The sequence below is a fragment of the Ligilactobacillus sp. LYQ60 genome, assembly GCF_045033015.1.
Taxonomy (GTDB): domain Bacteria; phylum Bacillota; class Bacilli; order Lactobacillales; family Lactobacillaceae; genus Ligilactobacillus.
The window spans coordinates 1-56652 of sequence record NZ_JBJFZV010000004.1; the positions used below are offsets into that span (position 1 = coordinate 1).

At 44.9% G+C, this 56652-nt stretch carries 68 protein-coding genes (1 of these 68 only partly in view); 1 reads left to right on the forward strand and 67 read right to left on the reverse strand.

Features of this window, described 5'->3' with window-relative positions; genetic code table 11:
• Window positions 1-106: 106 nt before the first annotated feature.
• The 63 genes from ACI3EZ_RS04575 to ACI3EZ_RS04885 all read right to left on the reverse strand — a co-directional run bounded on the left by ACI3EZ_RS04575 (window position 107) and on the right by ACI3EZ_RS04885 (window position 50219).
• Window positions 107-355, reverse strand: coding sequence for a hypothetical protein (locus tag ACI3EZ_RS04575; RefSeq protein WP_405025680.1), 249 nt, complete (start codon window positions 353-355; stop codon window positions 107-109).
• A 12-nt stretch (window positions 356-367) separates the two neighbouring features.
• The gene (locus tag ACI3EZ_RS04580) at window positions 368-763 is read right to left on the reverse strand and encodes a DUF1433 domain-containing protein (RefSeq protein ID WP_405025681.1); all 396 of its coding nucleotides are present in this window, start codon (window positions 761-763) and stop codon (window positions 368-370) included.
• 310 nt (window positions 764-1073) lie between these two features.
• Window positions 1074-1469 carry a DUF1433 domain-containing protein gene (locus tag ACI3EZ_RS04585; RefSeq protein WP_405025682.1) on the reverse strand — a complete coding sequence of 132 codons (396 nt, stop codon included), beginning with the start codon at window positions 1467-1469 and terminating at the stop codon, window positions 1074-1076.
• A 52-nt stretch (window positions 1470-1521) separates the two neighbouring features.
• Window positions 1522-1830 carry a hypothetical protein gene (locus tag ACI3EZ_RS04590; RefSeq protein WP_405025683.1) on the reverse strand — a complete coding sequence of 103 codons (309 nt, stop codon included), beginning with the start codon at window positions 1828-1830 and terminating at the stop codon, window positions 1522-1524.
• Window positions 1827-3038: a lipase family protein gene (locus ACI3EZ_RS04595; RefSeq protein ID WP_405025684.1), complete on the reverse strand. Its 1212-nt coding sequence runs from the start codon at window positions 3036-3038 to the stop codon at window positions 1827-1829. Before ACI3EZ_RS04595 ends, ACI3EZ_RS04590 begins: the two co-directional genes overlap by 4 nt.
• Before the next feature lie 20 nt (window positions 3039-3058).
• On the reverse strand, window positions 3059-3439 hold the full coding sequence (locus ACI3EZ_RS04600) for a DUF1433 domain-containing protein (RefSeq protein WP_405025685.1): 381 nt from the start codon (window positions 3437-3439) through the stop codon (window positions 3059-3061).
• A gap of 294 nt (window positions 3440-3733) precedes the next feature.
• Window positions 3734-3994, reverse strand: coding sequence for a DUF4176 domain-containing protein (locus tag ACI3EZ_RS04605; RefSeq protein ID WP_405024392.1), 261 nt, complete (start codon window positions 3992-3994; stop codon window positions 3734-3736).
• 17 nt (window positions 3995-4011) lie between these two features.
• On the reverse strand, window positions 4012-4740 hold the full coding sequence (locus ACI3EZ_RS04610) for a hypothetical protein (protein WP_405025686.1): 729 nt from the start codon (window positions 4738-4740) through the stop codon (window positions 4012-4014).
• Window positions 4741-5050: 310 nt separating this feature from the next.
• The gene (locus ACI3EZ_RS04615; RefSeq protein ID WP_405025687.1) at window positions 5051-5752 is read right to left on the reverse strand and encodes a hypothetical protein; all 702 of its coding nucleotides are present in this window, start codon (window positions 5750-5752) and stop codon (window positions 5051-5053) included.
• 158 nt (window positions 5753-5910) lie between these two features.
• Window positions 5911-6507 (reverse strand): hypothetical protein, encoded by a 597-nt coding sequence (locus ACI3EZ_RS04620; protein ID WP_405025688.1) that lies wholly within the window; start codon window positions 6505-6507, stop codon window positions 5911-5913.
• 39 nt (window positions 6508-6546) lie between these two features.
• Window positions 6547-7152 carry a hypothetical protein gene (locus ACI3EZ_RS04625; protein WP_405025689.1) on the reverse strand — a complete coding sequence of 202 codons (606 nt, stop codon included), beginning with the start codon at window positions 7150-7152 and terminating at the stop codon, window positions 6547-6549.
• A 176-nt stretch (window positions 7153-7328) separates the two neighbouring features.
• On the reverse strand, window positions 7329-7607 hold the full coding sequence (locus ACI3EZ_RS04630; RefSeq protein ID WP_405025690.1) for a hypothetical protein: 279 nt from the start codon (window positions 7605-7607) through the stop codon (window positions 7329-7331).
• 15 nt (window positions 7608-7622) lie between these two features.
• Complete coding sequence (locus tag ACI3EZ_RS04635; protein WP_405025691.1) at window positions 7623-7769, reverse strand: hypothetical protein; 147 nt, start codon at window positions 7767-7769, stop codon at window positions 7623-7625.
• A gap of 46 nt (window positions 7770-7815) precedes the next feature.
• Window positions 7816-8145, reverse strand: coding sequence for a DUF4176 domain-containing protein (locus ACI3EZ_RS04640; protein ID WP_405025692.1), 330 nt, complete (start codon window positions 8143-8145; stop codon window positions 7816-7818).
• Window positions 8146-8148: 3 nt separating this feature from the next.
• On the reverse strand, window positions 8149-8784 hold the full coding sequence (locus ACI3EZ_RS04645; RefSeq protein WP_405025693.1) for a hypothetical protein: 636 nt from the start codon (window positions 8782-8784) through the stop codon (window positions 8149-8151).
• A 12-nt stretch (window positions 8785-8796) separates the two neighbouring features.
• Entirely contained in the window at window positions 8797-10038 is a 1242-nt protein-coding gene (locus tag ACI3EZ_RS04650; protein WP_405025694.1) for a T7SS effector LXG polymorphic toxin, read from the reverse strand.
• Between the two features lie 4 nt (window positions 10039-10042).
• Window positions 10043-10399, reverse strand: coding sequence for a DUF4176 domain-containing protein (locus ACI3EZ_RS04655; protein WP_405025770.1), 357 nt, complete (start codon window positions 10397-10399; stop codon window positions 10043-10045).
• A 56-nt stretch (window positions 10400-10455) separates the two neighbouring features.
• Window positions 10456-11043, reverse strand: a complete 588-nt coding sequence (locus ACI3EZ_RS04660; RefSeq protein ID WP_405025695.1) for a hypothetical protein — start codon at window positions 11041-11043, stop codon at window positions 10456-10458.
• Window positions 11044-11053: 10 nt separating this feature from the next.
• Window positions 11054-11578, reverse strand: coding sequence for a hypothetical protein (locus tag ACI3EZ_RS04665; RefSeq protein WP_405025696.1), 525 nt, complete (start codon window positions 11576-11578; stop codon window positions 11054-11056).
• Between the two features lie 36 nt (window positions 11579-11614).
• Window positions 11615-12211 carry a hypothetical protein gene (locus ACI3EZ_RS04670; protein ID WP_405025697.1) on the reverse strand — a complete coding sequence of 199 codons (597 nt, stop codon included), beginning with the start codon at window positions 12209-12211 and terminating at the stop codon, window positions 11615-11617.
• A gap of 184 nt (window positions 12212-12395) precedes the next feature.
• On the reverse strand, window positions 12396-12992 hold the full coding sequence (locus ACI3EZ_RS04675; protein WP_405025698.1) for a hypothetical protein: 597 nt from the start codon (window positions 12990-12992) through the stop codon (window positions 12396-12398).
• A gap of 247 nt (window positions 12993-13239) precedes the next feature.
• The gene (locus ACI3EZ_RS04680) at window positions 13240-13854 is read right to left on the reverse strand and encodes a hypothetical protein (RefSeq protein WP_405025699.1); all 615 of its coding nucleotides are present in this window, start codon (window positions 13852-13854) and stop codon (window positions 13240-13242) included.
• A gap of 7 nt (window positions 13855-13861) precedes the next feature.
• Entirely contained in the window at window positions 13862-14458 is a 597-nt protein-coding gene (locus tag ACI3EZ_RS04685; protein WP_405025700.1) for a hypothetical protein, read from the reverse strand.
• 58 nt (window positions 14459-14516) lie between these two features.
• The gene (locus ACI3EZ_RS04690; protein ID WP_405025701.1) at window positions 14517-14885 is read right to left on the reverse strand and encodes a hypothetical protein; all 369 of its coding nucleotides are present in this window, start codon (window positions 14883-14885) and stop codon (window positions 14517-14519) included.
• Window positions 14885-15238, reverse strand: a complete 354-nt coding sequence (locus tag ACI3EZ_RS04695) for a DUF4176 domain-containing protein (RefSeq protein ID WP_405025702.1) — start codon at window positions 15236-15238, stop codon at window positions 14885-14887. The genes ACI3EZ_RS04690 and ACI3EZ_RS04695 overlap by 1 nt, the downstream gene beginning before the upstream one ends.
• Entirely contained in the window at window positions 15238-15546 is a 309-nt protein-coding gene (locus ACI3EZ_RS04700; protein ID WP_405025703.1) for a DUF4176 domain-containing protein, read from the reverse strand. Before ACI3EZ_RS04700 ends, ACI3EZ_RS04695 begins: the two co-directional genes overlap by 1 nt.
• A gap of 31 nt (window positions 15547-15577) precedes the next feature.
• Window positions 15578-16126: a hypothetical protein gene (locus ACI3EZ_RS04705; protein ID WP_405025704.1), complete on the reverse strand. Its 549-nt coding sequence runs from the start codon at window positions 16124-16126 to the stop codon at window positions 15578-15580.
• A 9-nt stretch (window positions 16127-16135) separates the two neighbouring features.
• A complete protein-coding gene (locus tag ACI3EZ_RS04710; RefSeq protein WP_405025705.1) occupies window positions 16136-17254 on the reverse strand; it encodes a T7SS effector LXG polymorphic toxin in 1119 nt (372 codons plus the stop codon).
• Window positions 17255-17341: 87 nt separating this feature from the next.
• Window positions 17342-17875: a hypothetical protein gene (locus ACI3EZ_RS04715; RefSeq protein WP_405025706.1), complete on the reverse strand. Its 534-nt coding sequence runs from the start codon at window positions 17873-17875 to the stop codon at window positions 17342-17344.
• A gap of 2 nt (window positions 17876-17877) precedes the next feature.
• Window positions 17878-19011: a T7SS effector LXG polymorphic toxin gene (locus ACI3EZ_RS04720; protein ID WP_405025707.1), complete on the reverse strand. Its 1134-nt coding sequence runs from the start codon at window positions 19009-19011 to the stop codon at window positions 17878-17880.
• Between the two features lie 11 nt (window positions 19012-19022).
• A complete protein-coding gene (locus tag ACI3EZ_RS04725; protein WP_405024371.1) occupies window positions 19023-19274 on the reverse strand; it encodes a TIGR04197 family type VII secretion effector in 252 nt (83 codons plus the stop codon).
• The gene (locus ACI3EZ_RS04730; protein WP_405025708.1) at window positions 19255-19623 is read right to left on the reverse strand and encodes a hypothetical protein; all 369 of its coding nucleotides are present in this window, start codon (window positions 19621-19623) and stop codon (window positions 19255-19257) included. The genes ACI3EZ_RS04725 and ACI3EZ_RS04730 overlap by 20 nt, the downstream gene beginning before the upstream one ends.
• Window positions 19613-20128 carry a hypothetical protein gene (locus ACI3EZ_RS04735; RefSeq protein ID WP_405025709.1) on the reverse strand — a complete coding sequence of 172 codons (516 nt, stop codon included), beginning with the start codon at window positions 20126-20128 and terminating at the stop codon, window positions 19613-19615. Before ACI3EZ_RS04735 ends, ACI3EZ_RS04730 begins: the two co-directional genes overlap by 11 nt.
• Before the next feature lie 2 nt (window positions 20129-20130).
• A complete protein-coding gene (locus ACI3EZ_RS04740; RefSeq protein WP_405025710.1) occupies window positions 20131-20478 on the reverse strand; it encodes a DUF4176 domain-containing protein in 348 nt (115 codons plus the stop codon).
• Window positions 20475-20786, reverse strand: coding sequence for a DUF4176 domain-containing protein (locus ACI3EZ_RS04745; protein WP_405025711.1), 312 nt, complete (start codon window positions 20784-20786; stop codon window positions 20475-20477). The genes ACI3EZ_RS04740 and ACI3EZ_RS04745 overlap by 4 nt, the downstream gene beginning before the upstream one ends.
• A 596-nt stretch (window positions 20787-21382) precedes the next feature.
• The gene (locus tag ACI3EZ_RS04750; RefSeq protein WP_405025712.1) at window positions 21383-21925 is read right to left on the reverse strand and encodes a hypothetical protein; all 543 of its coding nucleotides are present in this window, start codon (window positions 21923-21925) and stop codon (window positions 21383-21385) included.
• Complete coding sequence (locus tag ACI3EZ_RS04755; protein ID WP_405025713.1) at window positions 21922-22551, reverse strand: hypothetical protein; 630 nt, start codon at window positions 22549-22551, stop codon at window positions 21922-21924. Before ACI3EZ_RS04755 ends, ACI3EZ_RS04750 begins: the two co-directional genes overlap by 4 nt.
• A gap of 27 nt (window positions 22552-22578) precedes the next feature.
• Window positions 22579-23262 (reverse strand): hypothetical protein, encoded by a 684-nt coding sequence (locus ACI3EZ_RS04760; protein ID WP_405025714.1) that lies wholly within the window; start codon window positions 23260-23262, stop codon window positions 22579-22581.
• A 4-nt stretch (window positions 23263-23266) separates the two neighbouring features.
• Entirely contained in the window at window positions 23267-23881 is a 615-nt protein-coding gene (locus tag ACI3EZ_RS04765; RefSeq protein WP_405025715.1) for a hypothetical protein, read from the reverse strand.
• A 91-nt stretch (window positions 23882-23972) separates the two neighbouring features.
• Window positions 23973-24467 (reverse strand): hypothetical protein, encoded by a 495-nt coding sequence (locus tag ACI3EZ_RS04770; protein WP_405025716.1) that lies wholly within the window; start codon window positions 24465-24467, stop codon window positions 23973-23975.
• Between the two features lie 18 nt (window positions 24468-24485).
• Window positions 24486-24920: a DUF805 domain-containing protein gene (locus ACI3EZ_RS04775; RefSeq protein WP_405025717.1), complete on the reverse strand. Its 435-nt coding sequence runs from the start codon at window positions 24918-24920 to the stop codon at window positions 24486-24488.
• 647 nt (window positions 24921-25567) lie between these two features.
• Window positions 25568-25891, reverse strand: a complete 324-nt coding sequence (locus ACI3EZ_RS04780; RefSeq protein WP_405025718.1) for a hypothetical protein — start codon at window positions 25889-25891, stop codon at window positions 25568-25570.
• Between the two features lie 94 nt (window positions 25892-25985).
• A complete protein-coding gene (locus tag ACI3EZ_RS04785; protein ID WP_405025719.1) occupies window positions 25986-26681 on the reverse strand; it encodes a Bax inhibitor-1 family protein in 696 nt (231 codons plus the stop codon).
• Window positions 26682-26706: 25 nt separating this feature from the next.
• Entirely contained in the window at window positions 26707-26904 is a 198-nt protein-coding gene (locus ACI3EZ_RS04790; protein ID WP_405025720.1) for a hypothetical protein, read from the reverse strand.
• A 445-nt stretch (window positions 26905-27349) separates the two neighbouring features.
• Window positions 27350-27703: a DUF4176 domain-containing protein gene (locus ACI3EZ_RS04795; RefSeq protein ID WP_405025721.1), complete on the reverse strand. Its 354-nt coding sequence runs from the start codon at window positions 27701-27703 to the stop codon at window positions 27350-27352.
• A 10-nt stretch (window positions 27704-27713) separates the two neighbouring features.
• Window positions 27714-29009: a T7SS effector LXG polymorphic toxin gene (locus ACI3EZ_RS04800; protein WP_405025723.1), complete on the reverse strand. Its 1296-nt coding sequence runs from the start codon at window positions 29007-29009 to the stop codon at window positions 27714-27716.
• On the reverse strand, window positions 28984-29346 hold the full coding sequence (locus ACI3EZ_RS04805; RefSeq protein WP_405025724.1) for a hypothetical protein: 363 nt from the start codon (window positions 29344-29346) through the stop codon (window positions 28984-28986). The genes ACI3EZ_RS04800 and ACI3EZ_RS04805 overlap by 26 nt, the downstream gene beginning before the upstream one ends.
• Window positions 29347-29357: 11 nt before the next feature.
• Window positions 29358-29627, reverse strand: coding sequence for a TIGR04197 family type VII secretion effector (locus tag ACI3EZ_RS04810; protein ID WP_405025725.1), 270 nt, complete (start codon window positions 29625-29627; stop codon window positions 29358-29360).
• 17 nt (window positions 29628-29644) lie between these two features.
• The gene (gene essC / locus ACI3EZ_RS04815) at window positions 29645-33829 is read right to left on the reverse strand and encodes a type VII secretion protein EssC (RefSeq protein WP_405025726.1); all 4185 of its coding nucleotides are present in this window, start codon (window positions 33827-33829) and stop codon (window positions 29645-29647) included.
• Window positions 33830-33843: 14 nt separating this feature from the next.
• Window positions 33844-35007 (reverse strand): type VII secretion protein EssB, encoded by a 1164-nt coding sequence (gene essB, locus ACI3EZ_RS04820; protein WP_405025727.1) that lies wholly within the window; start codon window positions 35005-35007, stop codon window positions 33844-33846.
• Entirely contained in the window at window positions 34994-35245 is a 252-nt protein-coding gene (locus ACI3EZ_RS04825) for an EsaB/YukD family protein (RefSeq protein WP_405024368.1), read from the reverse strand. The genes essB and ACI3EZ_RS04825 overlap by 14 nt, the downstream gene beginning before the upstream one ends.
• Window positions 35223-35699, reverse strand: a complete 477-nt coding sequence (locus tag ACI3EZ_RS04830) for a hypothetical protein (RefSeq protein WP_405025728.1) — start codon at window positions 35697-35699, stop codon at window positions 35223-35225. Before ACI3EZ_RS04830 ends, ACI3EZ_RS04825 begins: the two co-directional genes overlap by 23 nt.
• The gene (gene esaA / locus ACI3EZ_RS04835) at window positions 35683-38916 is read right to left on the reverse strand and encodes a type VII secretion protein EsaA (RefSeq protein WP_405024366.1); all 3234 of its coding nucleotides are present in this window, start codon (window positions 38914-38916) and stop codon (window positions 35683-35685) included. The genes ACI3EZ_RS04830 and esaA overlap by 17 nt, the downstream gene beginning before the upstream one ends.
• Before the next feature lie 56 nt (window positions 38917-38972).
• Window positions 38973-39260: a WXG100 family type VII secretion target gene (locus tag ACI3EZ_RS04840; RefSeq protein WP_405024365.1), complete on the reverse strand. Its 288-nt coding sequence runs from the start codon at window positions 39258-39260 to the stop codon at window positions 38973-38975.
• Between the two features lie 312 nt (window positions 39261-39572).
• Window positions 39573-41297, reverse strand: a complete 1725-nt coding sequence (locus ACI3EZ_RS04845; protein ID WP_405025729.1) for a phospho-sugar mutase — start codon at window positions 41295-41297, stop codon at window positions 39573-39575.
• A 135-nt stretch (window positions 41298-41432) separates the two neighbouring features.
• Complete coding sequence (gene trxB / locus ACI3EZ_RS04850) at window positions 41433-42356, reverse strand: thioredoxin-disulfide reductase (RefSeq protein ID WP_405025730.1); 924 nt, start codon at window positions 42354-42356, stop codon at window positions 41433-41435.
• A gap of 60 nt (window positions 42357-42416) precedes the next feature.
• Window positions 42417-43253: a prolipoprotein diacylglyceryl transferase gene (lgt, locus tag ACI3EZ_RS04855; RefSeq protein ID WP_405024362.1), complete on the reverse strand. Its 837-nt coding sequence runs from the start codon at window positions 43251-43253 to the stop codon at window positions 42417-42419.
• 15 nt (window positions 43254-43268) lie between these two features.
• Window positions 43269-44216 carry an HPr(Ser) kinase/phosphatase gene (gene hprK, locus ACI3EZ_RS04860; RefSeq protein ID WP_405024361.1) on the reverse strand — a complete coding sequence of 316 codons (948 nt, stop codon included), beginning with the start codon at window positions 44214-44216 and terminating at the stop codon, window positions 43269-43271.
• Window positions 44217-44306: 90 nt separating this feature from the next.
• A complete protein-coding gene (gene pepF / locus ACI3EZ_RS04865) occupies window positions 44307-46112 on the reverse strand; it encodes an oligoendopeptidase F (protein WP_405025731.1) in 1806 nt (601 codons plus the stop codon).
• A gap of 12 nt (window positions 46113-46124) precedes the next feature.
• Entirely contained in the window at window positions 46125-47114 is a 990-nt protein-coding gene (locus tag ACI3EZ_RS04870; protein ID WP_405024359.1) for a competence protein CoiA, read from the reverse strand.
• A 57-nt stretch (window positions 47115-47171) separates the two neighbouring features.
• Complete coding sequence (locus ACI3EZ_RS04875) at window positions 47172-47858, reverse strand: adaptor protein MecA (protein ID WP_405024358.1); 687 nt, start codon at window positions 47856-47858, stop codon at window positions 47172-47174.
• A gap of 150 nt (window positions 47859-48008) precedes the next feature.
• Complete coding sequence (gene spxA, locus ACI3EZ_RS04880) at window positions 48009-48407, reverse strand: transcriptional regulator SpxA (RefSeq protein ID WP_405024357.1); 399 nt, start codon at window positions 48405-48407, stop codon at window positions 48009-48011.
• Between the two features lie 174 nt (window positions 48408-48581).
• Entirely contained in the window at window positions 48582-50219 is a 1638-nt protein-coding gene (locus ACI3EZ_RS04885) for a phosphoenolpyruvate carboxykinase (ATP) (RefSeq protein WP_405024356.1), read from the reverse strand.
• A 264-nt stretch (window positions 50220-50483) separates the two neighbouring features.
• Here ACI3EZ_RS04885 and ACI3EZ_RS04890 point away from each other — a divergent pair, with 264 nt between their 5' ends.
• Complete coding sequence (locus ACI3EZ_RS04890) at window positions 50484-51368, forward strand: cation diffusion facilitator family transporter (protein WP_405025732.1); 885 nt, start codon at window positions 50484-50486, stop codon at window positions 51366-51368.
• A gap of 59 nt (window positions 51369-51427) precedes the next feature.
• Here the strand turns inward: ACI3EZ_RS04890 and ACI3EZ_RS04895 are convergent, their stop codons facing one another.
• The 4 genes from ACI3EZ_RS04895 to ACI3EZ_RS04910 form a co-directional block, all read right to left on the reverse strand.
• Window positions 51428-52234: a Cof-type HAD-IIB family hydrolase gene (locus tag ACI3EZ_RS04895; protein ID WP_405025733.1), complete on the reverse strand. Its 807-nt coding sequence runs from the start codon at window positions 52232-52234 to the stop codon at window positions 51428-51430.
• Window positions 52235-52340: 106 nt separating this feature from the next.
• Window positions 52341-54947 (reverse strand): bifunctional lysylphosphatidylglycerol flippase/synthetase MprF, encoded by a 2607-nt coding sequence (gene mprF, locus ACI3EZ_RS04900; RefSeq protein WP_405025771.1) that lies wholly within the window; start codon window positions 54945-54947, stop codon window positions 52341-52343.
• Between the two features lie 72 nt (window positions 54948-55019).
• Complete coding sequence (locus ACI3EZ_RS04905) at window positions 55020-55772, reverse strand: SDR family NAD(P)-dependent oxidoreductase (protein ID WP_405025734.1); 753 nt, start codon at window positions 55770-55772, stop codon at window positions 55020-55022.
• Window positions 55766-56652 carry the 3' portion of a thiolase family protein gene (locus tag ACI3EZ_RS04910; protein ID WP_405025735.1) on the reverse strand. It continues 238 nt past the right edge of the window, so 887 of the gene's 1125 nt are visible here — the last part of the coding sequence; its start codon lies off the right edge, out of view; the stop codon is at window positions 55766-55768. Before ACI3EZ_RS04910 ends, ACI3EZ_RS04905 begins: the two co-directional genes overlap by 7 nt.

Below are 56652 nucleotides of genomic sequence, written 5' to 3' on the forward strand. Positions count from 1 at the left end.
CCCTAAGACTACTAACACTGTCACTGTTATCGTGTTCCAATTAATTTTCTTTTTCATTTTGATTTCCTGTTTCTTATTTTATTTGTTCATCCGTTGCGTTCATCTTTCATGTTAGGTTTAACAGATTATCTGACCCCCGATAAATCCCAGCAACATGGTGAACATGACTAGCCGGAAGATGCGCTTCACCCTTGGAAACAACAATGTAGGCTTCGACACCATCGGATTGTTTTATTACTGATTTAATGTAGAGACTTTTACCTGAAATATTATGTGGACCACAAGCATAATTTTTATAAGGCAGAGCTGCTAACTGCTGGTTATTTCTGTCTGAATATTTTTCCCAATAACCCATTCGTGACCTCCTCTATTCAAAACCAATTAATTTCCCCATCTTTTTTGAACACTCAAAGCCATCTATATACATCTTTACTCCCTCCGTTCTTGCATCCGCATCTACTTCAAATCCTAATTCTTTATTTCCATTTATATATCCCTCAATTGAAATAAAATACATTGGTGTCATATGCGTTTTCTGATACTCAATCGTAATCGTCTTAATCGCATGCCGTTCATCTTGTTTATGAACATAGCGCTTAATCTTTGGCGTTTCTTCCTTCACCAAGTTAATCAACTCTTCATGCTGTTTAATTTTTTCTTCGTGCTGCACAATAATCCCCCTGGTAATTTTTATCCCTAACACCAACCCTAAGACTACTAACACTGTCACTGTTATCGTGTTCCAATTAATTTTCTTTTTCATTTTGATTTCCTGTTTCTTATTTTATTTGTTCATCCGTTGCGTTCATCTTTCATGTTAGGTTTAACAGATTATCTGACCCCCGATAAATCCCAGCAACATGGTGAACATGACTAGCCGGAAGATGCGCTTCACCCTTGGAAACAACAATGTAGGCTTCGACACCATCGGATTGTTTTACGATTGATTTGATGTAAAGATTACGGCCTGCAACACTATGTAACCCGCAATTATAATTTCTATATGGTAAATTTGCTAATTGCTAGTTATCATAGTCTGAATATTTTTTCCAAAAATCCATTAATATCCACCTCTACTCAAACCCAATAAGTTTCCCTGTTTTAGTAGCACAGTCAAATCCTCCTATGTGTAATTTAACCCCTTCTGTTTCCGTATCTGCTTCTACTTCAAATCCCAATTCTTTATTTCCGTTTATATATCCTTCGATTTCAATAAAATTCATTGGTGTAAGATGCGTCTTCTGATACTCAATCGTAATCGTCTTAATCGCATGCCGTTGATCCTGTTTATGAACATAGCGCTTAATCTTTGGCGTTTCTTCCTTCACCAAACTAATCAACTCTTCATGCTGCTTAATTTTTTCTTCGTGCTGCACAATAATCCCCCTAGTAATTTTTATCCCTAACACCAGCCCTACAACTACTAACACTGTCACTGTTATCGCGTTCCAATTAATTTTCTTCTTCATTTTGATTCCCTGTTTCTTATCTCCTATGTTTATTCTTATAATATTAGCCAAATTATTTATTTAAGTTTTTAGTAATTTCAGGCAATTTTATCGCTGCTGCTTTTCCAGCCTGACCAAACAACACCGTTTCCAAGTCGTTCGCGATACCTGTCAGTTTACTATTAAGATTACTTTCAATTGTCTTCATATTCGCCATTGCAGTTTTAATCTCAGCGTTAGTTACCGCCTTAGCTGCTTCGGCTATTCCCTTAACCGCTTCCTTCTCAACTGCTTTTTTAGCATCTTTTAACTTATCGCCAACTTTAGAGAAATCCGATTTGATGTCATCATAATCCTTTTCAATTGTGCTCCATACACTCATTTTGTTCCTCCAACATTAAATAATTGCGTTACACTCGATATTGTTGACATCCGACTTGCATTACTTTGATCTGTAGTATTGATATTATCCGCTGCGCCACTTAGTCCTTGTGTATATCCCGCCACCAGTTCTGCAACGTTATTTAATTCCTCTATTCGTCGCTTTAACTTCCGACATGGTTCAGTAACGTACCGGTGATAGGTATAACCAACATCATGAAAAACACCAGTAATCTCACTTTCCGACAAATCGGGTGCTGCTGTTTGAGCTGAAGATTTAGCATTCTTATACTGCGACGGTAACGATTCCTCTAATCCTTTGACTAACATAGTGGCCTCCTCTACAGCAGTCTCCATGGAAGCAGTTAGTTCCGCAGCGCTTTTATTAATCCCAGATGGACTACCGCCAACTTGCATTGATTCAATTAACAAAAACACATCTTCAGCCACTCCAGAACCGGAAAATAAGGGAAGCCGTGATACTTCCTTACAATACTTCAGATTCCCATGGTGAAAAAAGTAGCCACCCCACATGTGTTCACCCTTTAGCCCCTTATATTTGTTAGGACTAATAATTTCCATCAGATAGCCTGTATGAGGATACAAGGCATAACCCATTCCCACTACGTCTTTAGTATCAATATACGTATATGTCCGGTTACTCAAAATATGGGCATTTTCAAGCTCTGTTTTGGTTAACGTATTCATCATATTAGGCGACTCATAGCACCGCACGTTTTCAATCCGTTTTAGATACCTACGTTTTACACGACAACTAGCAACATAGGCGGAACTTCCACCATACGAATGCCCAGTTACGACAAACTTAGCATGACTATAGCGTGCCATTTCCTTATTCAAAATACTGGCTGCATCATGAAAACCTTCTGGTTGACTTTTAATTCCTACCAACTGATTACCTGCTCCAATAAGGTCGTTAGTCCAATCGGCTGGTCCATTACCGCTGAGATCTGCTGGACTATTAGATCCCCGGTAAATCACCGCAACATGATGGACATGACTTGGAGAAAGATGCGCTTCGCTTTTAGGAACAACAACATAGGCTTTAACACCGTCGGGTTGCTTTATTACTGACTTGATATAAAGTTTATGTCCGGCTACTTTATGAAATCCAAGTCCGTAATTTTTATATGGTAAATTTGCCAGCCGTTGATTACTTTTATCCGAATAATTTCCCCAATAACTCATCGGCATTCTCCCCTATTTAATTAGTAAACTCCCATTAATTTTTGTAACTTAATTGAACAACTAAAACCATCCACGTCTAATTTTTCACCTTCGGTTCCAGTATCTGCATCTACTTCAAATCCCAATTTCTTATTTCCATTTACATATCCGTCAATTTCAATAACAGACATCGGTGTTATATAGGTCTTTTCATACTCAATCGTGATCATCTTAATCACATGCCGCTCATCTTGCTTATGAACATACCGCTTAATTTTCGGTGTCTCTTCCTTCACTAGACTAACTAACTCCTCATGTTGTTTAACTTTTTCTTCATGGTGCATAATAATCCCTCCCCCAATAATTAATATGCCAACAACGATCAACAACGTCGTCCACTTAATCCTCTTTTCCTTTTTCATCTTGCTCTCCCACCCTTTGTTTCTCGCTAGTGTATTCCTGTTTTAACTGAATTAATAAATTCTCAGTTTGTTTATTTAGCCCAAAATACTCCTTTTCGCAACGGTGCTGAAAAGTCGTTTCCGTTCATTGATAAGGGGGTTTATCGGCCAAATGAATTTCCCAATCCCTTTCTTTTCATTAGTGTCAACCACGTGCAACAGCAAACGCAACACCTAAAATCCGTTAGCTCCGAAGCCCAACAATGGTTTGCGGAGTAGAGTGTAACTAATATCTCTCTAACATAACCCCAAATCTTAGACATAAAGTCTAAAATTTGGGGTCAACAAATTTTTATCACCATTGTTTTGCTTTTCCCGATATTTTTTAATTAATCCTTCCACTTCGTCAATATCCGCTGCATTAAAGCAGTGCAACATTACATCTGAACCCAAACTTTTAGGGTATATAACACCCCCATACTCGAAATATTGCTCATCATCAACAACATTCCAACTAACAATCATTAACAGTATATTTTTGATTCGAACTATGGTTCCTAAAGGATATATATTCATCTAATCCCCCATACGATTCATCTAAAACACTTTTGAACAGCTTTTAAACACATACACGGCAAATAGAGCAATATGAAATTAGCGCAAGACATCGTTTGCAAAAAAACGATGCACGTTTGTGTTGGCAGATTTTCTGTACCAAGGAAATCAAAATAACTGTGAACATCATTTTTAATTAAGTTAAAGCACCATTCTAAATATATAAGTGACAACAGTTCAAGAACCACAAGTGCTAAACAATAATACGTGCCTGCTTTCAAAGCAATCCAATAGAATCCAACGCTCATTGCTATAAAAACCACGGCCAATATTGCACCTTTTATTCTGTTAACTACATTAAAGAAAAAATAGATTGTGAACATTACTGCTTCAAAAGTCACATAAGACAAAATTAAGATAATAAATGTTATGATTCCCTTATTTGAAAATGTTTGCGCGGCAATAGAGAACAAAAAATCAAAGACTACAGTCGAAATAATAAAAATTAACACAGATACACAGCCGGTTAAAAAAACATTTTCTGCGTCAACAACGTCCAATAATAACCTTCCCAAAACAAAGCCTATTATTAAGTAGGCTATGAATTGAAGATCTACACTAATATTAGGAATGATTAAAATAATATTATTTTTAAGGCAAGTTATAATTATGACGCCCATCAACATATCAAACACATATCCCAGCATTAGCGATATATACGCACATTGTTTTTCTTTTTCGTCACTCACTCTACTTAGCTTACCCATGATATCACTCTCCTAAATCACGATCGGTAACCCATGATGTTATTTCAACGGCAACTATACTGAATTTTTCTAATATTAATTTCTTTCCCACACGTTTCGTTGCTAATTTACCTTTTCCCCACAAACTTAACCTTACAATCGTGAGAATTTAATAAAAATGGTAAATTGTTAATTATTGGTTACTACAATCCGAATAACTTCCCTAATAACTCATTAACAATATGTCTTTGATTCGAACTATGGTTCCTAAAGGATATATATTCATATCGTATCTCCTTAAGCATTAACAAAATATGGACCGGCATTGACATTATCCAAACCTTTGCTTTATTTTAGGGATTACCATAAAAGGAAGCCAGAATAATTCTACCCATAAGGTTGGTATTTCTTCTAAAACAATACAAATTACAATCGATAATTTAAGCGAGCTATTCGATAAATCTTGATAAATTTCGTTATAAACCTTCGATACATATTCGTGTAAATGAATGATTGATAACAATTCACATAAAACGCATAAACCCATATAGCATATTCCTACATGTAACATAAAGTAACAGACAGTTACCGTTCCAAAAATTAAACATAGTAGTATTATTAACCATACATTGGCTGTTAAATTACACTCAACGCCGTTAATAGCTACAATAACAATGTCAAACCCCATGACAAGTAAAAAAAATATTACAAATACTACTACAGAATGATAATTTAAAGCTGTTGTAAGTAAGAGACCAGCTAATGCTACCAGTGATACCACGAACACTACTAAACTAATACAAGATAAAATAATATTTTTATAGTCTGTAAAATTAAGTATCATCATTCCGGCTGATACAATTACAAAACCATCAATTAAGAATTGAATGTCAATACTTATCCCCGGAATTTGGGGAACAAATCCGTATTTAGCAAATAATATACTAGACACTGCGATTAAAACATATATACCGTATACATTTAAAAACGACAACAATGTATATCTTCTAGATAGCCGTTCTATATCTTTCATCTTAATTATTCTCCTAAATCTCGATCAGTTATCCACGATGTTCCTTCAACTGCAAGCGTACTTCCTGCAATTCCACCAATTCTTCATTCCTTCAAGGGTACCCCGCCCACGGCTAACATCTAATGTAATATGCCCTTTTTTCACAACGCTCTCCTCCATTAATTCTGAATCTCATCCAAAAATTCAACCTGACAATTCTTTAAATTCAACGTAAACGTACTGTTAAGCCAAAAAAGAATTGGAGTGACTTGTAACAAAAAATATGGCCCAACTAAGTTATTCGGCATGTCAAATGTAAGCCAGAGTCCTAAAACCTCTAATGCGCTCATCATAAAAAGTCCCGGTAATATTCGGAGAAGATCTTTCCCCGGATAAAGCCGAACTCGATACAGGGTGACACCCTGCGGAACCGTATATTTATGTGACCCATATTTCACAAAAAGAATCCCGAATATTATGCTAAATGCAATACTAATCACTGGCGGAATATGGAATATAACTGCATTGCCATTTCTACTCCATAAGTACCCGATTATTGCGAGAACTAGCCAAACGTAGAGTGGCCAACCAATATCACTTTGCTGATTAACATCATCGACTGTCTTCCAACAATAAATTGGCATGAACCACTGTAAAAACGGGAAAACCAGAAACAAGAAACGTTGACTGCTAATAAAGTTATACTTTTCTCCTGATTCGAGGGTAATCTTTCCCAAGAAATATTTATTTCCTTCCACGTATGCTTTTCGTTTCAATGTTTTTCCCTTTTCTATTAGTTCCAGTGACGATTATTTTTATCTTCCCGCAGATTCTTCATTATCAAGAAACTCAACTTGACAATGCTGAAGCCTCATTACCGTAAAATGACTTACATAGAAAAAAGCCATTGTAGCTGTAACTAATAAATACGGGCCAGCAAGATCACTAGGCATTGTTATTGTAAATGCCAACGCAGCAACCTCTAACAGAACAGCTATCATAAAAGCCGGTAATGCAGATAATGCTTCTTTACTTGGATAAAGCCGAACTTTATATAAAGTAACCCCCCGTGGAACCTGATACTTATGTGACAAATACTTCATAAAAAGTATTCCAAAAAGGGTTATAGCTGTAATGCTTAGTATAGGAGGAATTCTAAATGATAAAGATGTGTCTCCCTGCCCCTTTAAATAAGCCCAACAAGTAAAGATAACTAATACATTAAGCGGCCACTTAATAGTACTATTTTGATTCACATCGTCGGCTGTCTTCCAACAATAAATCGGCATGAACCACTGTAAAAACGGGAAAACCAGAAACAAGAAACGTTGGCTACTAATAAAGTTATATCGTTCCCCTGATTCGAGGGTAATCTTTCCCAAAAAATATTTATTTCCTTCAACGTATGCTTTTTGTTTCAATGAACTGCCTCCATCCTAGTTAAATCCTCTTACCATATCATTATTTATCTGCTCTTCTTTCTGTAAATCGCGTTTTGTTTGTTTGTCCAACTTAGGACTCATACGGTTAGTTACTTGACGTTCTTCGTGTGATTTTTTTTCAAACTCCCTCGGTTCATCCTTTATGATGAAAAAATTCACATTACATTAAGTAGCAAAGCAGTTATCGTTTTCGCAACCACGTCTCTCGCAGGAACATGGATAATTATCCTTCTGTTTTCAGCCACACTCAGATGCTTAATTCCTTTCTTGGAAAAGTAATACCAAACTGTCGTGAATCCAACCGTGATCATGAGAAACGCATTTAAAACAATGTGCACTCGATGCAAGGTAATTAATCCTGCAATTCCTAAAAGGACAGGTCCAATTGATAATAACAACCCTGCTCCCGAAATTCCGTCTGAAACTGCTGCCAAGGGATACCCCCTATACTACTTATCTTGACTAAGATCAATCGAATGGTTAAACAGTAAGAATGGCATCAAAACATGCTTAATTTCTGTAATAAAAAACCACCAATTTCCCATCTCTTCGATGGTAATTCGTCCCCGGTTAACGCCTGATGTAATATGTTCCAAAATAATTCACCCGATTACCTTAGAATCGTTACTGATGACATGCAGTTTATTTTTCGCCAAAGAGCTTTTCCTCTTCGTCCTGTTCGCTATGCTCAACTTTTGCCAGTGGGATTTGATTCTTCTCCTGCCATTCAGTAAAGACCTGTTGGAATCGTTCTTCGTCCTCATCGGCGTAGCCTTTAAAAACTACCTTATCAATCTGTTCCGAGTTAAAGAAAAAATCTTTCTTTTCTTCTGATCCCATCGGATATAAGCAACCTTCGTATTCAAACATACGTTCTTGCCCATTAATCTTAACTATAATCGCTCGATTAATGATCATCGTCTTTGTAGTTCCTTCTTTTAAATAAACAATCGAACCTAATGGTAATAACATGACCTATTCCCCCAATTCTTGTTTTCCTTTTGATTCCCCTTCATCAAGAAACTCAACCTGAACATCACCAACATTAAACGCAGATAAATCATACGTATGAAGTACTAAAGCTAATAATAATCCGGCAAAAAACTCCGCCAGTAGATTATTATCAAATATTTCCACAACAAAAAAGAATAATAAGAACCAAAAAAGAAATGTTCCCATAACACTACGAGCAATTACTTCAGAACGATCGGCATGAATAATCGCTCGTCTCTTTTTGAAAACTTGCACCTTCTTAAGCCCGTTTCGTCGATATACCAACAAAGTAACCGTTAATCCTACAGAAATCATGATAATGATATTCACAATCGGGTGGGCGTGTTTCAACGTTATTAAACTTAAAAGTGGCATGGTTACTACGCTTAACGGTCCCAATATTCCAATCCTATCCATGGAATGCAGAAAAGGATGAGGGTCATCAGCAGGTAGTTGAATTCCCTTATCATCAATTTCATATAATGAAATTGGTCGGTTAAAAAATGAGAATGGCATCAAAATATGCTTAATGTCCATAACAAAAAACCACCAATTCCCCATTCCTTCGACGGCAATTCGTCCGCGATTAACATCTGGTGTAATATGTCCCTTTTTCAAATTTCTTACCTCCTAATTAATTTCCGGTATTACAGGGATATTCATGTGATATTTTTTGTTAATTTGATCAATATCATGCGCATTACGGCCATACGTATCAGTAATATAATCCATCACACGATTAGCAGGATGTCTAAACCATGGTTTTCGGTACGCATAATTCCATGCTTCATTAACGCCAATATCGACATCCCCAGCAATCCTTACTCCGCCAAATGACGCGGTAATAATACCTGCTTCTGCTCCTAGTAAAGGCCCCATCAGGTCTTTATTAATCGCCGTTCCTGGATTCATCTTTGTATTTAAATCATGACCAAATCCATTAAGAGCTTTTCCCCATTGGTATGCAGCGTAAGTAACCGCAGTTCCCTTACTTAAATAATCCCCCACCACAGGAGTAAACCTTGCACCCATTAGATATAACATGCTCTTACTTCCAATATCGCCATTAAGAAATGAGTCTAACTGTAAATCCAGAAAACCTTCCTTTATGTGGCTCGCTCCCTTTTCTATCCCCGACCTTAGGACACTGACACCCTCATCTTTTAGCTTCTCCCAAACAGTTTCTATCCCTGTTTGAACTAAATCACTATCTGCAACTTTATCTACTAACTTCCCATACTTTTCCCATTCACCTTTGATGTATTCTGCCCATTCCAAATCAACCGGAATCCCAAACACACCATTTACAACAGTCACCGACTGCATAACGTGTGTTCCCTGATCAAAAGCAGCACTTAATTCATCTATATCACCAAAAAGGGCGCCTGATTCCCCGTCATAATTTCGGAAATGCTGAAGAATTTGTTCTGCCTTTTGCAGGCGCGCTTGCGCATCTGTTCGTACTCCCTTAGTAGCGTCTGCAAATTTGTCCCCCGCCGACTTATCAATCTTATTGAGTGCTTTTTGCATATCATCAATCATCGAAATTTCGCCTTTGGCACTCGTAACTTCTTCCTGCAGTTCATCCTCACTATGACTCTTAGAATCCACCTTAGCGACATACTGCTGCGGCAACTTAGTTGTCCCCTGCTTAACTGCTTCCGACAGCATTATCGCCGCCTGTAGCATAGGAACCACTACAGACTCAGCGTAATCTTTAACGTGAGTACCTCCCATTCCACTTATATCGCTTGAAGCGGCCTGGGCAACTGTCGCACTAATTTGTTGAATATTGTTTCCTAATTCTGTACACGCCTGCTGGCAGGTACTTGCCTGCGCTTGTGAAGCCCCTAGGTCAAACCGTTTTCCCATAATCCTATTCCCCAAACAGGTCCTGTTCTGCTTTCGTTTCGTGACTAACCTGTTGCTTCTCAACCCGCTTTTGCAGTTGATCAACGTCAGCTAACTTAATCTTCTTTTCTTTAAGTAAATCGGCGTAAACTTGCTGGAAACGTTGTTCTTCCTCGTCCTCATAACCCTTGTAAACAACCTTTTCAATATCACTGTTATTGAAGTAGAACCGGCCATCGTCACCGTTAGATCCTTCCGGGAAACGACATCCCTCATACTCAAAGAGCTGTTGTTCACCATCAACTTCAAACACAATCGCCCGGTTAATTATAACCACTTTTACCGTGCCATCTTTCAAATACAAAACTGTTCCTAATGTAATAACATCTGGTTAACCTCCTATTACACAAAGAGGCGGTGTAGGCCGCCTTGTAATTTCTATTTATTAATGAATCTAACAACACAATTTCCCAAATTAGTAAACGCAAATAATAAGCAATACACTACACTTGGTTCGATAAGTGCAATTAAAAGCATTGGGACAATATCATTCTCGGCATACGGAATAAGTATCAACGCTCCTCCGCCCAATAAAATGTATAATACTAATCCTAGAAATGCGTTCCTAAGTCCTTGCTTTCGTGGATAAAGTCGTATCTTATAAAGCTTACAATTACTGGGCACTCTTAACCCTCGCATAATAAATTTCACAACAATAATACTAAGGATTATTAAAATTAAAATAAACGCTGGAATTTTTACTGGAAGATACGCATTACCAGTTATTGGGAAAAGCACTGCTAACAATATTGCAGTCCCAATCGGCGCATGATATTTTTCCCAAGTTTCAACAGTAACAACATCATCACCGCTTTTCCAACAATAGATTGGCATAATCCACTGTAAGAAAGGAAAAAGAATGAACAGCAGTCTTTCTCCCCCTAAGAACACAAACTTTTCGCCTGAACCTAATGTAATTATTCCACGCAAATTCCCATCAATTTTAACGTACGCATTTCGTTTCATTGTTTAAAAATCACCGTTTCCCTACAAACTTAATCTTGCAATCGTGTGGACCTAATAAAAGTTGCGATAATGCAATTGGAAAACATACAAATAAAACAATTCCTAACAAAATATACATTGCGCTGTTCGACATATCTTTTAAAAATATAAGCACTCCAAATATTGCAGAACCAATGTAAAAAAATAACCATCCAGCAACCCGTAAAATTCTTCTGACAGGAGGATATATTCGAACTTTATAAACCTCGCCTTTAGACGGAACCTTTGCCCATCCCGAGAGAACCCGCGTTAGCAAAAACGTTAATGCCACAATGGATACCAACATCACCTGCATCTGCTTGGTGATTAACGGTTTGCTGATATATTCTCCAATGCTGTCCGGCCGCCAGCAATAGATTGGCATGAACCATTGCAAAATAGGGAATAATATGAATAGTAAAGTTTCACCACCGGAGAAGAGAAATATTTCTCCGGATTGAAGCTTGATTTGTCCGTGCAATTTACTATCACATCGGACATCTGCTTGACGTTTCATAATTACGCCTCTCAATCCTGATTTCGATAAAGGTAATTAATTTTCAACTTTCTCCAGAAATTCAACGGAACATTCCCGAAGACTAAGTGCCGATAAATTCCCTGCATAAGAAAATAGCGGTATACATACGAACAGCATGTACGGCCCAATAAAATCACTTGGCATTGTCAGTGTTGCCCATATAGCTATTATCTCAGGAAGTGAAACTAATATAGTAACTAATAACACAAAGGCTCCTCTTTTACCTGGATGAATCTGCACCTTATATAAGGTGGTATTCTGTGGAACCATAAATTTATGTGACATATATTTAATAAATATAATTCCAATAATAATCGCTATACTAAAACTTAATATGGGGGGAATATAAAATGGTAAGGGGAAACCTACCCCCCAATTTCTAGTTAAAGGTATTAAACATATAAGTAAAACAACTGATGGCCAACTGATATTGCTATTCTGATTAACATCATCACTTTCTTTCCAGCAATAAACAGGCATTACCCACTGAAGAAATGGGAACATTAAATACACGAAACGCTGACCACCAATAAAATTGAAGCGCTCCCCCGATTCTAAAGTAATTGTTCCCAAAAAACTTTTATTTCCCTTTATATATGCTTTCTGTCTCATTTTTTCTCCCATATTAGAATGTCCCGCTAAAAGCTAGATGTTATTGAGCACCAGTTAGGCCCGGTATATAGTTTTCAGGTAACTTATCAATATGCGCATGTTCGATAATCTTATCACCCTATTCATTCCCCGCTTAATTTCACGATGTTCTTTTTCTATACTATTTTGATTCCGATAAAGGCAATTAATTTTCGACTTTCTCTAGAAATTCGACAGAACACTTCCGTAAACCCAATGCCAGTATGTTGCCCATACAAGAATAGAACGGCATACATACTAACAACATGTATGGGCCCAATAAATCACACGGCATAGTCAATGTTGCCCAGATGGCCGCTACTTCAGGAAGTGAAGCGACCACATTAACTAATAATACGCATATCCCCACTATTCCTGGATGAATCCGTATTTTATACAAAGTAACATTTCGTGGAACTTTAAACTTACGTTCCAAATATTCCACAAACATAATCCCAACAGTAATTGAAATTCCAAAGCTCAAGACCAGAGGAATATGAAATGGTATTGGAAATCCAACACCCCAATTTCTAGTTAGTGGGATCAAACATACAATTAAGATTGCTAGTGGTATATTAAAATTAATATTCTGGTTAACATCATCACTTTTCTTCCAACAGTAGACCGGCATTACCCATTGAAGAAATGGAAACATTAAATACAAAAAACGCTGGCCACCAATAAAATTAAAACGCTCACCTGAATCAAGAGTAATTGTTCCTAAGAAATACTTATTTCCCCTAATGTACGCTTTTTGCCGCATTTTCTTCTCCTAACCATCAAATCATTAAAAACTAGACGTCGTTGAATAACCATTAGGCCCTGGCATATAGTCTTCAGGCAACTTATCAACATGCGCATGTTCGATAATCTTATCACCCTTGTCCATCTCATGTTTAATTTCTCAGTATTCCCTTCCTACGCTACAATCTACACGATCAACTCCACACGATAGAGCAACACACAAAAGACGAAGCAATTCGTCTTACAGTTCATATTCACGAATTAACCTATCTTTCACTAACAAATCTTACTTCACACTCATGTAAATCCATTGAACCAACCAGGCACATGTACAGGCCACCAGTCCCGCATAATATTACTAATAAGGTGAGTATTATGTGATTTACGGCATATGGGAAACATGCAAATGCAAAAAATAACAACATTATATACATAATCAACCCACGAATTCCTTGATTGAAGCCGTGCCCCTTAGGATAAAAACGAACCTGATATATCTTTTTATTACGTGGAATTCGCATTTTTCGCGTAACGTATCGAATTATCCCGATTACTACTAGAATCAACAATACTGCCCAGATACCTGCAGGTAATTGAAATGGGAAACGAATACTGTAATTCAAAGGAATCCTAGCTAACACAAGAACCACCCCTAGAATTACAACATCATCTATAAAGGAACGTTTATGACTCGAACGTTTAGTAATATCTTCCGCTAAATCATCATCGCGCCAACAAGCAACGGGGAAAAACCATTGTAAGAACGGAAACAATATAAATAAGACGTTTCCACCACTCACAAACACAAACCGTTCCCCCGAACCAAGTTTTAGTGTTCCCCGCAAAGAACCATCACACTCAACGTACGCATTTCGTTTCATTGCTAATTTACCTTTTCCCCACAAACTTAATCTTGCAATCGTATGGATCTAACATAACTTGAGACATGCCTATTGGACAACATACTAATAAAACTAATGTTAAAATCGTAAATGTAAGCTCATTAGATGATTCAGGGAAAAGCCATATACCAACCCAGGCAGAACCAATATAAAAAAATAAAAATCCAGCAACCCGTAAAATTCTTCTAATAGGAGGATATATTCGAACTTTATAAACTTCACCTTTAGAAGGAACCTTCGCCCATCCCGAAAGGATTCGCGTTAGTAGAAACGTTAATATTACAATACATATAAACATCATGATAAACGGTACTTTGAATGGTAACCAAAATGCACCAAGTGGCGGTAAAATTGCCACAATGGCTACCAACATCACCTGCATCCGCTTGGTGATTAACGGTTTGCTAATATACTCTCCAATGCTGTCCGGCCGCCAACAGTAGATTGGCATGAACCATTGCAAAATAGGGAATAATATGAATAGTAAAGTTTTACCACCGAAGAAGAGAAATATTTCTCCGGATTGAAGCTTGATTTGTCCGTGCAATTTACTATCACATCGGACATCTGCTTGACGTTTCATTCATTAAACCCCCAAGATCACTTGTGCTTTTTACTCTAATAAAACTAACTGGGGTTTGTTATTCTCCATTTTCTTTTTTGCTATCCTTCTCTGCCCTTGCTTTCTTGTATTGCTCCTGTAACTCAGCATACTCTTTATCTAGTTTTACTAATTTCGTATTATATTCTTCTGCTAAGTCTTCTAATTGCTGCACACCTGCTCGTCCGGCCTGCCGTGAACGCTCGACAGAATCAGCAAGCACATACCGATACTTGCTCTTCCCTAAATCGTCCAGCATTTCTTTCTGGAAACGTGCATTCTCTTCCGAAACTGACCGTAAAATATCAGTATTCTTATGCAGTTTCTTAATGTCAGCTAGTAATTCTTCTTTTTTATCTTCCAGCTTATGCAACTGTCTTCTTAAATTGGAAATATCTTCCTTCGCCATTAAGCCATTCCCCGCTCTTTGAGTAACCTCTTTAGTGGATCCTGCTCCTCGTCAGGCTGACTAGTATCATCAACCTTTAATTTAGGCAGACCTAAATCTTTCATCCGTGTAGTTAACGCATCATTAAATTTATTAAATTCGTCCGATTCATACCCTTTAAAAAGAACCTTATCAATATCTTCCGTATTAAAGTGAACTGGTTTGTACGCCCCTACACCAACTGGAAAAATACATCCCCGATAATCAAAATAACCTTCCTTACCGTTAAACTTGTAAATTGGTGCGTATGCCGTAATCATTAATTCAGTATTATCAACATCTTTCAGAGTAACTACACTTCCAACCGGTAACACTATTCCTCACGCTCCTTTGCAGTTAAATGGGGAATCTTAACCTCTCCCTTATTAATTTGACCAACCACATACTCGTCAAATTTACGCCATTGATTGTCGTCATACCCCTTGTAGACCACTTCAGTAACGTCATCGTCATTGAAAAACGCCATCTCATCCCCCATTTGTCCTATTGGATATAGGAATGCGCCGTAATCGTAATAACCTTTCTCGCCAGACATGGTACTTTCTGGCATGATTGATACAATTATTAGTTTTGAATCATTCTTTGAAAACTTTGTTTTTACAATTGAGCCAATCGGTAGCATTGAAAGTCCTCCTTTTAAAACGTGCATATTTTTACTTTACATAATGAGTACGCACATAAAGTCCTTCTATTATGATGCAAAGGTATATAATATTAAGCCATATTATCCAGGAAATAATAAAAGCTTCTAATAAATTATAATCAGGAAATGGATCTGGTATTAGCAAAATAATAAAAATACTAAGAGGGATAGCACCAAAGGCATATACCAGGATATAAATAATATTTGAATTAACTATCTCATCATCTTCATTAACTTTCTCAAACTGTTTAGCATCATTTCGTCGCTCAAACTCATAACTAGCTAAACTAAACAAAATTACTGGAATAATCATCCACCATCGAAATGTTAATTTTATACTAGATAAAAATTTTACAAACGGACTAGCCAATGGTACTAGTGCTAGGAAAGCTACCCCCCGCGATGACATAAAATCGTGTTTTAACCGCACAAAGCAGTGTTCCTGCTTGTCATAGCAAATCATTGTCCTATAACCTTTTCCATCATGGTGTTCTTCATGAGCTTTTAAGGCACCATATCTTAAAAAGCGTGCTTTATCAAAATTACCACGTCGTATCATAACTATAATTTACCCCACGTATTTATCTATCTTTCCGTTTATGAAATCATCAACACCACTAGATATCGTTATTCCGGCTATTGTCCCCAACGGGCCATCAAAGATACCTGTAAATGCACCTATGCCATCAAGAGTCAAATCAACAACACTATCTGCCGCAACCTTTAGTGCCGTTCGTTCCAACGATTTTTTAAGCCCTTCTCCATCATGCATATCTTCAGCAAACATTAATACTGCACCGAGTCTCTTTAGAGCTACTTTTCCACCGCCTTCCATGAATTCGCCTATTCCACCACCAAGCCGTTTTAAAAACGTTGATGCACTCCCTAGATGTTCACCAAGGTAGGCCGAATGTTCTGCAATCTTTCCAACTCCGTTTCCTGCATAAGCTATCAGTTTACCCTCACCAGATTCAAAACGGTCCATCCATCTTTCGGTCTTGTTAAGTCCCTTTGCTAAGATTCCGTTAGCAATGAAATCACGATGGCGCTTCTCCACATCACGTGCCCACTTTAAATCTTTGCTACTGGGGGTCTTCATCACAGTGCAACCCGGATCAGTAATATTTTTTGATTGAAGCTGTTGAGCCGCAGCGTTTATATCCGCAAATGTTCCGGTTAATCCGGTAAAGAAACGTGTTGACTCACCACTAAACTCAATTAAATGCTCCTTAATTCGTTCATATTTCTCTAGGCTAGAATTATTTTCATACTGTTGGCTTTGAAGCGAATTTATTGCATTTTGTGCGCCAGGCCCTGATACCTTACTAATCTCGTGATCTATCTTGCGTCCCATTGATTGGTAATGGCGAATTTTTTCATCAAGTTCCTTAACACTCCAACTCCGGCTATCAACCTTATCGGTATAATCACTGTGTAACTTCTTGACCCCATCACGTAGCTGATCACCCGCTGTAATAACCCCCGTAATAGCGGGATTAATTACCGACTTAATGAATGTTCGTGCCGAACGATAGGCCTTTCCTTCAAGTCCATTACTCTCCGTCACATTATCAACTGTGTTCCGTAACTCACGAAACTTATCGTTCAACTTCGAGACGGCTGAACTGGTACTACTTGCTTGTGACGATACTGAACCCAGCTTGACTTTGATTCCACCTGATGCCATTGGTACGCCCCCTAACGTGCTGTTTCTTATCTTACTTGTTTCACTATAATATAGTGAATAATTTCGTATGCCTATTCAACATAATATTTACTTTTCCTTCTTTGTATAAAATTGAATAACCCACACAGTCATAAAATCAATAAATGATAATAGTGCGTAAACCACAAAGTACTCGTTACAGTAGTTTAAAACACACGTATTTAGTTCCTGCTCCAACCAATACAAAAACAAGCTGAATAATTCCATTACCGCAATTAACCCATTTGCCTTCCAAAAATTAGCATGGCTCTTTTTTATTAGTGACTTATCAACTTCAGTGTGGTCTTGCCCTTCGTTTTGATAATTTATTAGAACCTTATCAAGCAGAAAAATACCCAGCGTAATTAACGCTACTACTAGATACCAGTACCAATGTAAATGACATGGAACCTCACCAAATATTCCTAATGGTAGGAGTAACATTGGGACGATAATCATGAAAACCATCGGCACACCCTTAACATTCTTGGCTGATTCAACAAACGTATTGGTAGCACAATCATATAAAATTTGCTTCCGTTCATTCTTAAATTTTCCAATCCTGGGGATTACTCCGTATACTATATATCTAAAATTAATCATTTCTATAAATCCTTATCAATAAATTCATTAATATGCTTGTTTATAACAGTATCTATGGTAATATCTGCAGGAATTGATATGGCTACATTAGCAATAGCACCAGCTGGGCCACCATATGCTTCACCTACCACTCCTTCCACAAAACTTGCACCTACATCCACTATCGAATCCACTACTATATCCGCTCCTGTAGTAGCTACAACTTTAAGCCCTGCCTTAATCTTATTGCGTGTATCTACAAAATCGTTGTATACCGTAATCCCAAAACCAATCAGCGCTAAACCTTTACTCTCAGAAAAAGACTTTATTTTACTACTAATATGTTCTGCGCCCCGGGAAACTTCTTCAAAACCCGTTGCTAAATAAGAGGAATGTATGGACGCCCAATGAAATCCTTTACCGATTAAGTGAGCAAAGCGAGCATACGAACCTTTGAAAATTCCCAATACTTTATCCGCCGCATTTAATGCATGATGCCCTTCATATTCCCAATGCCTCTTTTTTATATCATGTGCCCATTTCAAATCTTTACTACTTGGGGTCTTCATTACGGTACAACTTGGATTAGTAATATTTTTTGATTGAAGTTGTTGTGCTGCAGCGTTAATATCCGCAATTGTCCCGTTTAAACTGCTAAAAAAACTTGCTGATTCTCCACTAAACTCAATTAAATGATCTTTAATTCGTTTATATTTTTCCAAGCAATACGAATTTTGGCTTATTTGCGTTTCAAGCGAATTTGTAGCTGGACCATCCCCTGGACCAGTCATTTTATCCAAAGCATGGTTTAATTTGTCTCCCTCCGATTTATAATGACGAATTTTTTCATTAAGTTCCTTAACACTCCAACTACGGTCATCAACCCTCATAGTGTACTCACTATGCAACTTCTTGACCCCATCACGTAACTGGTCACCGGCTGTAATAACCCCCGTGATAGCAGGGTTGATTACCGACTTAATAAATGTTCGCGCCGAACGATAGGCCTTTCCTTCAAGTCCATTACTCTCCGTCACATCATCAACCGTGTTCCGTAACTCACGAAACTTGTCGTTCAACTTCGAGACAGCTGAACTAGTACTACTTGCTTGTGACGATACTGAACCCAACTTAACTTTGATTCCACCTGATGCCATTGATACACCCCCTAACGTGCTGTTTCTTGATCCGTCTGTTCGAATGCGTTTGCAACCTTCACAATCGCTTGGCCTGCATTCTGCAGCCCTGCACTCAAGTTCTTAATTGCATTCTCATAGGCAGTAATTGCCTCATGTGCACTATTATTTCCACCATAACTTGATAAAGTATCCTTCTTAATGGATGGTGCACTCGGAATTTGTCCTGCAATCTGACTTGCAGCACTTTGCGCCTCACCAAGGTCACTTTGAATTTGCCCCATTTAAATCCGCCTCCTCGTTATCCTCTCGCCTGGATTCACTAGTTAACGTATCCAATTTACTCGTAAGTTTTTTCTGTTTCCGTTGATTCTCTGCTATTAAATCATCATATTTGTTTATCGTATCCCGACCACTACGCTTAACTCGTTCAATTTCATCAGAAATAACGCCATAGTAACGACTTTCTTCCATTCCCGAAATAACAAAATCTTCTGTATCCAGGACGCTTTTAAACGTCCCAACGAAATCCTCTTGAGCTTGTTTTAAACCCTTTCCTTCGCTTTCCAATTTTCCAAGCTCGTCGCTTAATGCATGAATTTCTTTTTTTAAACGCTGTTTCTTACCTTCCATTGGTTTCTCCCTTTTTCACAAAGTCCCTTGGAAACAATCCAAATGCCAGAAAAATCATCATCTCTATAACACTTTCAATAATTATTAATATAAATGGATCTGATGATGATACAGCAACAATTACAGCCCAGAAAAACCAGCAAAAAATTGCTAACAGGCCAACGCCCAAAACTGCCGTCCAGTTAAGGCCAATATCAAATAATCGCCGAAAATACATGTTCGCCAACGGAACAATCAATAACTCATCCAGGAAAATAACCACGGCACCAAATGGGAGTAAAAAGTCCAAATAAAGCCCGTCAACCGCAAAAACTAATACGGCGAGCGAGCCAAAAACTGTTCCAAAATATGTAAGCAGTCCCCATAAAAAGCCCCGGACAGACGTGCGCCCGATTGGCATTAACCCCGCCCGCCAAAAATCAATGTAGGCTTGCTTGGCGGAAATGTCAGGGCTTTCATCTACCCGTTTAAAAATCTTATTCAGGACCATTTTAACTTTGCCCATTGCTAATCCATCCCCTTTTCCGCCAATAGTCGTTGCATCGGATCCTTACTCTTCGTAGCTACCCCTTTTTTATTCCTATCTGCAAGAAATTTTTTACGGGCAGCTAATAACTTATCCTGAACGTCATCCTCAAGCGGAGACTGGTAACCCATAAATAAAATTTTAGTGATGTCATTACTATTGAACAGAATATCTGATTTCTGGGTAAAACCGTATGGATAGATACATCCCCGGTAATCGTATAAATCTTTATTGCCGTGTTGTGAATACACAATTCCGCGCCCAATTATCATCACTTGAACATCTTCATGTCGTAATTCAACAACACTACCTATTGTAAGATAATTCATTTCATAAACTCCTCAATCGAAAAATGATGGTATTCCTTTTTATGCCCGTCCACATCGTTAGTGATCCTCTTCAAAAACTGCTGTTCACTGGAAGTATGGTAACCCTCAAATAATACTTCAGCGATGTCTTCTTCATTAAAATACAACATTTCATTTTTCACTATTCCATAAGGGTATATACATGCACCGTAATCAAAGTACCCCGTATTATGATCCGCATCTTCCGTAACGGGCAATAAGCTCATAATCATTAGTGGGGTCTTTTCCTTTGACCATTTTGTTCGCACGATTGATCCAATTGATAACAACTTATAATCTCCTTTTCTGAATAAGGTGATGGTGTACTAGCAATCCACCTATTGTAATACCCAAAAACATGATAAAAAATACCATAATACGTACACTATAAATACCAACCACCAATAATCCTTACTTATTAAGGCAGCAACACTCGCTGATATAACCATAAATCCCATGTACAATGAAAACTTAACGTGATATTTATAGGAATCCAAAATTCTTTTATCGAGAACAACTAGCGTTACATTTTGGGGTTCAAAATCACTTTTTATATAAGCATATTCTCCCAAGATTGCAGCAATAACAAACCAATACCAGTGTAAACCCCACCGAATATAGTGAAGTGCAAACCCCGGAACTAGAGCAGTTAAAATTAATGCAAACGAGCTTCCAAAACTAATTGCATCATCGGCCCCAGTTTGGCGAATTGACCTGATCCTATGATGGGCCATCACAAATTTCTAATTCTGACGATCCCACAAAATTAGGATCCCACCGTCCCATTGTTTTTTACTGTTAAAATTTGGTAGGACGCCATATTGAACATACCGTTTTCTGAATTCAACCTTCATTTCTACCATTCATCCTTTACATATGTTCTTATTTATCTGACAAATTTTGTATGGATGATTATTGAAGTAACCATATAGATAAAAAAACGTGTACATACTATCACAGACAAATACGTAAAAAGCGAGAGCACCCAAGAATTTTTAGTAAACCATGTACCTAACATACAAGCTAATGTTATTACTAGCATTTGCCCAAAATGTTGGATATTATATCTATACGCATTAAACACTCGATTATCTTTAACAACCTGTGTAACGTCCTGCGGGCGAAGGTCACGATCAATGTATAAGTAAACGGCAATAGAAATAAAAACAATAAACCAATACCAATGAAGCCCCCATTTTAAATGGCTAGTTGCTGCTTGAGGCACAAGTGCGACCGTAATAATGGCAAGTAATGAACTGAGATGTAGGGGCGCTGATAAGTTGATTTTACGGTGCCGCCGTCGCGCCATTACGAATGTTTTTTTCTCCCGATCCCAAAGAATAAACACCCCACCATTTTGCTGACCGTCCATATTGAATGATGGAAGTTCTCCGTATGGGAGATATCGTTTCTTAAATCTATTTTTCATTTATTATTACCTTCAATAACCTTATTAATTTCGCCATCTATTAATACATCAGCTTTATACATCATCGTTATTGCCGCTGCGCTTCCAATAATGGTACCTGTTCCTCCATCAAAAGGATCCGAAACTAGCCCTGCAGCCTCATCGGTAACACCTATTGGGACGTCAATCATACCGTCTACTAAGCCATCAAATGCCACCTCCACCACACTGTTGGCAGTATCATCTGCTACAGCCTTCTCTGAGGCAACCTTGAGACTATCCCCATCAGCTAAGTTAGCTGCAATTCCAATAGCTAGTCCAATTCCTGGATAATGTCGAACAAATCCATGTTTATTTTTTAGACTTTCGCCATAATAATGAATTAATTTCCCCGTCTCAGGTGATACTTTCCCAATGACATTTCCAAGTGATTCATAAAAAGATGCATGCCATCTATCACTATCAAAAACATCTTTAAATGAATCAAGTGTCGAACCAATTTTCATCTTTTTCCGCCTAGCATATAGTTCATCAATATTTTTTGCCCACGATTTTTTCTTTCCGTTCTTAAAATACTTTCGTTTACTATCAAATGAATTAACCGTGCGAAGATCATTACTTGCCTGCCTAATTGCAGACAAAACCATCGATAATCCCGAAAAGTATTTTTCCGATCAATTATCGTCTTCGTTCTTAAAGAATAGTGCTAACATTGCTCCAAGCATTGTTATAAACGTTAATCCCATATCAACATCAGTATTAAAAATTGATGCCCAACGTTGAATAGAATTATCTTCAATTTTATCGAACTTCAGTTTATTAATCTGATAAATAAAGAAAAAGCAATAAAATATTCCGACTACAACAAATGCAAAAATGACCAAAATTGAACCCGGGCGTACAATATTTTCAATTAATACTATTACTATGATAATCGCAGCAATCCCGGGGATTATCGCCAATTTTTTTGATCGTTGCGGTAATAATAATCCGACCGATAAACACACCAATGTAATAACAACGCCCATTGCATAGAATGCTGGAATAATCCAGCCAATATCATCTAAGGCCATATAACAACACCCATAAAACGAACAGGCAAATATCCAGAATAAATAATAGCCTATTATTTCTAAAAACAATTTCCATGGTTGACCATTTTTAATTTTTTCAGATAATTTATTCACGAATATCCCTGACAATACAGAAATGACTATAAAAGCCACTCCCCACGTTTCAAAATTACTTTCCGTTATATAAAACAAAGAACACGGTGCACACACAATTACGATGAATCCTAATATCATTCCTGAAAAAAGAACTCCTAAAGTCGATAAGATATATTGTTTACGCTTCATTTCACTACTTCCCATCAATATCTGAGTCAAACTCGCTCTTGGCAAACTTCATTCCTTCATGATTACCGTACACGGCTCCGGCAACGCCACCAAATGCGAACCCTGTAGCTCCGCCTTCAACTCCACCAATTGGCAAAGTTGCCACTGTACCAGCAGCCATTCCTAACGGTGCATTAATTGCTATTCCGAGCAAAGCGCCACCCGTCCCACATACGTACTGTGCACCTTCACTCACGCATGTTCTCTCAAGCGACGTCCAAGCAGATTCTCCTTTGTCACGTCTTTCGTTGTACTCATGAATACCATCCATAATAATTAATGCCACTCCAACACCAGGAGCCCATTTAGAAAATGTTTTCGTTGCACTCAAAACTGATTTAATAGCTTCTTCTACATCGGCAAAACGTGCAAAATCTAGTACACCGTCTGCAATTTTACTCAAACCTGTTAAGTAATATCCTAGTTTCACTTTGATACCGTGATAATAAATACCTGCTTTGCCTACTATTTTTATAAATTCTTCTACATAATTTGCATGCTCTTTTGGCTCTACGATGTGGAACGTATCAGCCTTAGCTTTAATCTTAGTCCACTTCAAATCATCTTCATGTAGAATCACAAAGGTTTTTGCTCCTTTGACAATACTGGCACCCTTCCCCACCGCCACTGATAGCTTATGTACGTTCGCAAAAATTGCTGCCGATGAAAAATTAAAAAATATTTAAATTTCTTAGTTTCTTTTGATATTTTCGTTTCTTAGTTCGCGCATTTGCCTTAGCCTTATGTGCATTTCGGATACACGACTCTAAAGCAGCGTGATCAGCCTTTGGGTTAAGCATTTTGGCCCGTGCTTTTCCTGCATCGCACTCGGCTTTAAAGATTTCTTCATCACATTCACTAATCTTTTTATTTAATTCTTCTGTTGACCACGATTTATTTCGATCAACCATACTCTTATACCGCGCTGGTAATTCGGCCACATCGTGTTGAATCACTTGTAACAGCTGCGCTGTTTGATTGACTAATTGACCCGCAACACGTTCTGCATAATTCTTAGCACTCGTTGCGGCCGCACCTTGAATGTCTAAACCAGTAACTGCGCCAACACTACTACCCACGTTTTGTAGTCCACTCATCGCTGAGTTACATGCGTTTGAACAACTACTACTTTGTTTCTCTAACGCTGGTAGGTTCATCTTTACCATGGTTAATCTCCTGTCTAATTACCCTTTATCCCGTACAATCAGCCGAACAACCGGCATCTCCCGGTACCGCAACATACAATCAGTTGGTAGTACCAATGCCACAAAATAAACTAACAGCCCCGAGAGTAACAACAAGATAAGAATTACCCATGTTCGGAAACCCGCATCCCTAAATCGGCGAACAGTTACGGCCATTAATGCTAACTTCGCAACCACCTGTAGAATTGCTACGATAATTAACTGCATTAATGCCATATTCGCATCATTTGTTAAGCTTGAAATTACAGCGATTCCCAATGCCATCAGGGCAACGAAGATCACCACAACGTAATAAATAAATGCCGGAAGATACCCTCGCCGGGTTGCCCGTCCCCTAAAATTAATTATTCCCCGGATCAAATCACGAACAGCTTGTTGCATAGAGACATAACCATGTTGTGTAATTGGGTTCATTAAAACTCCTCCCTATCAATTATTGATTTCTTCCAAAAATTCAACAGAACATTTTCGTAAACTCAGTGCCGTTACGTTGTTCATAGACGCCAAAACCGACGTATACACTAATAACATATATGGTCCACAAAAATCACACGGCATAGCAAGCATTGCCCGTAAAGCTGCAAATTCAGGAGCTGAGATAAGTATGTTAGCTAATAGTATTAAAATGGCCCACCATTTTCTTGGATAAATTTGTATCTTATATAGGATAACATTCCGTGGAACCCTAAACTTTCGTTCCAAGTACTCTAAGAACACAATTCCAATAATCAGTGCGGCTCCAATACTTAATACCGGAGAAATATAGAACGAAAGCGGGAAAACCACCCCTCTATTTATATTCATCGGTATCAAACAAATAAGAAAGATTACTAATGGCTTATTAAAACCAACGTTCTGATTAACATCATCACTTCCCTTCCAACAATAAACCGGCATTACCCATTGGAGAAACGGGAACATCAAATATTAAAAACGCTGCCCGCTAACAAAATTAAATTGCTCTCCCGATTCGAGAATAATCGTTCCTAGGAAATTTTTATTTCCCTTTACATATGCTTTTTGTTTCATTACCTTTCCTTCCAAATTAACCCTAATGGTAATTATTTTTGTTTCTTCGCAGATTCCCCTTCATCAAGAAACTCAACCTGAACATCACCAACATTAAACGCCGATAAATCGTACATATGAAATACCAAAGCTAATAATAATCCAGCAAAAAACTCCGCAAGTAGATTATTATCAAATATTTCCACAATAAAAAAGAATAATAAGAACCAAAAAAGAAATGCCCCCATAACACTACGAGCAATTACTTCAGAACGATCGGCATGAATAACCGCTCGTCTCTTTTTGAAAACTTGCACCTTCCTAAGCCTATTTCGGTGATACACCAATAAAGTAACTGTCAATCCTACAGAAATCATGATAATAATATCCCAACCCTATCCATAGCGTGTAAAAAAGATAGGGATCATCAGCGGGTAACTGAATCCCCTTATCGTCAATTTCATACAAGGGTTAATCATCATTTTCAGCATCAGGGTCCAATATGCTTAAAATATTCAAAAATATATTTACAAATGCATAAAATAGATCCATCGCCGCTACAGATACAATCCATCCCCTCCTTACCGAATCACGGTACTTCAAATAATTATTTTTCAACATGTTAACCTCGTACATGGATAAAAACCCATATACACCAATGCCAATAAATGATAAAACAAGATCAATCAACCTATTCTCTAAGACGAGATTAATGATAGTAACTACCAATGATGAAATAAGCATTGCAATTAATTGAGGTGTATAATCCGACAAATCCTGTTTAATTAGTCCAAGGATTGTACATACTGTAAATTCAATACAAGCCGATAAAAACGCAATCGTTATATTTATATTGGTGTACTTAAATGAACAGTAACTAAACACTACCCCTGTACAAAAGGAACAGGCTAGCAACAATGAAACGCCTATAATACATGAACGCTCTTTGCCGTAATGTAATCCGCTGGAGAAAAAAACTACACCAATTATTGCTAACAACGATAATAATGGACTTTTATTTATTAAGTTATCAAACCCATTGTAATATCTAACAGTCAACCAAGATGCCATACATGAGACGATTAAAGCAAGAGTAAACAGCCCATAAATTTCAATAAAAAATATACTTAATCCATCACTACGTTTTTTAGCATTTGCCGTTTCCAAGACGTCTTTACTCCTTTAATATCAATTATTCTTTTCGTCCTAATGAACATATCGCCCCAATTGTCGTCTTTCTTACTTTACGAGTCATATTAGTAATGGCCTTTCTAGCATACCGACATAACGTATATTCTTCTCCGTCGTTTGACATAATTATATACTCTCTAAAATAGTAATCATGCTTAAGAATAACCACTGTTCCTACTGGTAAAGAATCATTTTTCATGACTATCAACCTCCTCGGAAGCTAGCACCTCATTACTTTTACGACAATATATCCGCCTGAAATTAGAGTAATTTGTGTTTTTAATTAAAAAAGTATCCGTTGGTAAAAAGACACATCCAAAAAACATCACAAACCATAAAATTCCGCCGCATAAGCTAACAATCAAAAATATGACGATTGCTGACAACCTAAAACCAATATCAAACATTCGCCGACTTGTTAACGTATAAAATAATATAAATACAATGAATTCCAATATATTCATAACGATTGAATTAGAAACCGTACTATAAATTACCCTAAGAACTGGCACCACAACGAAGAATAAAGACACAACTCCATAAGCATACCCTCTTCTCGTCGTTCTTCCAATAAAGTTGAAGGCTCCTTGTATGAGATGACACAACGCCTTTTTGAAAGTTACCCGCCCCTTTTCGTAAATCAATTACTCTTGCCTCTCTTTCTTATCCAAAAGAATCGATAAATCCTCTTGATGCTCCACATTGTTTACCGAATGATGCATAATCTGATCGTTTTTCATTCTACTAAGTAATTTACTTGTTAATTTTTTATCGTCTTCATCCGAAAACCCTTTAAAAATAATCTTTCCAATATCTTCATTATTAAAAAAATACAGTTGATTATCCACAATTCCTATAGGATAAATGACAGCGGCATAATCAAAAAATCCTTCTTCACCATTAACGTTCGTGATAGCTCCCCTAGTTACAACCATAAGTTTTGTATTTCCGCTATCTTTTTTCAAAGTAATAATGCTACCTAATGCCAATAAATCCATATTAATCCCTCTACTTTACATATCCGTTAATCACTGCACGATTATTGATTGCTTTTATTTTTTGCTTTTCTGGTCTAACACTTTTATCATACCAATTATTAAATTTTTCATCTAAGTCATCAGCTTCTTTGGAATTGATCATTTCTCTTATCGCTCCCTTTACATGACCATGTGTTAAATCTCCTGTCGCATTAGCCAGCGGTACGATAGAATCTATAGTACCGTCAACTACACCTTTATATCCTGCATCAAATAAAGTATTATGATCAGCTGGTATTTGCTTAATAGAATCAAAGCCCATATTTATCAAAATAACCCTATGATCTAAAGTTCTAAAACCATCATATGCATCCTTAACCACAGTAAGATTTTCTAATCCGCCTCGTAATGTTTCAAAAGCATTTGACAAAGATATATCAATATTTTCTGAATATTTATTTCCAGAGCCATTGATAATATTTGCAATAGCTTTAGACCGGAATAAATCCCTAATAAATCCCGATGCTTTTGCTCCACCTTTAAATACGACATCTTCCAATTTATCTTGAATTTTGTCACTTACATATGGTCCCAGAAATCCGACCAACGTTCCTTTAATCGAACCTTTTATATTTTTCCATGAAAGACCATCAGATTGATTTTGGGGAGTTTTATCAAAATTCTTCCATTCTTTTCGAACATATTTTTCCCAACTTATAGATTGCTTCATGTCAAAACATCCACCCCCACTTTGACTATTACAAATAAAGCCGTGACAAACTTGGCTCACTCCTGTATCAAACGCTTTTTTTAAGTCTCCAATTTCATCAAATAATGAATCCGATACAGCATCAAAGCCTAATAAATGGTCTAATATTTCCCTTAGACGCGTCATTTGCATATTATTCGAATTGTTCGCATTTTTTATAAAGCCTAAAAGTCCACCCGCTCCTGGTATATTCTTTGCATTCTCTGCAATATGATCTAAATTTGTAATCTGATTCTTAATTTCCCTAATTTTTTCCTCTAATTTATCCGAATCATGACTTTTACTATCAACAGTTTGTACATACTTTTCAGGCAAGTTTGTAACTGCCCGCATGATTTTATCTACTAATAAAACACCCGCCTGAATCGTTGGAACCACATGTTCAATAGCATAACTTTTAGCATTGGTAGCTCCCAACCCCTTTAAACTATCTCCAAGCCCCTCTACTTGCTCGACTGCTTTTGATAAATCACTTAAACTTGAAATCAGCGTTTGTGCAGCATGCGCACAACTCGCTGCCTGACTTTTAGAATTACCTAGTTCCATCTTCACTGACATTTTGATTCATATCCCCTTTTTCAAATTCAATCCTAATATCATTAACTTCTTGTTCATTATTTTCTAATTGTTTATTGATTTTCGATAGCAATTCATCCATTTTAATTTTCGCAGACTTATAAGACCGAGCTAATTCCATGTTACATTCATCAAAAAACATTGAACTACTACTACCCTTAGAATATTCCAAAAGTTCATCTTGCAATTTAGTTTGGTGCTTATACCAGGACTCTATTTCATCTATCGTATGATTTATTCGTTTTTGCGTTTTACATAATTCTTCTTGTTTTTCAAACAGAACTCTTTTCTTTTTTAAATATTCTTGTTTTGCATCCATAGTTATACCTGTTACTTAAATCTTTGAGCATTTTCACTATCAACATTTTTGAAAGATTGCGCCAAAGATTCCAATGCTTGTGAGTAAGAATCAATCATTTTTGATAACCCTTCCGACATATCGTTTAACGTATCTATTACCTTTACCGCATGACGGCTTCCTTTTAAAGTGGATTCATTATCCTTAATAACATTACGTTTGTTTTCTAGATTAGAACCCGCACTTTTTATTTGCGTTGACAATCTCATAATTCCATCTGGGCTAACTGAAATTTTACTCAAAACTATCATTCCTTTCTCTATAATTCGGGAATCTTAAACTTTACGAACTCTCTATCAAGTTCATAATATGCATCGCCCTTTTTTAAAGGCTCCTCATTCGGGTCAAATGACACATCCATAAGCCGTTGCTCCTGCCTACGAATAGTCATCGTCATCGTCTTAATTAACCTATGATACAATCCCCCTTCATCCATCCGATTAACAGTAACTTGCTGATTCTCTCCAGCAATTAACAATGTAACATGAACGTCGATTCCATTCTTCAATATATCTTCATACTCTTTCATAGATATATTACCTTGTTGTACGAATTCACTTGAATCGTCAATGTAAATAAAAATCCATTCAAACTGACTCTTATCGTTACTAATCATTCTTTTCCTCATTATTTTGAGCAAGCTTTCAATGAATTCTCTTACTTCCTCCATCTTAGAGATTACTCTGTCGAACCCATCACTTGCATATTCGTGTGATGTGCCTATAAATACTGACTTAATATTTTGGCACTTTAGAATCGAAGCTATAAGATGTTTCTTTAATATATTAAATGGCTTTCGCTGTTCTCCAACTAACAGTATGTTCCCCGCTTCGTCCGGATCGTAAACCACCGGCTTAACTTCTTCGTAGTCCAGCCCCAATGGTAACTTGCCGGCTGCCAGCACTTGCTGAACATCTTTCCGGTCGAAGAATTCATCGGCGGTTAACTGGTCCTTCATCATTGGGATTGGTTCTGGTCGTTCGCCGATCCAATCCTTATTCATCTGGGCTACCTCTTCTTGCAGGTGGTTAACCACTTCTAGGTCGGTTTCCCCATCAACCGGGAGAGCCACCTGGAAGGACCGGACGGCCGTATCGGTCTTAATTAGTGCCCGCCCTGGAATGTCTTCAAGCGGCATCTTCGTGGCACCTAACAGTTCAATAATGTCGTCCCGGTTATTCTGCCGTAACATAAGCCGCTGCTTAATGTTATTCAACAGTGTGTTATGCAGCGCCCGTGCAGTCGCAGCCGTGGTTACCAGATGGAGCCCAATACTGCTTCCTTCCCGGGCTAACTTCGTGACGGCGTTTAGGAATTGCTCCCCAAACTTCATTTCACCGACACTATCGAAGTTATCCACGATTACGACCACGTCCGGAATAACCTGGTTGGTCTTCTCCTCGTACATGGCCAGGTTAGCAACCGCCGCTTCACTCAACAGCGCCTGCCGTTCCTTAATCAGGCGGTTAATCCGAACGATCATCTTCCGGATTTTTTCATCTTCACCCAAGGTTATCGTATCCGCAACGTGTGGTAAATCCTTCAATGGCAGTAACCCGTTCGTGCCAAAGTCCAACAGGTAAAAGTTCAACTGCTCTGGCGTATGACTCCGAGTGAGTTCCATCACCAGCGTTTGAACCAGCGTCGACTTTCCGTAGCCCCCCGCCGCAAAGATGGCGGCGTTCCCGTCTTCACTCAGGTTTAGGGTCAGCGGACGTTGCGCTTGCTGACTTGGAATATCAACCTGCCCAATGACTGCTGTCAGTGGTTGTTTATCCCGCTGCCATGCGGTTTGCCGGTCTAACTCCCGCAGTTCATCAACCATGATCCGCTCCCGGAGCGGCGGCAACCACGGTTGCTTCAGTGGGGCGTCGCCCGTCGCCTTAAAGGTGGCGGCCACGTCAGCCACTACTGCTTCGAGCTGGGTCGGCGCTGCGCTAACGTCTTGTTGCTGGTCCAAGCCACTCAGGTCGTTACTGATGATGTGCGGCTGGCCCATCTTATCCAAGCGTTTGATGACGTACTGTTCGGTCTGCTGGCCCGCCTGTTCCGGCCGGTAATCGGCCCCACTCCAAGCACTCTGGAAGAGTTCGTACAGTTCGTTATTCCCCACTTCCAGGTAAGCCCGGCCGGGCTGTGTGATCATCGCGGCATCCGGGGTATGGAGGACTTCTTGGGAATCGGCCTTATCCGACACCTTCAATGAAATCTTGAAGTTGGAGTTTGACCAGATCTGATCGTTCACCACCCCGGCCGGCTTCTGCGTTGCCAGGATTAAGTGCACCCCTAAGGACCGCCCAATCCGGGCCGTTGAAATCAGTTCGTCCATGAACTCGGGTTGTTCGGCCTTGAGTTCAGCGAATTCATCAGAAATCATGAACAGGTGCGGCATCGGCTCGGTGGCCGTCCCGTCCTTAAAGAGCTTCTGGTACTGGTTGATGTGGTTGACGTCGTACTTGGCGAAAAGTTCCTGGCGGTGGCGCAATTCGGCGTTAATTGATTCCAACGCCCGCATACTCTGCGCCTTATCCAGGTTGGTAATGGTGCCAACCAGGTGCGGGAGGTCCCGGAACAGGTTAGCCATCCCCCCACCCTTGTAATCAATCAGCAAAAAGGCCACGTCGTACGGGTGGAAGTTAACCGCCAGACTCAGGATGTAACTCTGAATGAGTTCGGACTTCCCGGACCCGGTCGTCCCGGCAATCAACCCGTGGGGCCCGTGCGCCCGTTCGTGCAGGTCTAAGGCGACCTGTTCGTCCGGCCCACTTACTCCCAGTGGCACTGCGAGTGACTTATACGGCGAGTGTTCCTGCCACCGCTGCGGAATGTGCAACTCGTCAATGGTTGTCACCCCGTACAAGCCCAAGAAGGTGACCTGGTCTGGCACCGAACTGTGCAGGGTTTCCTGGTGTTCCAGCCCGCCCAGTTTACGCGGAATGAGGTCCCGCATGGCGGCGGTGAGGTGGTCAAGGTGGAAGCGTTGCTGCTTCAGTTCACCCCGTTCCATCACCAACTCCCCGGTCTGGCGGTCGCGCATGTCCACAACGGTCGTAATGTTTTCTGGTAACTGACTGAGGACGTCCTTGACATAGACCAGGCTGACCCCGTACTTCTCCGGTTCACCACCCACGAACTCCATGATGGCGTGGTCTAAGATGAGGTCTTCATCCACCACGACCAGCACGTAGTGCGGGCTAAACAGCGGGGCACTTTCACCTTCTTCGGTTGTATTTACTTCGTTTTGCCGTTCCTTCATTACCTGGTGGAGGAAGTTCATGAGTTGGTCCCGGCTTTGCCGGTTGTAAACCAGCCCCCACATGTTTAGTTCTGGAATCCGGAGCTGCCGCAACCACCGCAACGGGGCCCACTGGTCGTAGTCTTCTTCGTTGAAGACCACGATGAAGCGCACGTCGTGGTAGCTATGGAAAGTGGCAATCTGCGTCAGCATCCACTGCAGCTGTTCCACCACAATCTTCTTGGGCCCCACGTACCCCACGGGGCCGTGCACCAGATCCGTAGTAATCGGCATCTGGGGTAAGTGCTGACTCTGTTGAACCAGCTGGTACGCCTTGGCGATTAACTCGTCGTCTAAATTCAACGTACCGCTGTTTCCTAGTTCAACGGGCGCGGACGGCGCCACGGTTCCAAAGCCTAACCGGTACGTCAAAAAATCAAAGTCCTGCGGCCGCTTCTCGTAGATCCGCGGGCTGTACTTAACCGCCATCTGGTGAACGGTGGCCGGGTCTGGGTAGTGGTATTCCAACGCGGCTCGCTGGGCGCGTTGGGCCCCGTAAATCTGTTTCACCATTCCGTCATAGTACGCCAGGTACTTAGCCTTCCGGGCCCGGCGCTTTTTCTTATAATCCTTCCGGTTCCGGAAGTAGTCCACAATCGAGAAGATAACCGTTACCCCAGTAGTCGCCACCGAAAACAACATGAACATCCCGTTGGCCCGCATCAACGCCATGACGATGCTGACACCGACCATGGCAAGTGCCGGCACCACCGACCGTAACAGCCCCTGGTTATTCTTCGTGACCGGAGCCGGCGGGTTGTCCACCGTAATCTTGGTGGTCGGCGGCCGCTTAATCAGCCGCGGGGCCCGGTGGTACTCCGGAAAGTTCGCCGGTAAGGCGTGGTGGGACGTCTTAATCCGGGTCAGGCGACTATTAATTTGACCCGCCAGCACCTGCAGCTCGTCCGGGTACACCACGAGTGTCGTGGTCCCAAACTGCAGAACACTTCCTGCCCCCAGCGGCAACGTCCGTTCCTGGGGCACAAAGTAGTTCACTGCCACATCACCCCGCAGAATATGTAGCGTCCAGTTTGCTTGCACCGTCGGTTTAGTTAGTTGGAGTTCGACCTCATCGGCCACCTGCACGTCGGCGCCCGGCCGGTTTGCGATGATGATGTGGGTGGTGGTAAAAAAATCCCGGATGTCCATCAGCCAATTCCTCCTTAGTGGTGTTTCTTTTGTAACTGCTGATAGTGCGTGTACTGCTTTTGGAGACTCTCAAGCTGCTGCTCGCGCTTCTGGGCGGACAGGTGCTTGTCTTGCTTGACCGCATCAATCTTTCCGAGTAGCGCGTACATAATCAGGTTGGTGTCTTGCAGCTGTTTGGCCGTAGCCAGGGCATCATCTAGTTGCCCGCGCCCGTCCTCAATCCAGTAGTTAAGGTATGTCGAAGAAGCATTTAACGTCACGTTTTTTAAGATGTTCGCCCGCTGGGTGTGGTTAAACCCCTTGTCCGCAATGTAAGCGCGGGCTAGTTCGTATTTTTGGGTTTGCGGCAGGTGTTGGAGCTTAACGTGCTGGAGATCCTTAATCGTTTGGTCGTAATTCTCCGCCTGAAAATCATGGTCGGCCGCCAGGCACGCGTTATCCGTTGGCACCTTACTTAATAACAGGTAACCCAACGGAATCAGTAGTAGCACGCACGCCACTCCTAACCACAAAGCCAGCTGGCGTGCCACCATGTACCGTTTCCGTGGAACCCGGACCATCGTCTGCTCTTCAGTCGTTGCGGCCTGGGCAGCCTGCTTTTTTAAGAAGGTGGCCATGTCCGTCATCGTCGTCATCTGGAGGAGGTCCAACATGAACTGGCTTTGCTTGGCCCCTTCCGCTAACAGGCCGTTGTACAAGTCGTCAAACGACCGCCCAGTAAAGAGGGATCCAGCTAGGCACTGGAACTGGCGCACTAGTTCAGCATCCGTTAAGGCCGCACCCGGCATCTTCTCCGGAATCCCGCGGTACAGCAGGTGCGGCACGTTATTTGCATCCAAATAAATATTATGCGGGTGGAGGTTGGTGGTCAGTTCACCGGTTAATAAGAGATCCCGCACCGGTAACAAGTTGACCAGTAAGCGCAACTTCATGGCAGTCGTCCACGCCGGCACGTCCTGAATAAAACGCCCCGGCATGCGGTCACTGGTCAGCGTTACCCGGTCACTCTCCCAGCCAATCGCGACCGGTAAGAAGAGGTCGTGGGCGGGAGCAACGACTAAGAGTTCATCGGCATCCTTGGCCGTCACCTCGGCCCGGCTAATGCTTTGAATAATCTGGTGGTCATCATACTCATACCCGTATTCCTGGTGATCAAAGTGGTACTTAATTGCTTGCATGTTCGTCCTCCCGTAATCGTAAGGCATCCCCCGTCGTAATTTGGGCCTCCTGCAGCGTGCGGGAGCCGCGCAGCCACCGTTGCTGGGTTGTGACCTGCACGGTATAGGGCCGGGGGGGTAGTTGGTAAATGGCGACCAACTGATCCACCAGCTGGCTGAGCGGAATGTGCGGGTTCACCTGCACGTCCACCCGGCGCTGGTCTGGTAATTCAACGCTAATTGCGACTGTGTTGTTCACGCTGTTCCCTCCATATCATGTGTCCCGAAATTCCGGCGGCGCCACACACGACCCCTCCGGCCACCAACCACAACCACGGCAGTTGCCCCCGGTGCGTAATCGTCACTTGGTTACTTGTTGGGGCGTAATGCGGAGCGGTTGTCTTCTTGCCCGGCCGGCGAAACAGGTTCGCCTGGTTGACCGGGTTGGGCAGCCGCCCGTTTTTAGTGAAGACCGTCCGGCGGCCCTGGCGTAGTAACCGGTGCCTGGTTTGAGCCAAATCCCCCACCCGGTCCGTCTGGAATAACTGGGTGTTTTCATTCCGGGTCTGTTGGCGCTGGTGGTTTTGTCCCACCTGGTTTAGGGGTAAGTTGAGTTGCTGGTTGGAGGGAGCGGCCTGAACGGCCGGCACCCCACTTCCGAGTACCCCCAGGCCACAAAGGACCACAACTAATTGTTTATTTAATAACCGCACGCCGGTGCCACCCGCTTTCTGGTCCCCACAGGAGTACACAGCCCAAGCCGATGCTGACCATGGCCATGCATAACAACCCAAGCACCACGTCACTGGTATTCATCAACACAACGTTCAGCAACTGGTGGCCGACTAACGCTAGACAGTTAAGGTGGGCTAAGAGGCCGCCATGAACCAACTGGGCCTGGTTAATAATGAGGTTAATCAAGGCAGCAATCCCAAGGGCCGTACCGCCCATGCCGCCATAGCGTAACAGGGCATCCGCGATCAAAGCGAGCGTTACCGTTAACATCACGCCTGAAAGTAGCCACGGTAACCGGTTAGCTGCGACTAACGGGAATTGGGGGCCGGCCACAAGGGCAATCACTCCCCCACTAATCAAGCTAGCGCCGCCAATAAAGATTAGCTTCCGGCTGCGTTCGCCCAAACGGGTTTGCCATGCCGAGAAGTACTTTCCGGCCGTCAAGAAGCGGAGCGTTTCCCCGGCATACGCGATGAACCACGCCACAACGGCCATGATAATCGTCCATAACCCCATGTTGTACTGCTGGGTGTGGCCGGATAATTCCACGTCCCCATCACCAGCAACGGGGTTAGCAATAAAGTGCATCAACTTACTGTTCGGCACCCCGTTTTGGTAGGCCGCGTTTAACACCTGCATGAACGCCTGCTCAAAGTTGCCGCTCCGGGCAAGGTCGTGCCGGAAGGCTTGCTGGAGGTTCATTGACCGGCCCTTCAGCCCCTTCCCGTTGGCCTGCACAAGGGCAATTTCCTGGCTAAGTCCGTTGAGCCCGTCATAAGCGCCGCTAAATGCCTGGGCGTCATTACCCGCCTGGTTGGCGGTATTGCCTGATGCCTGAGCAAGGTTGGCCGCCTGCTTCGGGGCACTCGCAGTGGCTTCATCACCATTGGCATTGCTTGCTGGGGCTTGGGTGGAGGCGGCAGGCACGGCTGCATTTGCCTTCTGATTGAGACTATCCTGCATCTGCTGTAACTGTTGGAGCTGCTGGTTAACCTGCTTTAACAGTTGCTGGGAGTTCTTCCCTATGCCGCCAAGCTGCTTTTCGTACTTTTGTTGGTTCTTCTTAACCGTTTGGTCGCGCTGCTGGAGCGTTGTCAGCTCCTGGTCAAGGAGCTGGTCGTTTTGTTGGCTTTCCTTCTGTAAGAACTGCTGGAGGTTCTTCCCCATGTTCTCGTTCATCATCTTGTGGATCGCCCCTTGATCCGCTTGCTTAGCCCGGTTTTGTGCAGCCGTCGCTGCGTTCTGGTAGGCACTTAACCACTGCCCGTCCAGCTTAGCAAGCTGCTTGGTGCTAGCCACTTGCGGAAGTTGTGCCAGGTTAAAGCTAACCGTCATGGCACGCTCCTGGTCGTTTGACACCGTTTGCGTATGCGTCTTCACCTGAACGTTCGCCGCCGTTTGGTTATTAGCATGATTGTTATTTTGAGAATTATTGTTTTGCTGGGACTGCGCTGAACCATTGGACTGTTGGCTTGATTGGTTCTTTTGGGAATCCTGTGACTGGTTGGCTTGCTTGTTATCCGCATCCGGCTGGGTTCCCCCCGTCACCTGCGTACCGTCCAGCACCGTCACCTTCGCCGGATCGTCCTGCGTGTGGTGGTACGTCAGCTTAACCTGGTCGTCCCCGTTCACCTTTGTCGGGTTATAGCGCAACTTCAGGTGCACGGTTTGCGGGTCCGTCACCTGATAACAATTCCCCCCGTGTGCCTGAAGCCCCTGGGTGCCCACAACCTGACACTGAGCGGGCACTTGCACCGTCAGTTCGGAGTTCTTCATGTTTTTTGTCCCCGTTACCGCTAATGTTGTTGTGACAGTCTGCTGCTGGGATTGCTGGTGTTTACTATCCGCCAGCGCCTGACTGAAGGCCTGCTGGGCACTTGAGTTGCCGGTAAACTTCACCGCCAACCCGGCATCCTTCATTCGGGTATTGGCCGCCTTAATTTGTTGAATGGCCGTCTGCATCTGCTGAACGTCACTAGCCGGTAGGTGTTGGGTAACGCTCTCTGGCAGACTCGTGTACGGCAATTGGTCTTCCAGCGTCTGAACCGTGCTGACATCCTGCGCCTGCTTCATTAATTGCTGGTAGAGCGGCGGATCCTCCTTTTGCAGGTAAGTACCAACCGTCAACCCCGGTGCGTAGTGCTGCTGCACCTCGTTTTGGAGTTGCTTACCCATCGTATCATCCTGCTTCTTTTGGTTATTAATGTTGGTAATTAATTGCTGGCACAACTGATCGTACGCCTGCGTATAGTGGTTAAACGTTGTCAGAAGCTGCCCAGCATTCGCCGGCTGCTGGAGGGTCTGTTGCAGGTGCTGGTCCTGAGTAATCATCTGCTGCATCAGCGGCAATAACTGCTGATTGCCCTGCTGGTTCTTTGCCTGAAGCGCCTGCTGGGCGAGTTTCGCCGCATTTTGCTGGTTAGCTTGCTGCTGTTGCATGACCTTACCCAGCTGTGACTGCATGGCCTGCATCTGGTTGGCTTGCGCAGCAGTCTGAGCCCGTTCTAGCTGAGCAAACTGGGATTGGGTTGCCTGATTAGTTTGGGCGAGCTGCCGGAGGCCCCCGCTAATGTCCGGAAACTCCTGGCTAAATGCCGCAATCGGGGCGGCGAGTTGGTTATCGTAATTCCGGGCTAACCGTCCTTGCCGGGCATAAATGCCGGCAACCCGTTGTTGGGCATCATACAGGTTACTTAAAATTCCCATGTCATAAATTGTCACTAGTTTCTGGTTCAACCCGGTAACAATCTGCTGGGCGGCTTCCTTACACCGCACCTTCTCCCCCGTCGACTTGGCATTGATTATGTATTGTACCTTCACCTTATGCGGGTTGGGATTATCAACGTCGATAATCCGCGCCGAAAAGTTCGTCGGTACAAAGACGGCAAGCTGGAAACTATTGTTTTTCAACCCACTTTCAGCAACGTCCCGTGGCACCGCCACAACTTGTTCACCGCGCGGGTGCCCAATTCCTTGGATATAGGCCTTTCCTAAGTTGTAATGGACGTGCCGGTACGTTACGCCGTTATCCTCGTTAACGAACGCAATCCGGATGGGCTGGCTTCCGCGGGCCGTCCGGAGATTACTATTTTGCTTCAGCGCCCGGCCGCCAACGAAAACGACCCCTAAAATCAACGCGAGGCATCCCACCGCGCCGATTAGAACGTGCCAATTATGTTGTCTTTGTTTTTTCATGTTTCCACCTCACCAAAAAAAGGGCTACCAGTCAGCATAACTGATAACCCCGCGTTTTAGTTGAACTGCGAAGCAATCTGCTGGTCGGTATCACTCATTGCCTGAGCGGACTGCTTCAGCTTCTGATCAATTTCTTGTAGGAGCTGAGCGAACTGCTGGATCTTCGGGCACAGCTGGTTGAATTCCTGGTCAAACCGCTGAAACCCTTGCCCTTGCCAGTCAGCGGAAATCTGTGACTGGAGCGACTTTAATTGTCCCAGCATGTCGGAAATCTGTTGGGAACTCTGACCGTACTTTGTTGCGTACTGCTGCATCTGCTCTGGCGTCATTTTAATTAATGCCATAAATTTATCCTCCTTAGTCTACCTAAAAAAAAAAAAGTAACACTGCACTAGTAGTGTATTCTTCAATAGTTTGTATGTCAATATGATTGATAAAATTCATTAATATTTATGTGCAATGATTGCTATGTCAGGTATTCACCGGAACTACTACATATGAAAAACGAACTGACATTTACCCCCTAGTTTACCCAGAACATTCGCGTTTTTTCGGGTAAAGTAACCCCAACCGGTGTTTTGCGCTCATCATAAAACCCCCAAGGAGGAGCCAAAAAGTCCTCCTTGGGGGTGCTAAACTCAGTTATTCAGTTATTCCTACCCGGCAATAAAGGCGTTAATGGCGCTCTCAAACTCATCCCGTTTCTCCAGCGCTTGCGCCTGTGTGTCCGCCTGCGTGCCGATGTAGAACTTAATCTTCGGTTCCGTTCCGGACGGCCGTACCGCAATCCACGTTTCATCTTCTAGGTAGTACTTCAGCACGTTGGATTGCGGCAGGTCAATCTTTTCGACCCGCCCGTCAGCGTACTTCTTGGTCCCCGCCTGAATATCTTCAACGGCCGCAACCTTCACGCCGGCAAAGTCAACCGGGCTTTCTTCCCGCAACTTCGTCATAAGGTTCTTAATCTCAGCGGCCCCTTCAATCCCGTCAAACGTCTTGGCAATCGTCTTTTCAGCAAAGTAGCCGTATTCAGCAAAGAGCTCCTGCAGCCCGTCGTAGAGGTTCTTACCCTCTTTCCTGTAGTGCGCCGCCACTTCCGCCAGCATAACCAGTGACTGAATGGCGTCCTTGTCCCGGACGAACGGCCGCTCGAGGTAACCGTAGCTTTCCTCAAACCCAAACATGAACGTGTGGTCATGGTGCAGTTCAAAGTTGTGAATCTGCTCGGCGATAAACTTGAAGCCGGTTAATACGTTAATCATCCCAACACCGTAGTTGGCAGCCACCTTCGTCGCAAATTCACTAGAAACAACGGACTTTACGGCCACCGCATTGGCCGGCAGTGTACCGGCGTTCTTACGCGCTTTTAGAATGTAATTCAGCATGACCGCTGCAATCTGGTTCCCCGTCAGCAGCTGGTACTCGCCGTTGGGCTGCCGGACTGCCGCTCCAAGCCGGTCAGCATCCGGGTCAACCCCAATTAACAGGTCGGCTTGTTCCTTTTTCCCCAGTTCAATCGCCAAGTTAAAGGCCTCCGGGTCCTCCGGGTTTGGTTTTACCACCGTCGGGAAGTCGCCATCCGGCTGGGCTTGTTGTGGCACCATCGTGAAGTTTTCAAAGCCAGCTTGCCGGAGTGCCTTTTCCCCGATCATGGCACCCGTTCCGTGGAGGGGCGTGAAGATTAGTTTCATCGTCTTCCCCTCTTCGGCAACCAGTTCCGAATCAATCGTTACCTGCTTAACCTCCGCCAGGTAGGCCTGGTCAACCTCATCACCGATTACCTGCAGGATACCGTCCTCAATTAAGGCATCCTGGTCAGCCAGCTTAATGGCAAACAAATCAGTGACCGCGCGGATGTACTTGGTAATCATGTCTGATTCCTTCGGCGGCATCTGGGCACCGTCCTCACCGTAGATTTTATACCCGTTGTACTGCTTCGGGTTATGGCTAGCCGTAATCATAATGCCGGCGTACGTGTGGAGGTGCCGGACGGTAAACGACAGTTCCGGGGTCGGCCGGAGACTTTCAAACACGTACGTTGGAATTCCGTGGGCCCCTAAGACCCGGGCGGATTCAAACGCAAACTCCTGGGAATGGTGCCGGGAATCATAGCTGATTGCCACCCCGCGCCGCTTAGTTTCTTCATCCAGGGTATCCATGAAGGTTGCTAACCCCTCCGTGGCCTGCCGAACGGTGTAAACGTTCATCCGGTTAATTCCCACACCAAGAACGCCGCGCATGCCAGCCGTTCCAAACTCCAACGGCGTATAAAAGGCATCCTCTAATGCTTCATCGTTTCCCTTCATCCTATCTAACTCCTGCCGCAAATCAGGCACGAGCGTTTGCTTATCCCATTCTTCGTATGTGTTTTTCCAACTCATAAATCTCAGCTCCTCGCTTTCAAATCATACTAGTGTACGATTCACCGCCCCTATTTTACCACAGTTAAGCGGATACACAATCGTTTAGTAAAAAATTAGTTAACAGCGCCTTGCCGTTAACTAATTAACTTCATCCTAATTCAGTTCTTGAAGGTAGCTAAAGACTTCTTGGCCGGCAATTCCCCCATCACCAACTGCCGTGGTAATCTGCTGAAGCTGGTGCTGGCGAACATCACCGATTGCAAAGATCCCTGGAACCTTCGTCCGCATCCGGTTATCGGTGACCATCCAACCGTGCTCGTCGGTAATGCCAAGCGCCTTAAACGGGGCGGTCATCGGCACGTTACCAACGTAGATAAAGACGCCCGCTGTCGGGACCTCTTCTTCTGCTCCAGTCTGGTTATTTTTTACCGTAACACTGGTAACCTTTTGCTCATCCCCGTTGATGGCAATCACGTTGGAATGCCACGTAAAGTCAATCTTCTCGTTCTTGAAGGCGCGCTCCTGCGCCACCTTTTGCGCCCGCAACTGATCACGCCGGTGAACAACGTTAACGTGCTTAACCATCTGTGTAAGGTAGATCGCCTCTTCAACGGCGGAATCACCACCCCCGATGACAGTCACGTTCCGGTCCCGGAAAAAGGCCCCGTCACAAACGGCACAGTAGGAAACCCCCCGGCCACTGTACTTTTCTTCACCGGGAACACCTAGTTTCCGGTTTTCAGACCCGGTAGCAACAATCACGGCCTTGGCATGATATTCCCCGTCATCCGTCACCACAATCCGGTCGGTCCCGGCCAGTTTAACCGCCGTCACCGTTCCGTACGCGTACTCCGCCCCAAACTGGGTGGCACTCTGGTACATCTCCTCAGCCAAATCCGGTCCTAAAATGGACTTAAAGCCCGGATAGTTTTCAACGGCGGCGGTGTTGTTCATTTGCCCACCGTACGCCCCCCGGTCAAGCATCAATACCTTCAGGTTTGCCCGTGATGCGTACAAAGCAGCGGTCATCCCGCCCGGACCAGCGCCAATAATAATAACGTCATATTCCTTTGTCATTCCAAAACCCTCCTTATTACCTACTAAACTGCTTACTCATTATACGGGCTTAGCTTACTTTTAGGAAGCCTTTTGCTCACCTTGATCGAGGTACCAGGGATTAGCAGGCTGCCGGCGCCGCCGATAAATAATTAGCGCCAAAGCTCCCACAAAAAACAGCACCGATAACCACTGGGATACGCGGATTGGCCCTAACATCAGACTATCCGTGCGCATTCCTTCAATGAAGAACCGGCCAACCGAATACCACATCACGTAACTCAAAACAACCTCGCCGCACTTAAAAAAGTGCTTCCGGTGCCGCAGGGAGATCAACACGATGAATCCCAAAACATCCCACACCGATTCGTACAGAAAGGTTGGTTGGTAGTACACCCCGTGAATACACATCTGACTCACAATAAAGTGCGGGAGGTGCAGGGTGGTTTGTAAAAATGCCAGGGTGGTCGCGTATCCGTGGGCCTCTTGGTTCATGAAGTTCCCCCAGCGACCGATCCCCTGCGCCAAAATAACGGTCGGGGCAATCACGTCCAGTAATAACCACAAATTAATGTGCCGCCGGTGGCAAAACACCATTAACGTAACGAGGGCCCCAATTAGCCCGCCGTAGATTGCAATCCCGCCGTCCCAAATACACGGAATCAGTGCCAGGTTCTGGGAATAATACTTCCACTGGAAGACTACGTAATACGCCCGGGCGCACACTAACGCCACCGGAAGGGCCCATAACAAGCAGTCGTAGATGTCGTCTTCCTTAATTCCCCGGCGCCGGCCTTCCCGAACTGATAAGAACACCGCCAACAACACTGCAAACGCGATGATAATGCCGTACCACCGGATCCGAAACGGCCCGAACTGAACGGCATTCGGGTTTAACGCAGCTAACATTCTCTCCATCTCTCTTCTTTAAAGCTAGTCATCCTGGTTATCAACCGCGGAGTTTTGGGCAATTAGTTCGCGGAGGTTTTGCTCAAACGCCTTGCTGGAATCGTAACCCATCATCTTAGCCCGGTAATTCATCGCCGCCGCCTCAATGATAATGCCGACGTTTCGCCCAATCTTAACCGGAATGGTAATCTGAGGAATTTCCACTTCAAAAATTGGCACCATCTTTTCTCCGGTTCCTAACCGATCATACTGCTGATCCTTGGACCAGTTTTCCAGGTGAACGATTAATGAAATATCCGTGGACTGGCGGACCGCCCCGGCCCCAAACAGGTTCATCACATCAATAATACCGATCCCCCGAATTTCAAGGAGGTGCTGAAGAACCTTCGGCGCCTCCCCGATGATTGTCTGTTCGTCCTGCTGGTGCACGTCGACCCGGTCATCGGCAATCAACCGGTGCCCCCGCTTAATTAATTCAAGGGCGGTTTCGGACTTCCCAATCCCCGAATCCCCCGTGATGAGCACACCTAAACCGTAAATGTCCATCAATACCCCGTGCATTGACTTTCGTTCAGCCAAGCACCCTTCGAGGTAGTTGGACATTTTTGAGGACACCCTAGAAGTGCCCAGTTTAGTCCGCAAGATTGGAAGCTGATGCCGCCGGGCCGTATCTTCCAGCTCCGCGGGTACCGGCAGCATCCGGGAAACGACGAAGCACGGCGTGTGCGGACCGCACAGCCGCTCGATGTCCCGCGCCCGTTCGGATGCCGGCTTTTTTTGTACATAGGAAATTTCTTTCATCCCCAGAAGCTGGATCCGCTCCTCCGGGTAGTAATCAAAGTAGCCGGTCAACTCGAGCCCCGGCCGGGAAATATCACTCGTTGTGACAAAGCGCTCCTTTAAGAACTTTTTGCCGTAGTACACAATGAGGTTGTTTGCTTCAACAAGTTCCGCAACACTTACCTGATTCATTGGTTTACCCCCCTACAAGTTAACGAATCTCTCCTCTCAAAACCCGTTATCCTAATCATAACAAAAAGCGCAATTTAGAACATCCCTAAACTAGGCATCTGTCCCAAGTAACTGCTCGAGGGTGGTGAGGCGCTCATCGAAGACGGTAAACGCCCGCTCCAAGTAGGCTGGCTGGGTCATGTCAACTCCCGCTTGCCGCATCACGTTCAACGGGTAGTCGCTGCTGCCAGCTTTGAGGTAATTCAGGTATGCCGTTGTGTGCTGCGGGTCGTCATCCAAGATATTCTGGGCTAACGTGGTGGCCGCCGCAAACCCGGTTGCGTACTGGTAAACGTAAAAGTCGTAATAGAAGTGGGGAATCCGTGTCCACTCGTAGGCAATCTGCGGATCGTTTTCCACGGCGTTTCCGTAGTACTTCTGATTAAGCTGGCCGTAGTACTCAGCCATCCGCTGCGCTGTGAGGGGCTGACCAGCGGCGTCCTGTTCATGTAACCACTGTTCAAACTGGGCGAACTGGGTTTGCCGGAAGACCGTCCCCTTAAAGCCATCCAGGTAGTGGTTGAGCACGTATGCCCGCACCGCCGGATCCTTTTGCGTTTTCAGTAAGTATTGGGTCAGCAGGTTTTCGTTAGTTGTAGATGCAATCTCGGCCACAAAAATAGCGTAATCCCCGTACTGATACGGTTGCGTATGGGTTGTGTAGTAACTGTGCATGCTGTGGCCCATCTCGTGCACCAGCGTAAAGAGGTTTTCCAGTGTGTCCTGCCAGTTTAATAGGATGTACGGGGCGGTATCATACATTCCACTGGAGTATGCCCCGCTCCGTTTTCCCTTACTCTCCACCACGTCAATCCACCGCCGGTCAAACGCTTCTTGAACGTGCTGGCAGTAGTCATCGCCTAAAACGGCTAACGCCTTGAGGGCCATTTCCTTAGCCTCATCGTAAGTAAACTTTAAGGATGGTTCCCCCGTCAACGGCACGTACATGTCATACATGTGAACGGGCCGGCCCAGCACCCGTTGCCGCAGCCGGACATACCGGTGGAGTAAATCCAGGTGGGCCGTTACCCGATCAACCAGCTGGTCGTACACGCTAACCGGAATGTGGTTTTCTGCCAGAGCGGCCGTCCGGGCATCCGGGTAACGGTGCACTTGCGCAGTATAGTTGTGCATCTGCACGTGGGTGGCAAGAGTCGTCGCAAACGTTGCCGCAAACTGCTGGTACACCCGGTACAGTTGTGTGAACGCTTCTTTGCGAACCCGCGGATCGGTTGCCTCTAGCAGCTGGGCATACACCCCGTCTGACAGGTGGCGCTTAACCCCATCAGCGTCCGTCACCGTTCCCAAATCAAGGTCCGAATTACTTAACGTTCCAAAAATCCGTTCAGGGCCGCCAAAAATGGACTGGGCCCCGGCTAATAAGTGCTCTTGCGCCACCGGTAAAACATGGTCCCGTTCACTCGTCCATTGTTCCAGTAGGTGCTGGTACTCCCGCAATCCCGGTTCGTCTGCCAACGCCTGATTAAGCTGGGCGTCCGTGAGCTGGACCAGTTCTGGTTGGAACCATGCCGTTTGCTGAGCCACCGTGGTCATCAGCTGTTCCACCTGGGCAAAGAGCCCTTGATATTGAGCGTTGGTGGTATCCTGATCGTTTTTCATTTCAGCATACACGTACAGTTTTTCCGTCTGGCGGTTAAGTGCAAGTAGCGCCTGAAGGGCTTTTAACAGGGCCGCTCCGCCCTGCTGCAGGGTCCCCTGATACTGACCAAACGCTTCGGCTCGCTCCTTAATCGCTACGAGTGCCTGCTGGGCCGCATCGTCCGTTGCATAAATTAACGTTAAATCCCACTTTAGTTCCGGGGCGACGTCCGCCCGTGAAGGTAACTCAACAACCATCAAATCACGTCCTTACTTTTTTGCTTTTATTCTACCGATTAGCGGGGAGTTTGTACACTGAGAAAGTGCTGTTAACAGGCGCTGATAGTCAGCGGCCATCGCTTCTTGTGCCCCCGTAATTCCCGGCCACACCCGCAACCGTACTGACAGCTGGGGCCGACCAAGCCATTGGAGAGCCACCGCTACCCGCCACTCCAACCCACCATGCTGGTATAGCGGAGCAGCATATGTCTGCCCAATAAACGCCCCCAGCATTGTCAGGGGCACGCCCGCTTGGTAACATTGCACCTGCAGTCGTCTGAGCCACCATCCAGGTTGTTGACACCGCCAGTTAAGTTGCCGTTGTTGATGAATAATCGCGGTCGCCGGAACAACCGGAACCGGCAATGTTCGCGGCGTCCGCATAAACGTAACGAACTCATCCCACCGCTTCGTCCAAAACCACCGCACCCGGAGTGGTAAAAACGGCGCCTGCCATAAATCATACGCTACCCCTAACCGTTGCCGAGAAACATCGTAATACGTCAGGTACCACCCCAACTGGGGCCGCCAGCGTAAAAACTGGGCCACTTGCCGGGAAAGGGTCCGCCTAAGGGTATACCGGGACCCCAACAACCACAACACAAAGACCCCGGCTTGTTGGTATCCTTGCATGCGGTGACAATACGCCTCTACAGAGAGCGGCGCACACTGGTACTCAAGTGCCCACCGCCCCACCAGAATATCTGGTCGCTGGTGGCTAGCCGGTAAGGACCGTTCAAGGACGGCGGGATACCCCGCTTGCCGCACTAAAGTGACCAATTGCTGCTTACCACTCGCATGTTGCGTTGTCTCTCCCCGACCAACGCCAGTTGACCGGGCCTGATGGGCAAAATACGCCCGGTTAACCCTTCCCCGCCGTACGTGCAGGCTTACCCCGCACCGTGGGCACCAGTACGGCTGCTTCGGTTGTGCTTGAGAAGCCGTAATGAGTCGATGCTGATTATCGTATGCCCAGTTCATAAAACCGCCCCCTCACCCCATAAATAGGCGAAGAGACGGTCAATTTCGTATTTTTTATTAATCAACAGGAAAATAGTGCCGAACCAGCTGGAGGGCCGAATCCCGTAAGAGTAACCGTCCCCGCTCCCGAAGCATGGCGCCAGTCAGCCGGACAGCCCGGTCGCCGTACTCAGCTAGCATTCCCCGGAGGGTGGCCAGCCCGGTGGTTCCCAAAACGTCGTCGTAGACAACCACGTCTAAGTAATACTGATCATCCAAAGCATACAAGTGCGATACCACTGCACTCGCATCTATGTCCTGAGCAAGCGTTTGAACCGCCGAAAACGTTGCAAAGGCATACACCAAATGATGGGGTTCATGGGTCAAAGAAGTGGCTGACTTCTCCTCGTCAGCTGCCACCGTTGTTCGGCGCACATCGCCATCACCAGAATCTTTATGGGCAGCGTCATTTGCCGCCAGTGGTACCCCCAACAACGGCTCATCCTTGGGCTTGCCATCCTCATCAACATCCACTTTGGTGATGAATAACTCCAGCCCGTGCCGGTTGGGCATGATCTGAAACGTCACCGCATCGTTATCCTGAAACTCGTGGTTGGTATCAACCTCAGCCAAAATCTGGTAAAAAAACCGCTCAACTTCCTTTTGGTTTCCCAAAAGGTCCAGCACGGTGACGTCATGCGCTTCGAGGTCGTCCATTCCTAAAAGCACCCGAATCGTGCGCTCATTGACCCGTTCGACTTCCATCTAACTCACCTTCCGTCCGCAATCTCCTTAGTACCCATCATACCCGTTTTTGTGTCGGGGTGAAAGTCCCCTACTCAGTGACTAAAAACGGGCGAACATGCAATGATGCATGTCCGCCCGTCATTCGAACGGTAAGTCACCGTTGAGCGATTAGTACTCGACCAGTTCCTGTGCTTGCCGTAATTCAAGTGCCCGCACTTCCCGCGGTAAGAACCGCCGAATCTCATCTTCATTGTAGCCAACCTGGAGCCGTTTCTCGTCCATAATAATCGGCCGCCGCAGAAGCCCCGGATTCTGCTGAATCATATCGAACAACTCTCCCATCGGTAGGTCGTCCAAATCAACGTGCAACTGCTTGTATGCCTTCGAACGGGTCGAAATAATCTCTTCCGTCCCATCTTCAGTCATCTGAAGAATCTGCTTAATCTCATCAACAGTGAGCGGTTCGGAGAAAATGTTCCGTTCAGTGAACGGAATTTCATGTTCCTGTAACCAGGCCCGTGCTTTCCGACATGACGTACAACTTGGCGAAACATACAACGTTACCATACGACCGCTCCTTACTTTATAAACCGTTATCCGTCATCGACTGTCTCTATTATAGTCCATTCCGGAAGCAACCGCACACTTTATAACGAATTTATTACAAACTTAATCGTTATTTTTTACAAGTAACGTTTTAATCGTCAAATTAACTCCCCGCACCTCCCTGGTTTTCGGGAATTATAACTTATCAATTAACGTTGCCAAGCTTGTCAACAACTCGGCTGGTAATTGTTCCCCGGCGTGGCTCTGCTCATACTGCTTGAGCCAGTTCAACCGCACTTCGAAGCGGGCCTTTAGCGTTTCAACGTAGTCCTTATCATTAAAGTTAACCTCGTAGCCGTCCAGTGGCATGTAGCTCATATGAGGCAACGGGCCAAACGCCTGCCACTGATCCTTATCGTCCACCAGGGTTTCGAGAATCCCCAGCGTCGTTTCTTTCTTAATATCATTGCCTAAGAAGTTATCCGTGTTGATGATGTAACAGTTAACGTGTTGCTTAGCGAACAACTCCTTGAAATCGTGGTAATCTTCGGCCAGTGGGTATGCCCGGAACGGGTCCGCAAACGGCTCGATAACAAGGGCATTGTGATCAGCCACGTTTTCAGCAGTGGACCGCTTGGTTGCCAACGTAGCCCCAAACGTAGCAGCCAGCGCCGGATCCTCTAGCCGTACAACCGGCGGTAAGCTGTTGTCCTTCATAATCCAGAAGATGGAGTCAATCGGGGCAGGTTCCTTGTCCACCCGGTTAAGGGAGGCATAGCGCGTCTTAATTGTCCGGCCGTTCCCGTTCCGCAGGTCTTCCGTAACCAGCACCCGCTTGCCATCCGCATCCGTTGTTACCCCACAGTTCATAACCGTGGTGAAGTAGGTCGTTTCCCGCGTCCCCGGCAGGTAGTCGTTGGTCTTATCGAAGTACGACGGTTCAAGGGCAACGGACGAGCCGTTTTCCCGGGAAATGACGAAGGCATCGTCGTGTAATACGGTAATGTCGTACTTACCGTTGTGCTTTGCGTGCGTCAGCGTGGACTTACCGGAACCAGACAGGCCATAAACGGCAAAGACGCGATCATCCTTGTCCTTAAAGTGGAACGCCTTTTCGCCCCCGTGGCACGCGGTGTAACCATGCCGGTGCGCCGTGGCCCACGTCAGGGTCAAGGTTGATTTCTTAAGCTCACCGAAGTACCGCAGCCCCAGGATAGCAGCAACATTATGCTCCGGATCAAACAAAGCTAACCCCTGTGGGAAGCGGTCATCATGCCAGTACGGGTTCGCGTAAATGTAGATGTCCCCTTCATCGTACTGCCGGGAGTTCGCGTAGCGTTTACGGTATTCCTCAGTAACCGGCTGGAAATTAAGCATGTACGAGAGCAAGTTCATCTCAAACCCTTCCGGTACGGCCAGGTGGGCCCCCACCATGAAGTCTTCGTCCAATCCCACGTAAACATCGGTCTTGTAGAAGTTATGCTCATGCCCGCCGTAAATGGCCTCCCGCAAAACGCTCATCATTTCATCCTCATCCACCGTCGGATCATTTAATAACCGCCGGGCGGCCGCCGTTCGGCCAACCACACCCCCGTGATTATCAACCAGCTGCACGGCATCAGAAGGTAATCCCAGATCGTCCGTGTGTTTAATTGGAATATCCGTCACAATCGTGTTCGGCGCCTTTTTTGCCAAGTAATACGCCGAAGCAACGTCGGTCACATGATGCATGTTATTTTCATAAAACGCACTTTCCACCGTCGTCCGCATCCGGGAGAAAATTGGGTTTTTCTTCGTAATGTCCTTCTCGGTGAAACTTCTGCGTGTACTCATATTAACCACTATCCCTTTTATAAATTTGGACGCAAAAAACCGCTTCCATACGCTTAGTATAGCACGCTGGAAGGTATTTGTGAATATTTTAATTAATTATGGATAAACAACGCTTAAATCGCAATTATTCAGGGATTTAACAACTATATAAATTAATGATAATCATCACATATATCCCCATTTCCGCCGGGTCGCCATTGAACTTTTCCCCTCCACCCCGTATCATATTCCGTGGAATAGACTTACACGAAAGAAGGTTTTACCATGCATCATCAGGACGTGCACCCCGCACGTTTTTTGGGGGTAACACTACTTAATGCCCTTATTACCGTTTTTGAATTCTTAGGGGGCCTGTTCGCCGGAAGCTTAGCGCTACTTGCTGACGCCGGCCACAACCTCAGCGACACGGTTACCATTGTCATTAGTTACGGGGCCCATTGCTTGGCGCGCCGTCCCGGTACCGCCAAGCAAACCTTTGGCTACCGTCGGGCGGAGATCATCTCGGCGTTCCTTAACGCGGGGTTACTTGTTGTCATGGCGCTCTTTATCATCGGGGCCGCCCTGCAACGCCTGTTACACCCCACTTCCGTAAACGGTGAAGTAATGACGGGAGTGGCAATCATTAGTACGGTCGCTAACTTAGTATCAGCGGCCCTCCTGCACGCAGGCAGCACAACGAGTCTTAACATCAAAGCAACATACCTGCACGTCTTAGCGGACGGACTGAGTTCAATTGGGGTCACCATCACCGGATTAATTCTCATGGTGTGGCCCGTTCACTGGTTAGACCCGCTGGTTTCAGTAGCCGTGGCCCTCTACATCGCGTACGAGGCCCTGCCAATCATTCAAAAAACCACCAGCATTCTCATGCAGCGCGCGCCCCGGCTTGATTACCACGCCATCATCCGGGACATCACCGCCCTACCCCAGGTCAATGCCGTTCACCACGTTCACGCCTGGTCCATCGATGAGCACCGGGTTATTTTTTCAGCACACGTCAACTGTGACGATATTCGCTTGAGCGAAGCCGAACAGCTGTACCAGGAAATTGGGGCGCTCCTCCGGCGGAAGTACCATATCAACCACGTCACCATTCAGGCGGAGTGCCACCGCGGCCAAAACGAACGGATGTTTAATATTGACCATTAATTTCCAGGATAGACAAAAATAATAAAGGGGACTGCCATTTTTAACGCAGTCCCTTTTTATTAATCCAATCCTAAATACCGTTCCAATACCTGGAGAACGCCCGCCTCGTTGTTATTCGGCGCAATTAGCTGGGCTGTCCGCCGAACTACCGGACTACCGTTCGCCATCGCATAACTAATCCCCGCCGCTCGTAACATTTCCAGGTCGTTTTCACCATCACCAAATGCGATCAGGTCTGCTAGTTGCCGACCACTATGCGCCAACAACGTCGCCAACCCCTGCGCCTTCGTTGCTATCGGGGCAACCAGGTCAATGCTTCCGTTACCACTGGGACAGGCCGTGACCCACTGTTTTAATCCCCTGGTAAGCGTGGCAACCACCCGCTGTTCATCCTCAAGGGCAACATTGACGGTAACCTGATAAATGGTTTTTTCTGGAAGTGGCGCAAGCGCACCTACCTCTACTAGGTTCGGGCAGTAATAGTGCGCCCGCTTTCGGAGCACCACCGGGGCACTCTGGGCAACGTAGGCGTGCCGCACCCCACACACCATCGGCGCAAGCCCAAGGTCAAGACACCGGGTGACAATGGTAGTCACTACGTCTTCGGGAACAAAGTGGCGGATCGGCTCCATCCCGGGGCCGGTAATGTGCGCCCCGTTTTCCGCAACATAGCTTACCGCCGGAAACGCCGCAAAGTATTGCGCCAACCGCTCATACTGGTTCCCGCTTGCAACAATAAACTGAATATCGTGTTCTTGCAGTGCCGCAAGGACCCGGGCAAACCGGTCCTCGTCAAACCGCTTATGATCATCAAGAAAGGTCCCGTCCATATCAACGGCGACCGCCCGAAACGGAACTGATTGCATTTTTCACACCCCCGATTAAGCTGTAACCCTTTCTTTGATTATAACAAAAACCACGCCCGAATTACCGGATAAATGTAATCGGTTACGTGGTTGTTTAAATACCTGATTAACGCTGCAAAAACTTGGGCACCAGAAGCGTCCGCGGTGCACGCGCGCCTTGTTGGAGCCGTTTGCGGTTAACCACCGCAATCAACTGCAACATCGTAATCGCCACCGAGCTCCGCTTCCGGTACGACGTGTATTTGGGCCGCCACCGGGTGACGTACTTATTCTTATAAGCCCGAAGTCCCTGGAACCCGTACAGTTTATAGCCATACTCGTAAATGAAATGGGCTGCTTTTTCTTCGAGGAAACTAAACTTCGATTCCCCGACGTTTGATAAGGGCGCCATTCCCATATTAAACCGCTGATAATCGTGCTTTTGCCCGTACTGAAACAGACTAATAAAGATCATATCCATGATGCCGGACGGCGCATCCTTACTATGACGCATTAGGTCAACGGAGAGTGTGCCGTCATCCATTGGCATCAACGTCGCAAAGGCCACCAGCGTCCCGTCTTGCGCCCGCACGAGGGCAACCGGTGCTTCGTTCACGTAATGCGGGTCAAAGAACCCCAACGAAAAGCCCTTTTCGACCTGTCCATCTAGCCAACTATCTGAAACCGTCCGCAGTTCGGCCATTAACTGGGCGGAAACGGGTGCGGGTTCCATCGTAAACGTATACCCCTCCCGCTCAAACTTATGCATGAGGGCCCGTTGCGCCCGTTGTTTTTTCCCGGCAAGCGTAAAGGATGGAAGATCAACGACTCCCTCTTCGCCGGTTTTGATGAAGTCATAGCCGTATTCATGCAGCAACAACGTCAGCTGGGCGTTAATTTCGTAAAAGACCAGCTGGTAACCATACCGGTCCGCTGCCATAATCAACTCACTAATGGCGGCTTCCAAGTACTCTTGGTCCCCAACCGGCTCCCCCATAATCATGAGTTTGTCTGCCTTAAGCTGATACATAAAGAAGAGCTTATCCTCCCCGTCAACCGTGTAGTAATACAGGTGCTTATCCTGCAAGAAGGCCAGGTGGCTGACTTCGTTGCCCCCGTACATGTTAATTACGCGTTTAATCCGCGCTTCGTCGTACTCAAAACGCTGGAACGGATTAGTCCCCGATGCCAGGTAATTCATGATTATAACCAAAATCACCGTGGCAATGATGATTCCGACAAACCCGTATAACCACACGCGCTGCGCCGGAAACAGTAGTAGCAGCGGTACGTGGTGGGGATGGTGATGATGAATCAGCGTACTCGGGGCGTTGATAATCCCCACGACAACGTACAAAAGAGCAATTCCCACCACAATGGCGGTATCAACAACCACTTCAGCGAGCGAGTACTGTAACTGTTCGCGGTACAGTTCGTGCCGAGAAAGCACCACTGCCAAGAAAACAACCGCCAAGAAAAGCGCTAAGCTCAGCGTATACGCATGAATAAGCGTGTTAATAATTCCCACTGCCAGAATCACTAGCGTCGGCCAAAACGCCTTTTTCACCTTATTTTGAATCCCACGCGCCATTCCAAGCAACATGAACGCAAAGATAATGCTGGAAATCTGATTCAAGAAGAGAAACGTATACGTATCCAGTTTCATCAGCAACCCGTTACTCAGCGTAAAGTTTGGCACCGCCGCCTCCAACAGCATGAAAATCGCCGAGAAGTACATGAAAGCCGTCACCAAGAAATGCGCACCCTTGTGCAACAGTGCCCGTGGTAACCCGTTGAAGTGTTCGTTGACCCGGTGTCCTAAATCATGAGCGAAGAAGGCCACTCCGACTAAGAACGGTACGATGTAGTAGAACAGCCGAAATAGCAGCAACCATGCCACGGCTACGGCACTCGGAACGTGGAGGGTTGCTAACCCAATGAGCATAAACACGTCAAACGAACCCAAGCCTCCCGGGACTAGCGAGATAATTCCCACGACCTCGGCAATTATGTAGAGCGGAAAAACCGCCGCCAAGTGAACGTGCGGGTGTAAGATGGTCCCGATCAACAGGAAAAACAGGGCCGCTAACCCCCACTCACACGTTGACGTGGCGATTAGTCCAACCTCGCGCTTAAGGGTTAAATCCCCGAAAAAGGCGTTATCCTTAAACTTCGTCACGCAAAACAACACGGGGAAGTACAACCCGCCTCCCAGTAACCACACGGCATAGTTATGGAAATGGTGGCCAATCCCCACCCCGAACATCATCAAAAGCGCAATCCAACAGTAGATGGACAACCCCGCCAGTAAGAACAGCGCGATCTTTGAGATGGCGTAAAGCACCTGCTTTTTCGTCGCGTTTTTATTATAGAAGTTCGCCCGGAGTGTGGCACCAAGCACCCCCCCAAACCCCGCAATGTTAGTGAAGGTATTGGTAATCCACCCGCTCCGCACAACGTACGGAACCGAATAACTTTCTGGCAAGAATTTCACGATCATGAAATCATACCCCAACATCGGGGTGACTGCAACTAATCCCCCAACCAGCATAATAATAATTTCTCCGGGGGTTCGGGCCATCAAACTGGCCCCAACGTGGGCCCAATCAAGTTTTTTAAAGATCTGGCCAATTTCATATGCAACAAAGGTGAAAACCGAAAAGGCAAACAGGACCTTAATTACCGTAAAGTTTTGCCCGATAAAGTTCTTAATTCGTTCGTACGCTTGCTTAATCACGCGTGTTCCTCCTCGTATCATGTCTTTTCAATTATCACCAATAATTTGACAGATTGCAAGGAACATCCGTTATTGGGGAAAACCATCATGGTACTGCGGGGGGGTCCAGTACCCCACCTGGGATCCGTTAACCGCAAACACGCACCCGGTTTGCGGCGTGGAAAGAACTTGCGTCACAATAAACTGCCCTACCGCCGTTGCCGATCCAAGATGCCATTCAGCAGGAAGGTGCCCACCGTACCGCTCCCGCAGGTGGGCCATCACCGGGCGGGTCATGTCTGTCCGGGCAGCCGGCGCCACAGCATTCACCCGCAAATGATACCGGGTTAGTTCCCGGGCAAGCGTATACGTCAAACTCACTAGGGCACCCTTGGTTGCCGCATAGTTGGCCTGCCCGGGGTTCCCCAACAGTCCCCCCTGGGAAGTCATCATGATAATTGCCCCCCCGGCCCGCATTTTAGGAACAACCGCGCGGGTTATGTTGAACACCCCGGTAAGGTTGGTTGCAATGACGGTGTCCCACTGTCTGGCAGTCATCTTCGTCCACCAAGCATCCGCCACGGTCCCCGCGTTGTTTACCAAATAATCAACCGGTGGCAGGTGCCGACACGCCTTACCAACTGCCGAACGGTCAACAACATCGCAGCAAAGTACCCGGCATTCACCATGGGGATAATGCGCCAGCAGCGTTTGGCGCACCTGGTTTAGCCGGTGCCGGTTACGACCGTGTAAGATTACGGCCAAACCCTGCTTCATGGCCGCTTGGGCGGTGGCCCGGCCAATCCCCCTGGTTGCCCCGGTAACTAAAATGCGTTTTACCATTCTTCTAACCACCTTTCGACCTGCTGGTTGCCCACCAACACAGCACTGCCCATTCCCCCGGCAACGCACATCGCCGCTATTCCAATAGCCGGATGGTCAAGGCGGTTTAAGTAGTTAAGCAGCCGCGTAATTAAAATTCCCCCCGTTGCACCGTATGGATGGCCAGAAGCCAGGGCCCCGCCATACGGGTTCCACCGTGCTGCCTGAATTCCTAGCCGCCGCTGACAAAAGAGCGCTGCTACCGCAAAGGGTTCGTTAACCTCGTAAGCCGCGATCATCTCCGGGGAAACCCGCGTTTTAGCTAACAGTGTTTGGACCGCTGACACGGGCGTTTCTAAGAACCGGTCCGGAAACCCACCCACCAGTGCGCTTCCCAACAGATAACCCTGCGCCGGATAATCGCTGGTCGGTGCCGCCAGCACCACCGAGCTGGCACCGTCGTTAATTGGGCAACTATTGCCCGCCGTACAAACCCCCGCCAGGTGAAAGGCCGGTTTTAACCGGGCCAACCCGGCAAAGGTCGTCGGCCGGGGGCACTCATCCTGACTGCTACCATTAACGGGAATAATTTCCGTTGCCGTCACCCCAACTTCCCAAGCCTGGCGGGTTCGTTGCTGGGAACGAACAGCATAGCGGTCAGCCTGCGCGCGCGTAATCCCCGCCCGAACTGCTAGCCGGTCAGCCACACTCCCAGGGTCAAGGTCGCGCATCCCTTCCGGTGCTAACGGAAAACGCTTCAAGGAAATCCCGGCCGCCGTTTGCACCCGGTATGCTTGGGAGCTACTCTCAACTCCCCCCGCAAAAACCAGCGTGGCATCCCCCGTTTCAATCATCCGTCCTCCGGTAACCACCGCCTGCAATCCGCTTGCACACTGGCAAT

Excerpts from the sequence above, each read along its gene's own strand:
- ACI3EZ_RS04710 (WP_405025705.1), bottom strand. The coding sequence starts at position 17,254 with ATGGCATCAGGTGGAATCAAAGTCAAGCTGGGTTCAGTATCGTCACAA.
- ACI3EZ_RS04590 (WP_405025683.1), bottom strand. The coding sequence starts at position 1,830 with ATGAGTGTATGGAGCACAATTGAAAAGGATTATGATGACATCAAATCG.
- ACI3EZ_RS04600 (WP_405025685.1), bottom strand. The coding sequence starts at position 3,439 with ATGAAAAAGGAAAAGAGGATTAAGTGGACGACGTTGTTGATCGTTGTT.
- ACI3EZ_RS04670 (WP_405025697.1), bottom strand. The coding sequence starts at position 12,211 with ATGAGACAGAAAGCATATATAAAGGGAAATAAAAGTTTTTTGGGAACA.
- ACI3EZ_RS04580 (WP_405025681.1), bottom strand. The coding sequence starts at position 763 with ATGAAAAAGAAAATTAATTGGAACACGATAACAGTGACAGTGTTAGTA.
- ACI3EZ_RS04610 (WP_405025686.1), bottom strand. The coding sequence starts at position 4,740 with ATGGGTAAGCTAAGTAGAGTGAGTGACGAAAAAGAAAAACAATGTGCG.
- ACI3EZ_RS04845 (WP_405025729.1), bottom strand. The coding sequence starts at position 41,297 with ATGAGTTGGAAAAACACATACGAAGAATGGGATAAGCAAACGCTCGTG.
- ACI3EZ_RS04760 (WP_405025714.1), bottom strand. The coding sequence starts at position 23,262 with ATGAAGCGTAAACAATATATCTTATCGACTTTAGGAGTTCTTTTTTCA.
- ACI3EZ_RS04595 (WP_405025684.1), bottom strand. The coding sequence starts at position 3,038 with ATGAGTTATTGGGGAAATTATTCGGATAAAAGTAATCAACGGCTGGCA.
- ACI3EZ_RS04690 (WP_405025701.1), bottom strand. The coding sequence starts at position 14,885 with ATGGCGAAGGAAGATATTTCCAATTTAAGAAGACAGTTGCATAAGCTG.
- ACI3EZ_RS04875 (WP_405024358.1), bottom strand. The coding sequence starts at position 47,858 with ATGGAAGTCGAACGGGTCAATGAGCGCACGATTCGGGTGCTTTTAGGA.
- ACI3EZ_RS04650 (WP_405025694.1), bottom strand. The coding sequence starts at position 10,038 with ATGGGAAAACGGTTTGACCTAGGGGCTTCACAAGCGCAGGCAAGTACC.
- ACI3EZ_RS04840 (WP_405024365.1), bottom strand. The coding sequence starts at position 39,260 with ATGGCATTAATTAAAATGACGCCAGAGCAGATGCAGCAGTACGCAACA.
- spxA (WP_405024357.1), bottom strand. The coding sequence starts at position 48,407 with ATGGTAACGTTGTATGTTTCGCCAAGTTGTACGTCATGTCGGAAAGCA.
- hprK (WP_405024361.1), bottom strand. The coding sequence starts at position 44,216 with ATGAATCAGGTAAGTGTTGCGGAACTTGTTGAAGCAAACAACCTCATT.
- ACI3EZ_RS04755 (WP_405025713.1), bottom strand. The coding sequence starts at position 22,551 with ATGGTTTTGTCTGCAATTAGGCAGGCAAGTAATGATCTTCGCACGGTT.
- ACI3EZ_RS04775 (WP_405025717.1), bottom strand. The coding sequence starts at position 24,920 with ATGAACCCAATTACACAACATGGTTATGTCTCTATGCAACAAGCTGTT.
- ACI3EZ_RS04700 (WP_405025703.1), bottom strand. The coding sequence starts at position 15,546 with ATGCTACCGATTGGCTCAATTGTAAAAACAAAGTTTTCAAAGAATGAT.
- ACI3EZ_RS04605 (WP_405024392.1), bottom strand. The coding sequence starts at position 3,994 with ATGAATATATATCCTTTAGGAACCATAGTTCGAATCAAAAATATACTG.
- ACI3EZ_RS04790 (WP_405025720.1), bottom strand. The coding sequence starts at position 26,904 with ATGAAAAATGATTCTTTACCAGTAGGAACAGTGGTTATTCTTAAGCAT.
- ACI3EZ_RS04585 (WP_405025682.1), bottom strand. The coding sequence starts at position 1,469 with ATGAAGAAGAAAATTAATTGGAACGCGATAACAGTGACAGTGTTAGTA.
- ACI3EZ_RS04720 (WP_405025707.1), bottom strand. The coding sequence starts at position 19,011 with ATGGCATCAGGTGGAATCAAAGTTAAGTTGGGTTCAGTATCGTCACAA.
- pepF (WP_405025731.1), bottom strand. The coding sequence starts at position 46,112 with ATGGTTGTTGAGTTACCTTCACGGGCGGACGTCGCCCCGGAACTAAAG.
- ACI3EZ_RS04660 (WP_405025695.1), bottom strand. The coding sequence starts at position 11,043 with ATGAAACGAAATGCGTACGTTAAAATTGATGGGAATTTGCGTGGAATA.
- ACI3EZ_RS04770 (WP_405025716.1), bottom strand. The coding sequence starts at position 24,467 with ATGGTAAAGATGAACCTACCAGCGTTAGAGAAACAAAGTAGTAGTTGT.
- ACI3EZ_RS04870 (WP_405024359.1), bottom strand. The coding sequence starts at position 47,114 with ATGAACTGGGCATACGATAATCAGCATCGACTCATTACGGCTTCTCAA.
- essC (WP_405025726.1), bottom strand. The coding sequence starts at position 33,829 with ATGGACATCCGGGATTTTTTTACCACCACCCACATCATCATCGCAAAC.
- esaA (WP_405024366.1), bottom strand. The coding sequence starts at position 38,916 with ATGAAAAAACAAAGACAACATAATTGGCACGTTCTAATCGGCGCGGTG.
- ACI3EZ_RS04740 (WP_405025710.1), bottom strand. The coding sequence starts at position 20,478 with ATGAATTATCTTACAATAGGTAGTGTTGTTGAATTACGACATGAAGAT.
- ACI3EZ_RS04575 (WP_405025680.1), bottom strand. The coding sequence starts at position 355 with ATGGGTTATTGGGAAAAATATTCAGACAGAAATAACCAGCAGTTAGCA.
- ACI3EZ_RS04885 (WP_405024356.1), bottom strand. The coding sequence starts at position 50,219 with ATGAGTACACGCAGAAGTTTCACCGAGAAGGACATTACGAAGAAAAAC.
- ACI3EZ_RS04675 (WP_405025698.1), bottom strand. The coding sequence starts at position 12,992 with ATGCGGCAAAAAGCGTACATTAGGGGAAATAAGTATTTCTTAGGAACA.
- ACI3EZ_RS04735 (WP_405025709.1), bottom strand. The coding sequence starts at position 20,128 with ATGGGCAAAGTTAAAATGGTCCTGAATAAGATTTTTAAACGGGTAGAT.
- ACI3EZ_RS04640 (WP_405025692.1), bottom strand. The coding sequence starts at position 8,145 with ATGTTATTACCATTAGGTTCGATTGTTTATTTAAAAGAAGGAACTACA.
- ACI3EZ_RS04615 (WP_405025687.1), bottom strand. The coding sequence starts at position 5,752 with ATGAAAGATATAGAACGGCTATCTAGAAGATATACATTGTTGTCGTTT.
- ACI3EZ_RS04805 (WP_405025724.1), bottom strand. The coding sequence starts at position 29,346 with ATGGATGCAAAACAAGAATATTTAAAAAAGAAAAGAGTTCTGTTTGAA.
- ACI3EZ_RS04715 (WP_405025706.1), bottom strand. The coding sequence starts at position 17,875 with ATGATTAATTTTAGATATATAGTATACGGAGTAATCCCCAGGATTGGA.
- ACI3EZ_RS04905 (WP_405025734.1), bottom strand. The coding sequence starts at position 55,772 with ATGGTAAAACGCATTTTAGTTACCGGGGCAACCAGGGGGATTGGCCGG.
- ACI3EZ_RS04795 (WP_405025721.1), bottom strand. The coding sequence starts at position 27,703 with ATGGATTTATTGGCATTAGGTAGCATTATTACTTTGAAAAAAGATAGC.
- ACI3EZ_RS04895 (WP_405025733.1), bottom strand. The coding sequence starts at position 52,234 with ATGCAATCAGTTCCGTTTCGGGCGGTCGCCGTTGATATGGACGGGACC.
- ACI3EZ_RS04750 (WP_405025712.1), bottom strand. The coding sequence starts at position 21,925 with ATGAAAAATAGATTTAAGAAACGATATCTCCCATACGGAGAACTTCCA.
- ACI3EZ_RS04780 (WP_405025718.1), bottom strand. The coding sequence starts at position 25,891 with ATGATTTCTGTAGGATTGACAGTTACTTTATTGGTGTATCACCGAAAT.
- lgt (WP_405024362.1), bottom strand. The coding sequence starts at position 43,253 with ATGGAGAGAATGTTAGCTGCGTTAAACCCGAATGCCGTTCAGTTCGGG.
- ACI3EZ_RS04665 (WP_405025696.1), bottom strand. The coding sequence starts at position 11,578 with ATGAAACGTCAAGCAGATGTCCGATGTGATAGTAAATTGCACGGACAA.
- ACI3EZ_RS04890 (WP_405025732.1), top strand. The coding sequence starts at position 50,484 with ATGCATCATCAGGACGTGCACCCCGCACGTTTTTTGGGGGTAACACTA.
- ACI3EZ_RS04730 (WP_405025708.1), bottom strand. The coding sequence starts at position 19,623 with ATGGAAGGTAAGAAACAGCGTTTAAAAAAAGAAATTCATGCATTAAGC.
- ACI3EZ_RS04800 (WP_405025723.1), bottom strand. The coding sequence starts at position 29,009 with ATGTCAGTGAAGATGGAACTAGGTAATTCTAAAAGTCAGGCAGCGAGT.
- ACI3EZ_RS04725 (WP_405024371.1), bottom strand. The coding sequence starts at position 19,274 with ATGGGGCAAATTCAAAGTGACCTTGGTGAGGCGCAAAGTGCTGCAAGT.
- ACI3EZ_RS04685 (WP_405025700.1), bottom strand. The coding sequence starts at position 14,458 with ATGAAACGTCAAGCAGATGTCCGATGTGATAGTAAATTGCACGGACAA.
- trxB (WP_405025730.1), bottom strand. The coding sequence starts at position 42,356 with ATGACAAAGGAATATGACGTTATTATTATTGGCGCTGGTCCGGGCGGG.
- essB (WP_405025727.1), bottom strand. The coding sequence starts at position 35,007 with ATGCAAGCAATTAAGTACCACTTTGATCACCAGGAATACGGGTATGAG.
- ACI3EZ_RS04680 (WP_405025699.1), bottom strand. The coding sequence starts at position 13,854 with ATGAAACGAAATGCGTACGTTGAGTGTGATGGTTCTTTGCGGGGAACA.
- ACI3EZ_RS04705 (WP_405025704.1), bottom strand. The coding sequence starts at position 16,126 with ATGATACGACGTGGTAATTTTGATAAAGCACGCTTTTTAAGATATGGT.